The sequence below is a fragment of the Bifidobacterium sp. MSTE12 genome, from assembly GCF_000513015.1.
GTDB lineage: Bacteria > Actinomycetota > Actinomycetes > Actinomycetales > Bifidobacteriaceae > Bifidobacterium > Bifidobacterium dentium.
Genome location: NZ_AZYA01000011.1, coordinates 115,344 through 173,014 on the forward strand (window position 1 = coordinate 115,344; position 57,671 = coordinate 173,014).

Genomic DNA, 57,671 nt, shown 5'->3' on the forward strand with positions numbered 1-57,671 from the left:
CATGAACGAGCACGGCACCGAAGGCGAGTTCTATCCGGCGAAAACCCTCGAGGAGTTCGTCGACAGCCTTGTCAAGCCACGCACCGCCATCATCATGGTCAAGGCAGGCGAGCCGACCGACGCCATGATCAACGCGCTCGCCGATCTCATGGAGCCGGGTGACATCATCGTCGACGCAGGCAACGCGTACTTCCCGGATACCATTCGCCGTGAGAAGGAGATCAGCGCCCGTGGCCTGCACTTCGTCGGCTGTGGTGTTTCCGGCGGTGAGGAAGGCGCCCTGCTCGGCCCCTCCATGATGCCGGGCGGCTCCGAAGAATCCTGGAAGACGCTCAAGCCGATCTTCGAGTCCATCGCGGCCAAGGCCGAAGGTGAGCCGTGCGTGACCCACATTGGTCTGAACGGTGCCGGCCACTTCGTCAAGATGGTGCACAATGGCATCGAATACTCCGACATGCAGCTCATCGCCGAAAGCTACGACCTCATGCGTCGCGGCCTCGGCATGACCCCTGCCGAAATCGGCGACGTGTTCGAAGAATGGAACAAGACCGAACTGGACTCCTACCTGATCGAAATCACCGCCGAGGTGCTGCACCAGGTCGACAAGAAGACCGGCAAGCCGTTGGTCGATCTGATTGTGGATCACGCCGGCATGAAGGGCACCGGCACCTGGACCGTGCAGACCGCACTGTCTTTGGCCGTGCCGGTCACCGGTATCGCCGAGGCCGTGTTCGCACGAGGTCTGTCCTCCGAAGCCGACCTGCGCGAAGAGGCCCAGAAGCAGGGCTTCGCCGGTCCGAACGGTGAGCTGGACCTGAATGACGAGGAGAAGAAGGCCTTCATCGAAGATATCCGCCAGGCCCTCTACGCCTCCAAGATCGTTGCCTACGCGCAGGGTTTCAACGAGATCACCACCGCCGCCAAGGAATACGATTGGGATATCGATCTGGCCGCTGTGGCGCGCATCTGGCGTGGTGGCTGCATCATCCGTGCGAAGTTCCTCAACCGCATCTCCGAAGCGTTCGAATCCGGTGAGGCCAATGTGTCGCTGTTGTTCGCACCGTATTTCAAGAACGCCATCGAAGCCGCCGAATGCTCCTGGCGCAACGTGGTGGCCGAAGCCGCACGCAACGGCCTGCCGACCCCGGCATTCGCATCGTCGCTCTCGTACTTCGACGGCTTGCGTTCCAAGCGTCTGCCTGCCGCTCTGATCCAGGGCCAGCGTGATTACTTCGGTGCTCACACCTACCAGCGTGTGGACCAGCCGGGTGCATTCCACACCCTGTGGGCCACCGAGGAACGCAACGAGATCGAAGCCTGATTTCGACTGGTATGAAAGAAGTCCCGCAGACCACGGTGGTCTGCGGGACTTCTTTCATACCAAGCCATCAATCCCTGTTCGGAGCTTCCTTTGCGGCTTTTTACAGCTTGGAAGCGGCATCTTCATCGATGAGCCAAAGCAGCTCCTCACCATCGGCGTAGGAGCTCGGCGCATGCGGATTGTTGCGCCGAGCGAAGGCGGCCCGTACCGCATCGGCTTTGCGCTCCTCGGAAGTGAACACCCACGTGTGCTTCGAATGGGCGATCATCGGTACAGTCAGTGTCACGCGCAGTGGCGGCGGTTTCGGCGAATCACGCACGCCGACCACCAGCACATGCGGGTCATTGATTTCGGCTTCACCATGATCGGGGAACAGGGACGCGAAATGCGCGTCCGGCCCAACGCCGAACATCGCGATATCGAGCGACGGCTTGTCGCCAAGCTGTTCGATGAGCTCTCGCTGATATTCCGCTGCTGCGGCTGCCAGCACGGCGTCGGTCTGTTCCGGAGTGGCGGTGGTGATTTCATCGTCGCTGCGTCCATCGGCCGGCATCTCATGAATGTTCTCGGCCGGCATACGGCCGTCTTCGATGAGCTTGCCGAACCAGGCCTCGCGAGCCTGCTTGGCATTGCGGTCATCGCTGTCGGCGGCCACAAAGCGTTCGTCGCCCCACCACACGTGCACGCGGGACCAGTCCACGGCCTCGGCCAAAGGGCTTTCGCCCATGACTTTCAGCACATAGATGCCGTCGGTGCCGCCGGTCACGGCAATATCGACGCGCTGACGATTCGGCTCGGCCAGCAGATCGGCGATGGTCAGCAACGTACGTGCCGCCACGGCCTGTGCCAGCACTTCGGGATTCGGGTATACGACAGTCTTGCGTTCCGTCATTGAAGGATTCCTTGTTTTTTGGGTTTCGATTCAGTGCGTCGGATTGATGAGGTCCCAGCCCTGTGTCACGACTTCGGCATAGATCTCATCGGGGTAGAGACGGCCGAGCTCCTCGCTCAGACATTCTTCAATCGTGCGTGCAGGTACGCTGATGGTCTGGGGAGACTGTCCGGGCACACTCTGCACGGCTACGCCGTCATCGGTGGAAGGGCGTTCCAAACTCAGCACGCCGTCGGCGCGGGTCAGATACACGCCTGTCACGGCCTTTGCGCCCGGAACGTCCTCGACGACCACCGGCACGTTCAGACGCAACCGTAGCCAAGCGGCCAGCAAATCCATTGGTAGGAAATCCTTCGGGCCGGTCACTCGCACGCTGCTTACCGGCAGATGCGGCGGCTGATCGAGCATGGAGGCAAGCATGGCGCGCCACACGGTCAGACGCGTCCACGACATATCCACGTTCTTCGACGACCAGTTGCGGCGCAGATCATCCATCGTGCGCATCGGATTCGATGAGTTCATCGCATCGGTAATGCGGCTGCGGGCCATCGAACCCAGCAGATCCTTCGACAGGTTCGCCGGAGCCTCGTTCGGCCACCAGGCCACGACCGGCGCATCCGGCACCAACAACGGAATCACCAACGTATCCGGATGATGCACCAGGCCACCGCGTGGCCGCAATACGATGATCTCACCTGCGCCGGCATCGGAGCCGAATCGCACTTCGGCGTCGAGGAAGGTGTGATGCCCTCCATCGGCATGCTCTTCGGTTTCCACCTTGCGTGAGCTCGGTGCGATGGCGATTACGCGGCATGGATGTTCGCGGCTGGCGCTGTTCGCCACTTCGAGATCATGCTCCAGCGACGCCTCGTTCGTGGAGATCAGCAGCGTGAGCACTCGACCCAGGGCGGCTTCGCCGCGCTCCTCGTGCAGTTCATCGATTTTTGCCGAAATCTCACGGGTCTCGGTGTCTTGCATGATGATGATCATGGCATCCTCCAACGGTGTCCGTCGCGGGCAAGCATCTCAACGGCCTCTTCCGGGCCCCACGTGCCGGAGCGATATGGTTGCGGCTGGCCGAGTGTGGACCAGAATTCCTCGATCGGATCGAGGATTTGCCAGCTCAGTTCCACCTCGCGTGTGGTCGGGAACAGCGGCGGGTCGCCCAGCAGCACGTCGAGAATCAGACGTTCGTAAGCTTCCGGCGAGGATTCGGTGAACGAGCGGCCATAACCGAAGTCCATCGACACATCGCGCACCTCCATGGAGGTGCCGCCAGGAACCTTCGAGCCGAAACGCATGGTCACGCCCTCGTCGGGCTGCACGCGGATCACAATCGCGTTCTTGCCGAGCTCCTTGGTGGCCGTCGATTCGAACGGCAGATGCGGGGCACGTTTGAACACCACGGCGATTTCCGTAACGCGCTTGCCCAGTCGTTTGCCGGTACGCAGATAGAACGGCACGCCGGCCCAACGGCGAGTATCGACATCCAATCGGATCGCCGCATACGTTTCGGTGGTGGACGCCGGATCGATGCCCTTTTCGTCCAGATAGCCGACCACTTCGTGCGATCCCTGCCATCCAGCCGCATATTGGCCGCGAGCCGTATGCGCGGCCAGATCCTTCGGCAGGCGCACAGCGGAAAGCACCTTCGTCTTTTCGGCCGTCAGGTCGGCGGCGGAGAAGGAGACCGGCTCCTCCATGGCGGTCAACGCCATAAGCTGCAGCAAGTGGTTCTGGATGATGTCACGTGCTGCGCCGATGCCATCGTAATAGCCGGCGCGACCGGCCACGCCGATGTCTTCGGCATGCGTGATCTGCACGTGATCGACGTAGTTGTTGTTCCAGATCGGCTCGTACATGGCGTTTGCGAAGCGCAGCGCCAGCATGTTCTGTACGGTTTCCTTGCCAAGGTAGTGGTCGATGCGGAATACGCTCGACGGGTCGAACACCTCGGAGACCACACGGTCAAGTTCCTTGGCGCTGGCCAGATCATGACCGAATGGCTTTTCGATGATCACACGACGCCAGGCGCCTTCCGAAGACTTCGCCAGGCCGCAGTCGGCCAGCTGGCGGGAGACCTGTGGAAATGCGCGTGGCGGCACCGACATGTAGAAGGCGTGGTTGCCTCGGGTACCGCGGTCGCGGTCAAGTTCGGCCACGGTATCGGAAAGACGCTCGAACGCCTTCGGATCGTCGAACGTGCCCTGTACGAAGCGGATGCCGTCAGCCAGCTGCTTCCAAGTCGATTCCTTGAACGGCGTGCGGCAATGTGCCTCGACGTTTTCCTTGACGAACTCCTTGAAATGGTCCTCGGTCCAGTCGCGGCGCGCAAAGCCGGTCAGGCCGAAGCTCGGCGGCAACAAGCCGCGGTTAGCCAAGTCGTAGATTGCCGGAAGCAGTTTGTTACGTGACAGGTCGCCGGTTACGCCGAAGATCACGATGCTGCACGGTCCCGCGATGCGTGGAAGCCGCAGATCACGTGGATCTCGCAAAGGATTTGTCCACGTGCCGGAGGTGTCAAGCACGGATGAAACGGTTTCAGTCATGCAATTCATAGTAACGCGTGGATCCTCTCCATGTCATGACAATTCCAACAGTCAAGGTTTTGTGTCTTGTGGCTTCCCGCAAATCATCGGCGATTCGCGGAAAGCCGTTCCGAAAGTCACAGCGAATAGCGCAACCAGACCGCGCCGTCGTCATAAGGAGTGACGGATTCGAGTTTCAGGGCGACGGGCCTGTGGTTCATCGGCAGTCCATCGAAGGCGGCGGACATGCCTTTGCGGCCATCGATGCCGGGGCCGATCAGGATGCTCACCTCGTCGAGCAGTCCGGCGTCGAGAAATCCGCCGTTGATGGTGCCTCCGCCGACTACGGCCATGCGTTCCACGCCGAATTCCTCGTTGAGAATCTCGCTGGCGCGTGCCAGGTCGATGCGGTCGCGTCCCGTGGCGATCCACGAGATGTTGCGTGAATCCAGGAATGCCAGATAGTCCTCGGATACCTGCTCGCAGGTCAGGATCACCAGTGGCTTGGCGCTGCCGGAATCATCCGACCAGCTCAGCGTGCCTCTGGTGTCGGGAATCACGTTGTACCCTTCGGCATCGGTCTTCTTGGAGAAGGCCTCATGGCCGAGCGGCTTGCCGGTGCCGTGGAATTTCCCGGAGGCCATCTCCAGCTGTGCGGTGACGCGTCCGCTTACACGGGTCGGGGCGTTCAGCGCCGCCAGCGTCTCATAGTATTCATGATTGCCTGCCAGTCGCACGGTCATGCCGCAGTCGATGCGGCCATCGATCGACATCATCATGTGGCATACGATGTAAGGTTTGCTCATGGTGTTCTCGTTCCTTTCCCTTGGTATGCCTGGAAGCCTACGACAAAGTGTTTCGCATATCCAATGTCGATGAAACATGTCGATTCATGCAATTCCGTTATTGAATCTGTGTGGTTGAAGGCGTCTGATATCGTCCGGCATGACTCCTGCAATGCCAGCTGGAACACGGGGAACGGGCGTATGCGGAAGAAGAGGCGTTGAAGGGTGGGGTTGCCTAGCCCCTTCGTTTCGGATCGCCACCATTCATGAATGCGGCGAGGCGACGGGTCAGGCAGCGGGGGAGTACTCGTTCGGTGAGGGCGCCGGATTTCGTGAACATGCTGTGGTAGGCAAGTGTTCGACCCCGCAACATCTTGTGGTATGCGTAGGTGGCGAGCTGACGGGCCGTGGCGGGTCTGGTCATGGTGAAGAAGTTACGTCCGCTCATTTTTGCGGCTTTCTCGAAACCGGTTGCGGTCGGACCGGGGCATACGCAGGTCACGGTCACGCCGGTGCCGCGCAGTTCATACGCCACCGCTTCGGACAGCGAACGTACGAACGCCTTTGACGCGAAATACATGGCCATATACGGTCCGGCCATCATGGAGGCGACTGATGAGACGTTGAGAATCCTCCCCGCACCGGCATCGCGCATGTCCCGCCCATATCGGTAGGTGAGTTCGGCCAGTGCGTTCATGTTGAGTTGCATCATCTCATGCTGTCGGCGCCAAGTGCCGTCCAGAAACCCAGTCCATTCACCGAATCCGGCGTTATTGACCAGATGGTCGATGATGAAGCCATGCGAGGTCGTGTAGTCGTACAGTTTCAGCGGGGCGTCGTTTTCGCTCAGATCGATGGCGAACGTTTCGACGTGCACGCCGTAACGTCGTTCTAGGAGGCTTTTCACCTCGGCGAGTGCGGTTCGATTCCTGGCCGTGATTACCAGATCGTGCCCATCCGCCGCGAACAGTGAGGCCAGCTCTCGCCCGATGCCACTGGATGCTCCTGTAATCAACGTGTATCCCATGCCAGCTCCTTCGTCCAGGCCACCTTGATCGTTGTATCACCACTATAGGTGGCGGATGCTTTCACCATCAAAGCCAAATAACCTTGGACACATACCCCCTAACCTTAGGATGAGTCGAAGAATCTGCCATCTATAAGCCAAATGGGTATCCGTCGATGGTGGGGTTGACCTGCATCTGGATGACCTTGTATGTTGTGAAGCGTGGATAAGTTCAAGACGCATTACGATTCGCCGATTGGCGGCATTACGATGATTGCGGACGGCGAAGCGCTACTGGGACTGTGGTTCGACGGGCATACGGAAGATGCTGACGATGACAATGCGGTATGGACGGACGACCTGCCGATTTTCGGACTCGCCTTTCGTTGGCTGGATGAATATTTCGCAGGGCGTAAGCCGAAAGTGCATGTGCCGATTCGACTGGAGGGTACGCCGTTTCGTGAGGAAATCTGGGCGTTGCTGCGGGAGGTCCCCTATGGCGAGACCGTTTCGTACGGTGAGCTTGCGCACCGGTTGGAATCGAAATGTGCCGACGGCCGCAAGGTTTCGGCGCGGGCCGTCGGCGGTGCGGTGCACCACAACCCGGTTGGCATCATAGTGCCATGCCACCGTGTCATCGGTGCTGACGGCAGTCTTACCGGTTATGCGGGCGGTCTCGATGTCAAAGCCCGGCTTCTCCGGCTTGAAGGTGTGCTGGAAAAGCCGGACTGATGACGAAGGGTCATAGACCGGCCTTGGCAATCCATTCACTGACCGCCTTGGCGGTTTTGTCGGCGTTGTTCTGCGCATCGGTGCCGCGCACGGCAAGACCGGTCTTCACGATTGCGCCGGTGGCGTCAGCGATGTTGTTTGGGGTCGATCCCAAACCGCTACCTTCGTGCGTGCAGAACGGATGGATGGTCTTGCCCGCCCAATCGCGTCCTTCGAGGAACGTGTATATCGGCATCGGCGCATCGCCCCACCAGATTGGGTAACCGAGGAATATGGTGCCGGCCGATTCCAGGGCATCGGCGTCGCCGTTGAGCGTGATTTGCGGGCGGGCGTTGTCTCGTCGCTCGTCCTGTGCCACGCTGGTGGCCTCGTCATAGCCTTCCGGATAGGGTTCGTTGCGGGTGATCTCGATGAGCGGAGCGTCGGTCTCTTCGGCGATCGCCTCGGCAAGTTTCGCCGTGTTGCCGACTTTCACGTTGCCCACGCCGTAATTCTCGCCGGCGCGGGAAAAATACACCACTACCATGCTGCTTCCTTTCGATGAATTGGTTGCTGTTTGTCTGGATGATTCGGGCTTCGTATCGGGTATCGATCCGCATCCGCCGAGTGCGAGTGCGGTGATGCACAGACAGGTCGAAAGTGCTTTGCGAGCGTTCATGGTCTTCCGCCGTCCCAACGTCATGGGGCTTTCGTGGTCAGGCCAGTGACTGGATCGTGTCGAGATCCCTGAGCACGCGTTTGGGCTGGGCGGAGAGCGGGAAGTTTGCCTCGTCATGCACGCCGTCGAACGAGCCGGCCGCATCCGGCTCCAAGCCTTCGAACAGGGGAGACAGGTCGGCTTGTGCCGGGCCTTGCTCGGCGATAAGCTCCAACGTTTTGTGGTCGGCTTCGTCGCTGCCCAGCGCCGACACCAGTACGCGCGCAATCTGTGCGCGTGCGACTGCGCCGTCTTCGGGACTTGCGTGACGATGCGTGTCACCCTGCAGGAATACGAGTCGTTGCTGGTCGGAATCGTTGTAGTCGAACCAGCCGGGGCGCACGATGGTGTATTCGTTGCCGCTGGTGCGCACCAGACGTTCGGAACGTCGTTTCCAATCGTGCGCCTGATAGTCACGGTTGTATTTCGAATCCATGTAGGTCACGCCGATCGCCGTCATCAGGGCGATGCGCACCTTACGCCCATCCAAGGCGAGCAGGGTGTTGCGCACCGCGCCGTAATCGATCTTTTCGATCATCGAAGGACCGTCGTGCGCACCCATGGTGAATACGATGCCATTGATGCCGTCCAATGCGCTTTTCAGTGATTCGATGCTGGTCAAATCGCCTTCGAACATGTTTACACGGGCATCAAAGTGTGCGCGACTTGTGTCACGCACCAAGGCGCGCACCTGATAGCCCTGGGCCAATCCTTCTGCCACGGCTAGCCGCCCGATGCTGCCGGTTGCACCGACAAATAGAACATGGGTTGGTTTGGTCATTTCAATTCCTCCGATGATGAGCGCTGCGTACTGCTGTCATCGTATGGTCGGAAGGAAGATATAACAAATACAAATCAGCAATAGTAATTAATCGAAAAAATGCATATACTTAATGTGTTGATGCATGGTGGGCGGCGGAACGAGACGATTATGGAAATCAAAATATTGCGCAATTTTATCGCGGTAGTGCAGGAAGAGGGCGTCACCGCCGCCTCCGACGTACTGCGTATCAGCCAGCCGGCGTTGTCTCGGCAGATCAAAGACCTGGAAGAAGAGATGGGTGCCACGCTGTTCGTACGAGGCAATCGTGGGCGTGCGTTGGAGCTGACGCATGAAGGGCAACTGCTGTACCGGCGTGCGCGCGAAATCGTGGAGCTCGCCGACCGCACCAAATCCGAAATCGCTTCTGGCGAGGAGATTGAGGGCGATGTGCATATCGCGGCCGCTCAATCTTCGGTCATGGATGTGCTTGCCAAGGCCGCCGTGCATGTTCGGGAGCTGCATCCCGGCATCCGTGTGCAGCTGCATGATGACTACGGCGAAAACATCGTGGAACGGCTTAACAATGGGTTGGCCGATTTCGGTGTGCTCGTGCAGCCGACCGATATGGGCCGCTATGACCATTTTCCGTTGCCGGGCGGAGATCAGATGGGCGTGCTCATGCGATCGGACGATCCGTTGGTGGCGAAGGATGGGATCCGTGCCGAAGACCTGCAGGGATTGCCGATGATCGTACCGAAGGGCGCGTTGGTCAGGCGTGACCTGTCGGGTTGGTATGGTGCCGATTTAAGGCCTTACCACATCGTCGGCACCATGAATCTGGCCTATAACGCCAGCCGATTCGTGCGTGCCGGATACGGCTATGCCATGAGCCTCGGAGGATTGGTGGACACGGGCGAGGGAAGCGGACTATGTTTCCGTCCGTTTGACCCACCCGTACATGTCGCGCTCCATATGGCGTGGAAGAAGGACCAGCCGCTTACCCCGTCCGCACAGGCCTTCCTTACCTGTGTACGCGAGGTGGTGGCGAAGATGGCCGAAGGCTAGGTGGGTGTTCCGGGACGGAGGAATCCGCCATCCGGCCGGGGCTACTCCTGCTGCTCGTTCGGATCGAGCATCTTGATGACCTTTGCGGGGGTTCCTACGGCGACCCCATAGTCGGGAACGTCTTTGGTGACGACGGCGCCGGCGCCGACCACCGCGTATTCACCGATGGTCACACCGGGGCAGATGGTTACGTTCATGCCGATCCACGCGTTTTTCTTGATGGTCACCCTGCCATAGGTATACATGGAATGGCGCGCGTTGAAATCATGGTTGATGGTCGCGATGCGAACGCCCGGCGCCACTTGTACTCCGTCGCCGAACTCAATGCCGCCCGAAGCGGACAGGATGGCGGAATGATTGATGAACACGCCTTTGCCAAACGTCACGCGGTTGCCGAAGTCGCAGGTGAACGGCGTCAGGATGCGCACATCGTCGAGCTTGCGGCCGAACAGCTCCTCGAGATGACCGACGTAGCTTGGGTCGTCGGGCAGGGTTGCGTTCGCTTTCGCGCACAGCGTACGGGCGCGCATCATCTCGTCGACCGCCTCTTTGAAGTACGGTTCGCGGTTGTCGGTCGGACCGCCTTGGTCCATCAGTTCGTATACATGGCCTTTGCCGTATTCCATCATGAAATCCTTCGAATCGTATTTTGCCGATGTTGGTGCGGACCTCATTATGGAACCGAAATCGCAGGCAAACCAATGTGCGTGATGGGCGCGTTGACATGCGTTTTATGCATGCCAACGCAAATCCATGCCTGACGACCGAGGCGGATGCCGGACGAGAGTCAGTCGACCAGCGCCGCCGGATACTGGGCGACGGCCTGATCGATCTGCGCCTCGGTGGAGGTGGCGACGCCCTGAATCAGGAACGGCTTGAGATATGTGGCATGCACGTGGCGGAACGTCGTTTCGAACGGGGAGAGCAGCTCCTCCATGGTACGTACGTGGCTGCCTTCACGGGTATACGAATCCGCCGGAGAACCGGTGGAGACGGCCACCATGAATTCCTTACCTTCCAGTGCGTGTCCACCGCCATACGCCCAACCGGCCTGCAGCACCGCATCCTCCCATTGTTTGAGCAATGCGGGGGAGCTATACCAATAGAAGGGGAATTGCAGCACGATACGGTCATGCGATTCGATGAGCTTCTGCTCGCGCTCCACATTGATGTGGAAATCCGGATATTCGGCATACTCGTCGATTACGGTTACGTCACCGGTCTCATTGGCGATGTCCATGAGCTTGCGATTGACCTGCGACTTTTCCAGATGCGGATGGAACACCAGTACCAGCGTCTTCATCGATACTCCTTAGCTTTGCGGGTCCACAGTGGTGGATTCATATATGAGCATAGTAGGGTGGCCGCCCTTATTAAACCCGTCATAAGCAGCGTCGATAGTCGATGGGCGTTTGTGCGACGATGGTGCCATTAGTGTGATTCTCGAAGGATTCGTCGGGCGCGATGATGAAGGAGGAGATGCCGGTGCGGCAGGGGGAAGGCGTGAAGACCAGGGCCTTGCGGGCCGCCGTGCCCAAGGTGCTGCCGATTTGCATTAGCTTCTTTTTCCTTGCCATGTCGTATGGCCTGCTGATGGGCACCCGGGGTTTCTCGTTCCTGTGGCCCATGTGCATGAGTGCGTTCATCTTTACGGGCTCCATGGAATTCGTTACCGTGAACCTGCTGGTCTCCGCCTTCAATCCCCTCGCCACACTGATGCTTGCGGTGATGATGGGCACCCGTCATGTGTTTTACGGCATCTCCATGCTTGGCAGATTCAAGAGCATGGGGCTGAAGAAGCCGTACCTTATCTACGCCATGTGCGATGAAACCTTCGCCGTCAACAATAGCGTACGGATTCCCGATGGTGTGGATCGTGGCTGGTTTTACTTCTTCGTATCGCTGCTCGATCAGTCATCATGGGTCCTTGGAGCCACCGTCGGCGGCATCGTCGGCGGACGGCTGACCTTCGATACCTCCGGATTGGATTTCGTGATGACCGCGTTGTTCGTGGTCATCTTCGTGGACCAATGGATGAATTCGAAGCGCAGAAGTCATATGGCCGCTTTGACCGGCATCGTCGTGCCGGTCATCTGCCTGGCGCTGTTCGGAGCCGACGATTTCATGATTCCCTCGTTGCTCGCCATGCTGGTGATGTTTCTCATGGTCCGGCCGTATCTTGGCGATTTGAAAACCGACGGGGGATTCGACGAACGGGAGAATCGCGCGAGATGATCATGACTACCTGGCAGGGCATCGTAACTGTGCTGATGGCGGTGCTCGGCACCGTCGTCACTCGATTCCTGCCGTTCCTGCTGTTCCCCGAATCCAAACAACCGCCACGTGTCATTGAGTATCTTGGCAAAGTGTTGCCGTATGCCATGACCGGCCTGCTTGTCGTCTATTCGTTGAAGGGAGTACAGCCGCTTTCCGGCAGCCACGGCATTCCCGAGGCGATCGCCATCATCGTGATCGTGTTGCTGCACCTATGGAAGAGGAACATGCTGCTGTCGATTGCGGGCGGCACCATCGTCTACATGCTGCTCATCCAACTGATATTCGTCGCGTAGATGCGAGCATGATGTGGTGTGGCGCTGTCATCATCGAACGAGTGTGGCGACAGAGCGGTCCGTAACAATTGCGGGCCATCCCGTCCATAGCCCCCCTGGCATGTCCCATATCGTGAGAAGTAACTCAGAAATACATTTCTCTCGCTTACGCTGTTGCCTTAGCCACAAGCAAGAAGGGTTCGATTACTCGAATCCGGCTAAACCCAACAGTTAATTGAGAGAGAACGATAATGACTAGTGCAGCAAGCACTGCCGGCGCCCAGGTCCCTGCGCCCGGCAAGCTGGAGTTCAAGGATGACTATACGCCGGAAGAGGCGCAACGCGTCATTCGCAATTCGAAAGGCCTACCGGTCGGCGTGAAGCCGAAGATGGTATGGACTTGGCCGAAGGCCCTGCTGTGGGCCGCCATTTCCATTGTGTGCGCCATTGGCTGGGCCATTCTGGCCGTGTCCCGTGGCGAGCAGATCAGCGCCATCTGGTTCGTGGTCGTGGCCATCTGCTCCTATGCCATCGCATACCGTTTCTATGCGTATTACATTCAGATTAGAATCATGCGCACCGATGACGCGAACGCCACCCCGGCCGAGCGTGTGCATGATGGCGCCAACTTCGAACGCGCCGATCGCCGCGTACTTTTCGGACAGCACTTCGCCGGCATTTCCGGCGCGGGCCCGCTCGTCGGCCCGATTCTGGCCGCTCAGATGGGTTATCTGCCGTCCGTGCTGTGGATCATTCTCGGCGTGATCTTCGCCGGTGCCGTGCAGGACATGCTCATGCTGTGGATTTCCGCCAAGCGCCGCGGCCGTTCCTTCGGCCAGATGGCCGCCGACGAGATGGGCAAGTTCGGTGGCATGGTGCTGTCGATCTTCCTGGTCGTCATGACCGCCATCGCCATGGCGTTCCTCGCCCTTGTGGCCATCAAGGCCATGGCCGCCTCGCCGTGGGCCGTGTTCTCCATCGGCATGACCATCCCGATCGCACTGATCATGGGTTGCTACCAGCGCTTCCTGCGTCCGGGCCGCGTCATCGAAACCACTGTCCTCGGCTTCGTGCTGCTCGTGCTTGACATCGTGGCCGGTGGCTGGATCGCCGATTCCCCGGTGCTTGCTCCGATCTTCACCCTGTCCGCCAAGGAACTGGTCATCGCTCTGGTGATCTACTCCTTCTGCGCGGCCGCTCTGCCGCACTGGTTGCTTGTCACTCCGCGAGACTATCTGTCCACCTTGATGAAGATCGGCACCTTGGTGCTGCTCGTCATCGGCATCATCATCGCCAATCCGTCAGTCAAGGTGCCGGGTCTGACCGAGCTCGCCTCCACGTCGACCGGGCCGACCTTCTCCGGCAATCTGTTCCCGTTCCTATTCATCACCATCGCCTGCGGTGCCCTTTCCGGCTTCCACGGCGCAGTGAGCTCCGGCCTGACCCCGAAGGCCTTGGAGAAGGAGAACCAGATCCGCATGATCGGCTACGGCTCCATGCTGGTCGAATCCTTCACCGCCGTCATCGCACTGATTGCGGCCATCACCATTTCCCAGGGCGTGTACTTCTCCACCAACATGTCCGCAGCCCAGATCTCCGCCGCTTCCGGTGTGACCATCACTTCCACCTCCACCGCCGACGAGCAGGCCGATGCCGCCGTCAAGGCAGTGGATTCGATGAAGGTCTCCGACATCGAAGGCAACCAGATGAAGGTCACCTGGGATTCCGAGGACTCCAACGGCGACGTCAAGACCTATGAAGGCGCCGAGGCCCTGAAGCAGGCCGCTTCCGATATCGGTGAGAAGTCCATCGTGTCCCGTACCGGTGGCGCCACCACCTTCGCCATGGGCATGGCCTCCTTCCTGAAGTCCTATCTCGGTGGACAGAACTCCATGGCCTTCTGGTACCACTTCGCCATCATGTTCGAAGCGCTGTTCATTCTCACCACCGTCGACAACGGCACCCGCGTCGCCCGCTATCAGATCGGCGAGATGCTTGCCAACGCCAAGAGGCTCAAGAAGTTCGGCGATCCGACTTGGCGTCCGGGCAACATCATCACTACGCTGATCGCCACTGCGTTGTGGGGCACCATGCTGTACATGGGCGTTTCCGACGCCAACGGCGGCATCAATGCCATGGTTCCGATCTTCGGCATCTCCAACCAGCTACTTGCCGCCGCCTGCTTCATGTTGGTGACGGTATGCGTGGTCAAGATGGGCCGCGCCAAGTACGCATGGATTCCGGTCGTGCCGCTGGTGTGGGACGTGGCCGTGACTTTCACCGCCGACTTCCAGAAGATCTTCGATTCCAAGATCGGCTATTTCGCCGCGGCCAAGACCTGGCAGACCAAGATCGACTCCGGAGAACTGACTGGCGAGGCATTGGCCAATGCCAAGGCATCGCTGTCCAACGCCTATCTCGACGGCGTGCTGTCCGTGTTCTTCTTCATCATGATGGCCACTTTCCTGATTTGCGGCGTCGTGGTAATCGTGAAGACCCTCAAGGCGGGCAAGTTCGGTGTGGAAACCACGTCCGAGGATCCGTTCGTCGAATCCGAATGGTTCGCTCCGTCCAGCCTGATCGCCACATCTCTCGAGAAGAAAGTCGCCCGCGAGTATGCGGCCAAGTCCTATGAGCTGGCCCACGAAAGCAAGGCGGCCGCCTGATGTCGCGACGGTTGGTGGCGACGCTGTCCAAGGCGTGGCGTGGCGTGGTCTGGTACATGCGGGAGATCAGCGGCGAAGCAAGATACGATCATTATCTTGAGCACTTCGCCGCCGAACATCCCGATGAACGGCCATTGAGCGAGAAGGAGTTCCTGCTCGCCCGCGAAGCCTATGACAGGGAGCATCCCAACACCAGCTGCTGTTGCTGACAAGGCATGATGAGCGTCCCCGTTTCCCGATTTGGGAACGGGGACGCTTCCATATGGTGGACGATTGCATGCGGATACGCACTGAATTCGGTGCAACGAGATTGATGGCAACCGTCGTTTCATCATGAACCATTCGGGCTCTGACACGCGTTCCTTGCCTGTCTGTAGGCTGGAAACATGTCTTTCTTCGATATGTTTGGCCCCCTGTTCGATCCTTCGGAAGGTGCGAACCGTTCCGACAGGCAACGTTCCTCGAATGATGATCCGATCATCCTCAATGTCGAGACCGATGGCGACACCACTTCGCGGTCCGGTTCGAGCGTGCCTCCGAAAGGTCCTTCCCGTCCGCGTATCGCCCAGCGTCCCAACCGCCCCCGAAAAGGAGCATCGCGCGGCAACAAGATTCTCATCGGCATAGTTCTGGCCTTGGCCATCGTCGTCGGCCTGTTTTTCGCATTGGCGCAGTTCATCACCGATGTCATGTGGTACGACCAACTTGGTTTCCAAAGTGTGATATGGACGCAGCTGGGCACCAGGATCGGTCTGTGGATCGCCTATGCGCTGTTGCTTGCCGGTGTCAGCTTCATATCCGCAACCTTGGCGATTCGGGCGCGTCCGGACGCAGCCGACGGCTCCACCATCCGTGTCAAGGGCGACACCATCGAAATAGGCAAGGGCGTGAGTTCCAGAAACGCCCGTCGCGTGGCCGTGGTCGTCTCGCTGATCGTAGGCCTGATCTTCGGTGCACAGTTCAACTCGAACTGGTCCGAAATCCTGCTCATGTTCAATGCGCAGAGCTTTGGTACCACCGATCCGCAATTCGGACTTGACAACGGCTTCTACGTGTTCGTGCTGCCTGGACTGCGTCTGATCATGTCGGCCGTATCGCTGTTGTTGCTCGCCGGCATCATTTTCTCCGTCATCACGCATGTGCTCATGGGCGGCATCCGCATCACCATGCCGGTCAACGGCCGTGGTCTGTTTAACATCACCAAGCGTGCCCGCCGTCAGATCGGCATCTGGCTGATGCTCAACATGTTCGCTTGGGCCGCCAACCAGGTGGTCGGCGTGTTCTCCACCCTCACGACGGAGGGTAGTCGCATTACCGGCGCGACCTACACCACGGTGAACGCCACCATTCCGGTCACCTTCGTCATGGCCGCCATCACCGTCATCCTCGGTGTGGTGTTGGGCATATGGATTATGAAATCCCATGCTCTGGAAGGCCAGGCTCCTATCGCCGTGCGTGCCTCCGAAGCGTTGAAGGCGTGGAAGGTACCGACCGTGGCCATCGCATCCGCCGTTGTCGTCAGCCTGGTGCTCACCGTCGCATGGCCCATGCTGTTGCAGCGTTTCCGTGTCAATCCGAACGCACAGGAGATGGAATCCACCTACATCCAGCGCAACATCGACGCCACTCGCGTCGCTTACGGCCTGAACAAAGTGAAGACCGAGCAATATAAGGCCACCACCGAAGGCGAGGCCGGCGCGTTGGCCGATTCCGCCGAATCCACCGCGCAGATCCGACTGCTTGACCCGCAGATCGTCTCGCCGACCTTCAAGCAGCTGCAGCAGTCCAAGCAGTACTACACCTTTGCCGACACGCTGTCGGTCGACAAATATGAGGTGGACGGTGTGAGCCAAGACACCGTCATCGCGGCCCGCGAACTTGATCTTGACGGCCTTGACAACCGTAATTGGGTGAATGACCATACCGTATACACGCACGGTTATGGCGTGGTCGCCGCCTATGGCAACAAGGTGACCAGCGATGGCCAGCCGAAGTTCTTCGAATCCGGCATCCCCACCCAAGGCAAACTGACGGATTCCGAACAATACGAGCCACGCATCTATTTCTCCCCGAACGCCTCCGAATACTCCATCGTGGGCGCTCCTGACGGCACCAAATCCTGGGAATTCGACTACCCGACCGGCTCTGAAGGTGCCACCAACACCTTCAAGGGCGATGGTGGTCCGAAGATCGGCAACATCTTCTCCCGTCTGCTGTATGCGATTCGTTTCGGTTCCGATCAGATTCTCTTCTCCGATCGTGTGAACGCCAATTCGCAGATTCTCTACGATCGTTCCCCGAAGGAACGCGTGGCCAAGGTCGCTCCGTACCTGACCCTTGACGGCCGCGTGTATCCTGCCGTGGTCGACGGGCGTGTGAAGTGGATCGTCGACGGCTACACCACCTCCGATGCCTACCCATACTCGCAGATGACCGATTTGGGAGATGCGACCAAGGACTCCACCACGGAGACCTCGTCCACCGTCACGGGTTTGAATTCGCAGAACGCCAACTATATCCGTAATTCGGTGAAGGCCACCGTCGACGCTTATGACGGTTCGGTGGATCTGTATGTGTGGGACGAATCCGATCCGGTCATCAAGGCATGGGAACAGATCTTCCCCGGCCAGTACCATCAGCTTTCCGAAATCTCCGGCGATCTGATGAGTCACCTGCGTTATCCGGAAAGTCTGTTCAAGGTACAGCGTGAGCTGCTCGCCAAGTATCATGTGTCTTCCGCGAACCAGTTCTTCTCCGGCGAGGACTTCTGGCAGACCCCGGTCGATCCGACCGAATCGCAGCAGGCCCAGCAGCGTGACATTCTGCAGCCGCCGTATTACCTGACCTTGCAGACCGGCGGATCCAACGAGCCGGTGTTCTCGCTCACCTCATCGTATATTCCGGCAGGTTCCTCGACACGAGAGATCCTGACCGGCTTCCTGTCGGTCGATTCCGATGCGGGCAACGAGAAGGGCAAAATCGGTTCGAACTATGGCACCATCCGATTGCAGGAGTTGCCGAAAGACTCCAATGTGCCCGGTCCGGGACAGGCACAGAACAACTTCAACGCCTCGGCAGACGTATCCAAGGAATTGAACCTGCTCGAATCCGGTTCCACCAACGTTCAGCGAGGCAATCTCCTCACCTTGCCGCTTGGCGGTGGTCTGGTGTACGTCCAGCCGGTGTACGTGAAATCCTCCGGTTCCACGAGCTTCCCGCTCCTGAAGAAGGTGCTTGTGGCCTTCGGTGATCAGGTCGGGTTCGCCAACACCTTGGACGAGGCGCTTGATCAGGTGTTCGGCGGCAATTCCGGAGCATCCGCCGGTGACGCCGAGAACGTCGAAGGCGGTACTTCATCCGGTAAGACGGATGGCAAAACCGACTCCAGCGGCCAGCAGGGTGATACCTCGCAAGGCGGATCCACGGATTCGAGCACCGGAAATGACACGAGCGGCACGGCAAGCGGCGATTTGAAGAACGCGCTGAACGATGCCGCCCAAGCAATGAAGGATTCCGACGCCGCCATGAAGAAGGGTGACTGGAGCGCCTACGGTGAGGCGCAGAAGAAGCTGCAGGAAGCCTTGAACAAGGCCATCGAACTCGAGCAGTAGCTTCCCTGTGCGTCTTTTCGGAGAGGAGTCGTGTCCGCGAGTGTGGATGCGGCTCCTCTTTCGTTATTCGGGAACGCTATGGTAGGCAACCATGACCGAATATACCTATCGAATCGCCGGTGAGCACGACCTCAGGGCCATCACCGACATCTATAATGCCGCCGTCATCGCCGGCGGTTCCTCAGCCGACCTTTCACCGCGCACCCTTGAACAACGCAAGGTCTGGGTCGAATCGCACCAAGATCCATATGCGGTGTTCGTCGTCGAAGCGGCGGATGACGACGGTAACCCGCAGGCGGTCGGTTTCGGTGCGTTGTCCGTGTTCTATGACCGTGCCGGCTACGACGGCGTCACCGATCTGGCCTACTACGTCGATCCTGCATGGCAGGGCAAGGGCGTGGGTACCTACACCCTGACGAAGTTGCTTGAGGAATGCCGCAAGCGTAATATGCGCAAGGCCTGCGGCATCATCTTCGCCGACAATGCCGGCTCCATCGCGCTGATGAGGCGTTTCGGCTTCACTCAATTCGGCCTGATGCCGGCGGCCGCCACCGATTCCACCGGCACCATGCGTGACATGAGTTACTGGTATCTCGACCTGTAAGTACAATTTTCCCGGTCAACGACAGAGGAAACAGTAGAACGGGAACGTAGGAAAGAACGATGGCATCTGATTTCTGGCTGATTGCAGGATTGGGCAATCCGGGCTCCAAGTACGAAGGAACGCGCCACAACATGGGATTCATGACAGCCGACCTGCTGGCGGAACGCTGGTCGGTCAATTTCTCCGATCACAAGGGGCTGGCCATGCTCGGCAAAGGCATAATGAACCTGTCGGGCCGCAATGTGAAGTTCTTTCTGGCCAAACCGCTGACCTACATGAACGATTCCGGCAATGCGGTGGCTTCCATCAGCTCGTACTACCAGATTGAACCGAATCATATCGTGGTAGTCCATGACGACATGGACCTTGATTTCGGCCGCATCAAGGTCAAGTCCGGAGGCTCCGCCGGCGGACACAACGGCATCAAGTCCATTGATCGTTCGCTTGGCACGCCGAAATACGCCCGTGTGCGTATGGGTGTCGGCCATGCCCAACGCGGTGCGCACGCCCACGACAATACGGTGAACTGGGTGTTGGGCGGATTCGGGCCGGACCAGCGCAAGCAGTTGCCTGAATTCCTTGCCGATGGCGCCGATGCGGCCGAGACCATCATCTTCGACGGTCTCGCCAAGGCTCAGGAGCAGTTCAATGGCCGCTGAGCTGTCCGGCATCCTTGACGTACTGGAAACGGATGACGATTTCCGTGCGCTGATTTCCGGTGAGGTCGAGGAACCGGAATCCGACATCGATCCCAGCATCACCGTAGGCGTTCCCGAAGGTCTACGGCCGGCTCTGGCGGCCGGTGCCGCCGGCAGCAGGCCGGTCGTGCTCGTTGTCGCTTCCGGGAGGGAGGCGGAGGAGACGGTCGAGGCGATTCGTTCCTGGTACGGTGGCGACCCGCAGGATGTGGCCCAGTTGGAGGCTTGGGAAACGTTGCCTCATGAACGTCTGTCTCCCCGTGCCGATACGGTGGCCAGCCGCATGGCGGTGTTCCGCAGGTTGAAACACCCCGAAGAGGGGAATGCCATGTTCGGTCCGATCCGCATTCTGGTAATGCCGGTGCGATCCCTGATTCAGCCGGTAGTGGCCGGTCTTGGCGACATCGAACCGCTGGTATTCACGCAAGGCGAGGAATTGGCGCTCGATGAAGCGTCGAAACGATTGGTGGAGAGCGCCTATACGCGTGTGGACCTTGTGATGGACCGTGGAGAATTCGCCGTGCGTGGAGGCATCATCGACGTATTTCCGCCGACGCTGCCGCATCCGGTGCGTATCGAATTCTTTGGTGACGAAATCGATGCCATCAAGCAGTTCCATGCTTCCGACCAACGTACGTACGGAGAGCCGCTGGAGAGCGTCTGGGCCACGCCATGCCGTGAATTGCAACTGACGGACGTCGTTCGCGATCGGGCGAAGTCCCTGATCGGTTCCATTCCCAACGCCGAGGATATGCTGGAATCCATCGCCAACGCCATTGCAGTAGAGGGTATGGAATCGCTGTTGCCGGCGCTCGTCGACGACATGGAATCGGTGCAGGGCATGTTGCCGCCGAATGCGCTGATCATGCTTTCCGATCCGGAAAAACTGCGCAGAGGCGCCGATGATCTGGCCAAAACCGCCAACGAGTTTCTGGCTGCCAGCTGGCATGTGGCCGCGTCCGGTCATGGTAGTGGTGCGCCCATCACCTTCGATCAGGCGAATTTTCTTGACTTCGAAGAGACCATAACGTCTCTTGCGTTCTCGCAGCATGACGTTTGGAAACTCACCAGTTTCGGTGTGGATTCCAGTCTGCCCGGCCATGTACGAATCGATGCTTCGAATCCAGGCGAATATCGTGGTGACGAGCACAAGGCCGCCTCCGGCATTGAGGGGCTGCTCGCAGCTGGCTATGACGTGACCATCACGGCAGCCGCACAAGGCACGTTGGCCCGCCTGAAACGCGCCATCAACGAAACCGGCATCACCAACTTCGAGTGCGTGCGATCCCGTGCTATCGACGGATTCGTGGATAATGCGGCGAAAACAGCATTGCTGACCGAGCGTGACCTGACCGGCCGCACTTCGGCTGCGGGCCAGGCCAAAACCCCGAAGCGCCGGCGCAAGGCTATCGATCTGATGGAACTGAAATCCGGCGATTACGTGGTGCACGAGCAGCACGGCATCGGACGTTTCGTTGAAATGCGTCAACGTACTATCGGTACCGGCGCCAACAAAACCACCCGCGAATATCTGGTCATCGAATATGCGCCGAACAAACGCGGCGCCCCGGCCGACAAACTGTTCATCCCCACCGACCAGCTCGATCAGATCAGCAAGTATATCGGCGCCGAGGCGCCGAAACTCAACAAACTGGGCGGTTCCGATTGGGCGGCCACCAAAGCCAAGGCACGTAAACACGTGCACGAGATCGCCGAGGATCTGGTCAAACTGTACTCGGCCCGCCAGCGTACGCCCGGTTACGCCTTCGGCAAAGACACGCCATGGCAAAAGGAACTGGAGGATGCCTTCCCGTATCAGGAGACCGCCGACCAGCTCACCACCATCGACGAGGTCAAATCCGACATGGAACGATCCGTACCGATGGATCGTCTCATCTGCGGCGACGTCGGTTTCGGCAAGACGGAGATCGCCGTACGTGCCGCTTTCAAGGCGGTGCAGGATTCCAAACAGGTGGCCGTGCTCGTACCGACCACGCTGCTGGTGCAACAGCATTTCGAGACGTTCACCGAGCGCTATGAGGGCTTCCCGGTGAATGTGGCCGCAATGAGCCGATTCCAGACCGCCAAGGAAATCAACGACACCATTACGGGTCTGGAGGACGGCACCGTCGACGTGGTGATCGGCACGCATAAGCTGCTCAATCCGAAAATCAAATTCAAGGATCTGGGACTCGTCATCATCGACGAGGAGCAACGGTTCGGCGTCGAGCATAAGGAGACGCTCAAGGCGTTGCGCACCAATGTGGACGTGCTGAGTCTGTCGGCAACGCCTATTCCACGAACGCTTGAGATGGCCGTCACCGGCATCCGTGAGATGTCCACACTGGCCACGCCTCCCGAGGATCGTCTGCCGGTGCTCACCTATGTCGGCGCATATGAGGATGCGCAGATCACCGCAGCCGTACGTCGAGAACTGCTACGTGGTGGCCAGGTCTTCTACGTGCACAATCGTGTGCAGGACATTGCGTCCGTCGCGGCGAAGATTCATGAACTCGTGCCGGAAGTGCATGTCGGCATTGCGCACGGCAAGATGGGGGAGAAGCAGCTCGATGGCGTGATCCGTGACTTCTGGCATCGTGACATCGATGTGCTGGTATGTACCACGATTATCGAGACTGGTCTTGATATCTCCAACGCAAACACGTTGATCGTCGATCATGCCGATCGTTTCGGTCTCAGTCAGCTGCACCAGCTGCGAGGACGAGTCGGACGCGGCCGTGAACGCGCCTACGCCTACTTCCTTTATGATCCGGCCAAGCCGATGACCCAGCAGTCGCATGACCGTCTTGCCACCATCGCGCAGAACACGGCGCTCGGTTCCGGTTTCGACGTGGCCATGAAGGATCTGGAGTTGCGTGGCACCGGTAATCTGCTTGGCGATGAGCAGAGCGGGCATATCGAGGGTGTGGGTTTCGACCTGTATGTGCGCATGGTCTCCGAGGCCGTGGAACAGTACAAGGAGCCGGAACGCACCGAATCGGTGGCCGTGAGCATCGACCTGCCGATCGAGGCGTCCATTCCGGTCGACTATATCGATTCCGACAAGCTACGGCTTGAAGCCTATCGCAAGCTGGCCGCGGCCCGTACGGAAGGCGATCTCGAGGAACTGCGTGACGAGCTTGCCGACCGTTATGGCAGGCCGCCGGCCGAATTCGGCGCATTGTTCGACGTGGCTCGATTGCGGGCCAAGGCGCGAAGGCTTGGCATCACCGAGATCATCGCACAGGGCCGTAATGTGCGTGTGGCCAAGTTCGAGCCGCGTGAATCCGTGCAGCTTCGCATGGCCAGGATCTACAAGGGCATCCAGTACAGACCGGTCACCAAGACGTATCTGGTCCCCGCCCCCTTTGCAGGTTCGCTCGGGTCGAAGCCGATGGGCTCCGACGAGGTGGTGCAGTGGACGGATCAACTGTTGGACGACCTCGATTGGTCTCCCACCCCTCGCAAGTGAGGATGTCCGCAGATGTATGTGAGCGTTCACATGATTCGTGTCGGAAAAGTTTGCGCTACGTCCACAAAACGCACTATTCTAGGCATTGTCATCACAACCTAACGTTTATAAGGAGTAGTTGTGGCAGTAATTGAAAGCGTTTACGCGCGTCAGATTCTCGATTCCCGCGGCAACCCGACCGTTGAGGTCGTTCTCGACACCGAAGACGGTGCCCAGGGCCTGGGTCTCGTTCCCTCCGGCGCTTCCACCGGTGAAGCCGAGGCTTGGGAGCGTCGCGACGGCGACAAGTCCGTGTACATGGGCAAGGGTGTGCTCAACGCCGTCAAGGCCGTGAACGAAGAGATCGCTCCGAAGGTCATCGGCATGGACGCTTCCGATCAGCGCGCTCTCGACGAGGTCATGATCGAGCTCGACGGCACCCCGAACAAGGGCCGTCTGGGCGCCAACGCCATCCTCGGCGTGTCCTTGGCCGCTCTGTATGCTTCCGCTGAATCCACGGGCCAGCCGCTGTACCGCTACATCGGCGGCACCAACGGCCACATCCTGCCGGTTCCGAACATGAACATCATGAACGGTGGCGCTCACGCTGACTTCGCCACCGACATCCAGGAGTACATGATCTCCCCGTACGGCTTCGATACCTACAGCGAGGCTCTGCGCGCAGGCGTCGAGGTCTACCACACCCTGAAGAACGTCCTGAAGAAGGAAGGCCTGGCTACCGGCCTCGGCGACGAGGGCGGCTTCGCACCGAAGATGAAGTCCAACAAGGACTCCCTGAACTACATCATGGACGCCATCTCCGCCGCCGGCTATGAGCCGGGCAAGCAGATCGGCATCTCCCTCGACGTGGCCTCTTCCGAGTTCTACAACAAGGAGACCGGCAAGTATCACTTCGAAGGTGATGACCGTGAGGCCGGCTACATGCTCGACTTCTATGAGAACCTCATCAACGAGTACCCGATCGTTTCCATCGAGGATCCGTTCCAGGAAGAAGGCTGGGAAGACTGGGCCGCCATCACCGCCAAGCTCGGCGATCGTCTGCAGTTCGTCGGCGATGACCTGCTGGTCACCAACCCGGCGCGTCTGGCCAAGGGCATCGAGCTCGGCGCCGCCAACTCCCTGCTGGTCAAGCTGAACCAGATCGGTACCGTCACCGAAACCCTCGACGCCATCGAGCTGGCCACCAAGAACGGCTTCACCTCCATGGTCTCCCACCGTTCCGGCGAAACCCCGGACACCACCATCTCCGACCTCGCCGTGGCAAAGAACACCGGCCAGATCAAGACCGGTGCCCCGGCCCGTGGCGAGCGTATCGCCAAGTACAACCGTCTGCTCGAGATCGAGGAGGAGCTCGGCTCCACCGCTCAGTACGCCGGCTACAGCGCTTTCAAGGCTTGCAAGAAGTACATCGCCAAGTGAGACCGCGCTGGTAAGTGCTAGTTAAAATGCCCGCCGCATCCCTCGTCGAATGCGGCGGGTATTTTCATTGCTATGAGTACAAAGACACGCAGGACCGGCAAAGGCAAGTCCAAGGCGAAAGGCACGGCCCGATATAGCAGCGCAGGGCCGATCGCTTTTTTCGTGTCATTGTTTATCGTGGCGTTGGGGGCCATCCAGTTGGTGTCAACCTTCCATACCTACGCATTGAATCTGGCGGAACTCAACGGGCTGAAAAAACAGGAGGCGTCGCTGATCGCCCAGAAGCAGGAGCTGGAGAACGACATTGCGAGATGGGATGACAAAGCCTATGTAACGGCTCAGGCCCGCGACCGTCTTGGATTCGTTTTTCCGGGGGAGCAGGCCATCCGGGTGCAGCATCCCGAAGCCGTGACCGGCGAAAGCACCGCGAACGCCAATGACGCCTCACAGAGTAAGTCGCAGAAGACGTCGTTGCCGTGGTATAAGGAGATGGCTTATTCCTTCAAACAGGCCGATCAGGCCGATGACAAGAAGGCGGCTGCAAATGGCGGCACGACGGAAAGCAACGGACAGCAAGACGAATCATCCGCAGATACACAGAACAACGACCAATCACAGTCAGGAGCGCAATAGGAGTGACACAGGACATGACGATCATCGAACAAGCCGAAACCCTCGCGGCAAAGGTACTGGCCACCCCGGCGACCGATCAGGACATTGACACGGTGAACAAGCAGCTTGGTCGTTACCCGCGAGGCATGATCGCCGTCGGTGCCCGATGCGCGTGCGGACGCCCACTGGCTGTGGTGACCCGACCGTTGCTGCCTGGGGGAGTGCCCTTCCCTACGACCTGCTATCTTACCGGCCCCGAAGCGGTGAAGGCCATTTCCCATATCGAGGCTGAAGGCAGGATGAAGGAATACAACGACCTGCTGGCCGAAGATGCGGAGGTAAAGGCTCAATATGAGCGGGCTCATGAGCTGTATTTGGCGTTCCGTCACGAGATCGCCAAAGCCGTAGGCGATAGCGAGGAGCATATCGAGGGCACCAGTGCGGGTGGTATGCCGGTGCGCGTCAAATGTTTGCACGCACTGCTGGCCCAGACGCTGGTTATGGGGCCGGGTGCCAATCCGATCGGTGATCTCGCCCTTCAAGCCATTCGTGACGAATACGACCCGAACGTGTGCCGCTGTGCGGTCGATATCGAAGCGTGAACGTAAACCATAGTGAAAACCCAAGGTGAGAAGATGAAGTCTGTTACCGTTGCCGGCATCGATTGCGGCACGAACTCAATCCGTTTGAAGGTCTCCCGTGTGGATGAGAACGGCGTGGAAGACATCGTGCCCCGCATTCTGCGCGTAATCCGCCTGGGGCAGGATGTCGACAAGACCCACCGTTTCGCCGATGAGGCGTTGGAACGTGCCTATGCGGCCGCTCGTGAGTTCGCCGGGATATTGGCTGAACATCCGGTCGATGGCATTCGCTTCGTGGCTACTTCGGCCACTCGCGACGCCGAGAATCGTGAAGAGTTCGAGGATGCCATCGAGCGTATTCTCGGCGTCCGTCCGGAAGTCATTCCCGGAACGGAAGAAGCCGATCTGAGTTTCCTTGGTGCGACGAGCATCGTACGCAGGGATGTCGAAGCCCCATATCTGGTGGTCGATCTGGGCGGAGGCTCCACCGAACTGGTGCTGGGCGGTGACGGTGTGACCGAGCCGGTCACGCAGGTGCAGGCGGCCTTCTCCATGAACATCGGCTCGGTACGCATGACCGAACGCCATCTCAGGAACGATCCGCCGACCGAAGCGCAGATCGACGAAGCCATCCAAGATATCGACGAGCACATCGACGAAGCATTCCGGACCGTTCCCGCAGGCAAGGCACGCACCATCATCGGCGTGTCGGGCACGGTGACTACGATGACCGCACTGTCGATGGGGCTGACCGAATACGATCATTCCGTGGTCGACGGAGCACGCTGCACCCTTGAGGATGCATTCGCGGTGGATGACAGGTTCCTGCGCATGCCGCGTGAGGAGCGTTTGACTTACAAGACCATTCATCCCGGTCGTGTGGATGTGGTCGGTGGTGGTGCGCTGGTGTGGAGTCGCGTGCTCGCCAGGGTTTCCGAGGCGGCGCAGGCCGACCATGGTCAGGCCGTCGATTCCTTCATGGCCAGCGAACATGGCCTGCTTGACGGTATCGTGCTGGATTACGGCACCAGATTGCTTGCTGCGCGCTGACGTGGCATAATATCTTCGCATCGTCCTTTCGGGGACGATATGCCTCCATGGCGAAATCGGTATACGCAGTCGACTTAAAATCGACCTCTTCGGATTGTGGGTTCGAGTCCCACTGGAGGCACGGAAAAGCAGGTGGCAGTGACTCCGAGCCAAGCTGGGCAATGCCATGTGATTGATATCCGCCGATGAATGTGCAATGTGGCTCCAACATGGATTGGCGTATCCATGTTGGACTGAATACGAAACATACCGTTATTACACTGACTGGCGTTGATAACCCGTAGATTCCATACGAACGGAAAAATGACATGACGTCGAAAGATACCAGACCAGTAATCGAACAGCCCGCCACCGATATTCCGCTGATGCTGTCGCAGGCAATCATCATCGGCGGGGTGCTTTGCATCGGCGAGGTGATATGCTCCCCGCTGTACTACACGTTGCTGAAAAGCTCTCTGGCGTTGTTGCCATGGGCTTTGGAAGCATGTTTCATGGCGGTGGCCTTCACCTATGTCGTCGGTTTCGCGCTGCTGTGGTGCTCCGAGTCGTTCACCTTCAAACTACGCGAGAAATTCCGTGCTTTCGGATACGCCGCCGTGGGACTTATCGGCTATGGCGTATGGAGTCTGCTGGTCTTTACCGCAACCATCAATTCCGTATTGGCCAACGTAGGTGAATCCGTGCTCACCAACGGGCAGGTCGGGGCCATTGCGCTCAATGGCGCGGCATTGGGCTTCATCGCGTTTTTGCTGGCGAAACTGCTGGATGTCGAACTCGCCAATCGCAAGGGCATGGCCATCGCTATGCTCATTGCGGAAATTGTGGTTGGCCTTGTAGGGCTGCTTATCATGATTCGCATGTTCTCTGTGCTGTACTGAATGTCCGGATTCGTACGGCTGTCGTTCAGGAAGGCAGGGTGCTCGTGTTCAGCATTCTTGAAATGTTCAAGATTGGTGTTGGTCCAAGTTCCTCGCATACCGTCGGACCCATGGTCGCGGCTCATGAATTCGTGACCGCGCTGGAACGTGACGGTTCCCTCGAACGGGTAGGTCGCGTGCGAACCGTGCTGTATGGATCCTTGGCGCTTACCGGATTGGGGCATGGTACCGATAGAGCCACAGTGGCCGGGCTGGAAGGCAATATGCCGCAAAGCGTCGATACTGACCATGTGAACACCATTCGGCAGGAATGCGAGCGGTCGGGTGAGCTGTCGCTGAACGGCACGCATCGTATTCCGTTCGACTACGCACATGATGTGGTGATGGATGTGTGGCATCGTATGGCGGCCCATCCCAATGGCATGCGATTCCAGGCCTTCGATGCGTACGACAATCTGATCGAGGAACAGGTTTGGTATTCCATCGGGGGAGGATTCGTCCGTCGAGGATCCGTCGAGGATCCGATGATCGGCATCCACGATCGGCCTCCGGCAGGAAGCGCCTTTTCGGAACGGGACGATGATTCTTCCATTGATACCGCCGCAGTACCGTATCCCTTCACGACCTGCGACGAGCTGATCGCATTGTGCGACGAGCATCATATGAACATCGCCGACATGGTGTGGGCCAATGAGACGGCCATGCGTTCGGCGGTGCAGGTGCGCAGCGAGCTGGATAACGTGTGGCGTGTGATGCGTCGATGCGTGCAGCATGGCTGCAACACCCTGGAGACGGTGCTTCCCGGCGGGCTCGAAGTGCCGCGCAGGGCACCGAAGATGTATGCCAGGCTTGCGTCCAACAGCGATGTGCTTGGCAGTGACCGCCGCCGTGCGGATGCCGTACTCGAATCGTCCGATGCGGCATGGGTCGATCTGTTCGCGCTGGCGGTATCGGAGGAGAATGCCGGCGGCGGCAGAATCGTCACCGCACCCACCAACGGCGCCGCAGGCGTCATACCGGCCGTGCTGCACTACTACTGGCATTTCGTCGATCATGCCGGTGAGGAAGGCGTGGTCACCTTTCTGCTTACCGCAGGAGCGATCGGTTATCTGTTCAAACGCAATGCCTCAATCTCCGGCGCCGAAGTCGGATGCCAAGGGGAGGTCGGAACGGCTTGTTCCATGGCGGCGGCAGGACTGTGTGCCGTGATGGGAGGTACGCCGCGACAGGTTGAGAACGCCGCCGAAATCGGCATCGAACATAATCTGGGATTGACTTGCGATCCGGTCGGCGGACTTGTGCAGATTCCCTGCATCGAACGCAACGCCATGGCCGCCAACACCGCCATCAATGCGGTGCGCATGGCCATGTTGGGGGATGGCACGCATATCGTCAGTCTCGATCAGGCCATCAAGACCATGAAGGATACCGGTGAGGACATGATGGCCAAATATAAGGAGACCTCGAGGGGTGGTCTGGCGGTCAACGTCGTTGAATGCTAGTTTGAATTAGTGCTAATCTAAGTGGCATTGTGTTTTTCAAGGAGGTTCATCATGGCATCTGAAATGCCTACCGCAACCGGCGAATTCGGCGATCGTCCGGCGTTCGAGTTCCCGTCCGAGACCGCCCCGGCCGGTCTGAAGGTCGTGGAGCTGTTCGAAGGCAACGGGCCGATGGTCCGCCGCGGCGATACCGTTACCGTGAACTACCATGGTGTGGTCTGGGGCAAGGACACTCCGTTCGATTCCAGTTTCGACCGTCATCAGCCGGCCAGCTTCGGCATTGGCGTGGGACAGGTCATCAAGGGCTGGGATCAGACCGTTCCGGGGCATAATGTCGGCTCCCGCCTTATGGTCTCCATTCCGCCGGAGTATGGTTACGGCTCTCGTGGCGTGCCACAGGCCGGTATCGGTGGTGACGACACCTTGGTGTTCGTAATCGACATCATCTCCACCCGCTGACAACCGGGTATCATTCTTCCAAGGTCAAGGAGGACGCAATATGGCCGAAGAAAAGACGCTGCTGCTCACGCAGGAAGCCTATGACAAGATGAAAGAAGAGCTCGCTTGGCGTGAAGGCGAGTATCGTGACGAAATTCTCTCCAAGGTCTCCGCGGCTCGTGCCGAAGGCGATCTGAGTGAAAACGGCGGCTATCAGGCGGCTCGCGAGGCTCAGCGTGTAAATCAGGGCCGTATCGACGAGCTGACCGTCAAATTGCGCAATGCGAAGATCCTGACCGCCCCCAAGGAGGGTGAGGTCGGCGATGGCTCCGTGGTGACGCTTGAACTCAACGGCCGTGAATTGGTCTATGTGCTGGGAACGCGCGATCTTTCCATCGCCACCGACTATGACATCATCAGTCCGGAATCGCCGATCGGTGCGGCCATCAATGGTGCGCATGCCGGCGATACCGTGTCGTACACGGCTCCGAACGGCCGCGAGATTTCCGTGACCATCAAGGACGCCAAGCCGCTCGTCTGAATGCGGTGAGCACGTCGCTAATGTGATGTACGAAGAGCGGGTCCCGTCGAAACATGACGGGACCCGCTCCTTTAGTATGTGCAGCCGTCATACGGCCACTGGCCACGAACCGGCAGGCTATGCCATAATCGTCCACAATTGCACGATCACCATGTAGATGGCCACCATGTGGCAGGCATATCCGGCTAAGGTCCCCAGATGGAAGATTTCATGGAACCCAAACACCTTCGGCCATGGGTCGGGTTTTCTTAGGCCGTAGACGATGGCTCCGGCGATATAGCAGGCGCCGCCGGCGGCAAGCAGCACCACGACCGCAGGCCCGGCATACGGGGAAATCCAGAACAGACCCATGAAGGCGACGCCGGAAACGCCGAAGAAGATGTAGACGATCACATACAACCAACGCGGCGCACTGATCCAGATCACATGGATGACCAGCGCCACGATGGTGCACGTCCACATGCCGATGATGATGGAGTCGCGCCAAAATGAGCTGAGGGCGAACGAGACGGGAGTGTATGTTCCCGCGATCAGCAGAAAGATGTTCATGTGGTCGATGCGACGCAATACGTCGGTGACCCGAGGCGACCAGTCACCCAGATGATAGCAGGCGGAATTGCCGAACAGTACCAACGAGCAGGTCATGAACACCGCGCACGCCCATTTCAGGCCCGTCCCGTGTGCCAGGCAGATCAGTACGATGCCGGCCGCCAATGCCAATGGTGCGGCGATGGCGTGAAGCCAGCCACGCAACATGGGTTTGGGGCGTCCGTGCACGTCAAGGCGGATCTTGCGTTCGATTTCCGCGGGGACGATGCCTTCGACCTTCGCCGCATGCGCTTCACCTTTGGCGATGATCAGCTTGGCTTTCTCGTCGGCCTTTCGTCGGATGTTCTCGGCCTGATTGCGTGCCTTGATTCGAATCACGTCCGCTTTGGCCTGCAATGCCTGTTCTCGCGCTTCGCTAATTGCGGCGCGTTTTGCCTCTATCTCTGCTTCGGTGGGTTTCGCCATCGTGCGCCTCCACTATATGTTACGGAACCGTAACCTACGTTACCGTAACATATGGATATGTCAAGCGGCATCTTCGCCATACCGACGGACCATGACGCGCGTATCCTCGTGTGCGTTGCGTATGATGGGGTGCATGGCTGATTTCTCACATATTCTGACGACTCGACCGGATTTCGATGACGAAGATCGCGAATGGCTGCATCATCTGGTGGCTGACTGGCAGGTAATCGCAGACCTGAGTTTTGCGGATCTGTTGCTGATTCTGCAGAACGGCGATGGGAAGTACATCATAGCCGAGCAATGCCGACCGTCCACGGTGATGAGTTTGAGGACCGACGATGTGGTCGGCGACGAAGTGCCCGCGGATATGACCGGCGAACTCGATGCCGCCATGTGCTCCGAAACGGTGTTCCGTTCCACGGTGCTACGCAAAGTCGGCAACTCTACGGTCTGTAACGTGTATGCACCCGTACGTCACAATGGCAAGACGCTCGGTCTGGTGGTTCGCGAAACCAATATGGCGACGCGCGAATCGAACGGCCGGTACGAATCCGAAAGCATCGGTGCAGGCAAGCAGTTGTATGAGATGATTCCGCGAGGTCAGTTCCCGTACCGTAACCCGATCATGAACCAGCGGCATAACGCCCGTGTATCCGACGGCTTCATTGTGCTGACGGTTGACGGCATCGTACGTTACGCTTCTCCGAATGCCATCAGCTGCTTCCGTAGGCTCGGCTCGGTCAGCACGATGCAGGGGGAGTACCTCAGTGAGATCGGCACCAGACTGCTGCATGAGAACGATCCGGTGCTGGAGACGCTGCCGTTGGTCCTGAGCGGCAAGGCGGCGGTCGATTCCGAGCTGGACGCCAACAAGTCGGCGGTCTCGATGCGCTCATTGCCATTGATGGATACCAATGGACGCTGTGGCGGTATCGTGCTTTGCCGTGACGTCACCGAACTGCGTCGCCGTGAGAAGGAGTTGCAGACCAAGGATGCGACCATCTCCGAAATCCATCATCGTGTGAAGAACAATCTGCAGGCGGTTTCCGCGCTGCTCAGGTTGCAGGCACGCAAGACCAAGTCCGAAGAGGTCAAGAAAGAGCTGAAGGAGGCCCAGCGTCGTGTGCAGACCATCGCCATGGTGCACGAGGGCCTGAGCCAGACCGCCGACGAGATCGTGGATTATGACAAGGTCATTTCCAGCCTGTTGAAGATGGCCGTCGATTTGGCCACCATGCGCGACCAGCACATCAACATCGACTTCATCGGCAAGTTCGGCATGATGCCTGCGCAGGACGCCACGCCGTTGTCGCTGGTGCTTACGGAATTGATCACCAACTCCGTGGAGCATGGCTTCGAGGGACGCAAGGATGGCCGTATTACGATTTCCGTGGGTCGTGGTGGCAACAACCTCAATGTTGTGGTCGAGGACGATGGTACGGGTCTGGCCAACGAAGAACATGATGGCATGGCACGTTCCTCCGGTTCCGGGTTGGGCACACAAATCATCAACACCTTCGTCACCAATGATTTTGGCGGCACCGTGCGTTGGGAGCCACGCCATGGCGGGGGCACCCGGGTGGTGCTGGATATGAAGCTGCGTGCGGCCCAGGACTGACCCGGGACGAGCTGTACCGAAAAAAACGAAAGGCCGGTCGGATTCAATCCTTGTGAATCCGACCGGCCTTATGATTACGATCGATGTGGGCCGAAAACCGTATCAGACCTGCATCTGCATAGCCTGGGAACGGCGTGCCCGCATGGCACGACGCTTCAGGGCGCGGCGCTCATCCTCACTGAGGCCTCCCCAAACGCCATAATCCTGGTTGGTGTCGAGCGCGCACTTCAGGCACGCATCAATCACCTTGCAGGTACGGCAGACGGCTTTGGCCTCTTCAATTTGCTGATAGGCGGCACCGGTGTTACCGACCGGGAAAAACAGCTCCGGATCCTTGTCACGGCACGCGGCCTTGGCTCGCCAGTCAAAAGCACTGCTCATATATTCGCCTTCCTCCTGCCTTAGTGGCACTGTAAGTCTGTTACTCAGATAACCACGAATCACACGACTTTTCAAGAGTCCTTGCTAAAAAGAATCACTCGGGTCTGCGAAATCCTTCCGTTCCACGCACTGGACAAGACAGGCCGACGCCTGACGTATGAACACTGCACGGCCGGCGATCATGTAATCATCGGGTTCGAATCCATCCAGTATCGGGCCCGGAATGCCGTTCATCAGGTCATTGGTCCGATCTCCGGTCGGGAACACGATACGGGTGGGGCATCGGTCAGCGAGTACGGCATTCGGCTTCTCCACGGCGCAGATTACGGTGACATCGGGATCCGCCAATGCCATGCGCAGGTCGTTGGCCGCATCATCGGTGCGAAATGGATCGAGCAGATCGTCGGCGTCGTCCACGAACCAGGCAAGACGCCCGTGGCCTTCGGAAACGTAGGTATCGCGCGTATGCCGGGCATCATGGTTTTCCCTGCCGGTATGGTAGACGTTCCGTATCTTGTAGGTGTATCGCACCATGCGCATGCCGCTCAGATACAACTGCGATGCGCAATGCAGCAGAAGATTCGTCTTGCCGCGGCCATAGGCGCCGATGATGGCGATATTGCCGTGAGCGATGTCCAGGGAGATGGGCTCGACGACGACGCCGTTATCCGCCAGTGCGAACGGTATGCCATGCCAAGGTTCATCGCCGAGCATCCGCAAATCCCGCATGGTCACATGTTCGGCGAGCGGTGCCGAAAAGAGAGGTTGTTGGAGCGTACATCCATGGAAGCGTGCGGCGGTGTCGATGGCATCGACCAATGTCTCAACATGACGTACCGCACTGCAACGGAACCCCATGACTCGTTGGCCGTCATGGCAGTAGGCGCCTCCCGGCATGGAGGGACTGATGTCTGCGGCGGCATTGGTGCCGATCAATTCGTGGGATTGCATCCGATCGGTGACTCGTAGGCAGACGTTCAGCGAGATATTGGCCTTCATGTCGGCATGCACCTGCCCCACGGGATTCTGGGTACAGACGATCAGATGCATGCCCAGCGACCGCCCCAACGAGGCGAGCCGATTGAGTCGTTGCATGTAGTCGGGTAGCCGATCGCGCAGGGCATGGAATTCATCGATGACCACCACGAGCCGTGCCGGTGGATGCTTCAGTTGATTGATGTGCGATACCCGCTCCTCACTGACCAGCGCCTCACGCCGTATCAGTTCCCGTTCGATGGCGTTCAAGGCACGTATGGCATGCGATAGGTCGAGATCGCATACGTTGCCGACGGTATGGGGCAGATGCTCCAACATGTTGAACGTCGATCCGCCCTTGAAATCAAGAAAGACGAAATGCAATGCCTCCGGACTGTACCGTATGGACAGTGCCATGCACCAACTGATGAGCAGAGCGGACTTTCCCGATCCGGTGGTACCGGCCACCATGGCATGAGGTCCGGCGTGAACCAGATCGATCGCGAACGGTGCATGAGCAGTCATGCCGATGTCGCAGCCGGAGGAATTGGTCTCGAACCAGCGGCGTACTATGCTACGCCATATCAACGGATCGTCATCGAGATGATGCAATTGCTCGAAGTCGATGCAGGGAATTCGTGAGAGATCGGACGACGACCGGCTCGATTGCCAAGCCACGTCGGGCGATGTCTGGCTGTTGGAGATGCCGGTATCCGCCTGCGACGTCGCCTGACGGGCACGTCTCGACCGTATCGCCATCACGGCCAGCGACAGTGCACTGCCGAGCAATCCCGGAGCAAGCATCAGCACATACAGCCAGTGACGTTGCATGCACATGATGATCAGCATGACGAACTGCGCCAGTACCGGAGTGGACCAACTGAGCAACATGAGCCGGTCATCGTCGAGTTGGGGATGGTGAGCGTTGTTCATGACGGCAGTCTGGACGCCGCCACGAACAAGGAGCAAGTCGAATCGGGGGTTGTGGTCGGAGGACGTGGGTTATCCACATCCTCCGGCGTGTCGTCAGCTTTGCTCGGCCAGCGTTCCCACGGTGCCGGAGGCATGCTTGCCCGTTGCGAGCTGCGAGAACAGATCGAGATTCTTCTGCTCATCGAGCAGTACGCTCGAGCCGACGCCGTCGACATAATAATCGGGATCCGTCCAATACACGCTTCCCGAGATGCCCTTGTCTCCGGATGCGCTCTTGAACGCCAACGCCATGCGCAGCAGGGAAGCGGTGGAAGCCTTCTCATCCACCGTCACGGAACTCAATGCGGCCTGGGCCACGGTTTTGGCCTTGGCGAAGTTCATCAGGGTCTGTCGGGACGCGGCCTTTTTGACGATGGCGTTAATGACCTGTCGTTGCCGCGCCGCGCGGCCGAAATCACCTTGTGCATCGGCGTAACGCATACGGGAGAACGCCAAAGCGGTGTTGCCATCCGCGGTATGGCAACCGGCGGTCCAATTCAGACTCGAATACGGATCGTCCACATCTTGGTCGTAGCACAGTTCGACCCCGCCAAGCGCGTCCACGACCTTGACCAGGCCACCAAACTGGATCAACGCGACATGGTTGATCTTCTGTCCGGTGATGTCCTCGACCTCGTTGACCAATTGCTTGCCGCTATACAGCTGGGCGACGGCATTGATCTTCATATACTGCTGATCGATCTCCACCAAGGAATCGCGAGGAATGGAAATCAGCGACGAAGGGCCTGACGCCGGTTTGGTCAGTACCAGAATCGTATCGGTGCGAAAACCGGTGACCTCTCCGGTGTCGCCGGTGGTGCCGTCTCGTTCGTCGGATCCGAGAATGAGCCAGCTTTCCCCAGCCGTATCAGCCTTGCTTGTGAGCCAGGATTTCTTGTTGAGCTGGCCGTCCACCCAGTTCCAAGCGGAGAAAACGGACAGTCCGAGCGCCATGATCAGCACCAACAGGACCGTGAGTGCTATGCGGCCGGGATTATGGCGGTTGCGTGACTTCATCTTTACGGCCGATGCCGTGCCTGCGGAGACTCCCCGTGCAACGGGGGCGGAGGATGCCCTGCTGATCTGAGTCGTTCCCCGCACCTGCCCTGTTCGCGCGTTTGCCGGAGCGAATGAGGCTGGGGTTTGGCTCGCGTGCGTCCGGTCACCATGTGATTGGGCGTCGCGGTTTGAGGGAGTGATGCGGCGAGGGGCATTGGAAGGACGGGTCGCGGACGGTTGGAAACTACGTGGGACGTCACCTGACACACCCGTGCCGGAACGCGCCGGCTTCGCAGCAGGGGAGAAGCTGGGAATCTGCGAAGCCGCACCTTGGGCCGCCGGCTTGCGTGACTGTGATGTCGATTTTCGACGCCCTGCGGACGGAATGAAGCTTGGCGGTGTCCCGTGCGGCTCCGTGCCGCCGGTTTCTTCGGTCATAGTTCCTCCAGTACGAATCGTCCCTACACCCATTTACACCGAGTGGAACCGGGAAGAGTCGTCAACGGCCTAGTTCTTTGCCGGAACGGCACATACCGTGGCATTCAGATAACGGTCTGCGATGCCGATGTACTGACCGGTGGTTGCATCATGAATCGAACCGTCTTCCGGATCGACGGTGCCGCCGGTGTTCGGGTCGATCAGTGTGCCGTCGGCTCGGGTGATGAGGCCGGTCGTCGCGTCGGGGGTTTCGGTGGATTGCGCCTGTTCGCCGGAATTCTCATCGGTGTTCTGGGATTCAGTGGTGCCGTCGGTGGTCGTCGAATCAGTGCTGGTTGCGTTTGTCTCGGTTGATTCGAAGAGCGACTTGCCTTCACGCATCTTGGCCCATACTTCGTCGGCGTTATCGGCCCAAACGGATCGGTTTGGATCGGACGGCGCCGCGACCACTGGGACGGTCTGCGTGTACAGGTGCGACATGTTGAAGTTCTTCAGGCTCATGGCCAGGCCGACCAGAGCGGCGGTGTCGGCCATGCCTTCGGAGATATTGAGGGATTCCAGTGCGGATTTCGCCAACTGGTACAGCTGTGCCGTATCCGTGAACAGGTTCTTGCTCAGGGCTTCGCTCATCAACTGTTTGATCAGATACTGCTGGCGCGTGGTGCGGGCGGTATCCGAACCATCTCCCAAGGTGTAGCGGGTACGGGCGTACTGCGTGGCCTGAGTGCCGTCGAGATGCTGCATACCCTTGGACAGCTGCAACGTGGAGTAGGGGTCATCGATATCCTGCGGCACGCAGATGTCGACGCCGCCGATGGCATCGATCATCTTCACCAGACCGGCGAAATCGACGACGATGAAATTCTGGATGTTAAGGCCGGTCAGACTGTTCACGGCGTTTAGCGTGCAGCTGGCCGCAGAGGCCAGATCGCCGCCGGTCTGGTATGCGCCGGCGAAGATCGAGTTGAACATCACGCCGTATTGCGCGGGAATGGTGCCCTTGGAAGTCTCACATTGTGGAACGTCGACCAAGGAATCGCGGGGGATGGATACCAGATTGATGGCCGAGCGGTCGGCGGAAATCTGCAGCACCATGGCAGTGTCGGCCTGATGATTGCCCGTCATGTCGCCGCCGATGGCCTGGTTCCCCTCACCGTCACGCGAGTCCTGACCGAGCAGCAGGATTTCGATCGGCTTGCCGGAATTCGGATCGATGATGGTCGGTTCGGCCGACACGGATCCTTGTCCGATCACATCCACCTTCTGGTGCTGAATGACATTGTCCACGTCCAGCCATGTCGCGGCGGCTGCGGTTCCCGCGAACACCAGCATGGCCACGATGACCGATGCGACCACGGTCCGCGCGCGATGCTGCACGCGGTACCCGAGGCTGTGCCTTGGATTGGAGTCGCGCAGGCCATTGATGTTAGGAAGCTTGTTGCCGGCAGGAGAAGAGGTCACGGTATCGCCTTCCTGATCTTGAAGTACTCGCGTCGATCGTTCGACGCACCCTGAAAACATATAACACTACTAAAGCATGTGATTATAGGCCCATCACATGAGATTCACCGATTCTACGGCAAATCACCTTATCCGCGTGGACAAGAAGGAAGGGTGTACCACATCACGCCGAAAGCAAGGGTATTGACACGTCATGAAATTTGACAAAAGCAAATTGCATGTGTGTAATTTATGACGTTGCAGAAGGTGCACATTATAGATAAAGGAGGGACGCATGTGGGGCGTTGTCGGCGATTCCTCCGAAAAACCGCTTGCTGAACTATGGGGGCTGTTCAAGCAGGATGATGATGTGTCATGGCAGTACAAGGCGTTATGCTCGCAAACCGATCCGGAAGCGTTCTTCCCTGAAAAAGGAGGTTCCACCAGAGACGCCAAGCGGGTGTGCGCACAATGCGAGGTTCGTGAACAATGCCTCAAATGGGCCATCGACCATGACGAACGGTTCGGCATCTGGGGCGGCATGAGCGAACGTGAACGTCGTCGGTACAAGAAAGAACGTAGGGAGCGTGCGTGACGCATGGCGTTCCGCATGCGTACACTTGAGCTATGAGTTCCATTGCCAGCAGCGATATTCAAGAGACCGTGACCGGCCTGCTGAACAGCAGGCCATATTCTCATCGTCAGGATGTCGATGCATCCGTCGCCGCGGTGATAACGGTAGAGGAGGATCTGCGCTTCTTTCCGTCCACCTTCACCGCAGTGCTGTCGCAGCGGATGTTGCCAGGCACCATTGTGGTGGTGGACTGCACCGGCGGAATCATGCAGCCCATGCAGATGTCCTTCGAAATCATTCCCTCCCCGGCAGGACCGATCATCGAAATGCCGGAGGGCAAGACCGTCCGCGTGGTGCTGCTTGGCGTCAAGGGCGCGACATCCTTCTCGAATGCCGTTGTGCGCGGGATCGGCAAGATCGATCTTGATCCATCGGTGCAGGCCCTGTGGCTGATGCACGACGATTCCAGGCCTGCCGATGAATACTGCCTGGAATCGTTGCTGGATGCCTGGCGCAATACTCCCACGGCATCGCTGCTTGGTGCCAAACAGCTTGACTGGCAGGGCGAGACGTTGCACGACGTCGGTCTGTATGCCGGTAACCACGATGTCACATCCTTGGTGGTGGATGGCGAACCCGATCAGGAACAATATGATGGGCGACAGGACGTGTTCGCGGTCGATCTGGCAGGCGCTTTGGTGCCGTTGTCCACATTGCGATCCACCGAAGGCATCAACCCATGGTTCACCACATATGGGGAATCCATTGATTTCTGCCGACGCATATGTCTGGGCGGCGGTCGTGTGGTGGTGGTTCCCAAGGCCCGGATCGCCCACAGGAGAGCACGGTTCGAGGGTGTGAGGACCAAGGACGGACAGCCGTTGGATGATGAGGACCGCATCGATCCGTATATGGGCGTGGTCGTATCCGAAACCCGATATTCCTACACGGATCGGCATCGTTCCTGGTGGCCGTTGTTGTGGCTGTGGTCCATCGTACAGTCGTTGGGACTCGCAATACTGTGTCTGACTCGCAAGCGGCCATATGAGGCATGTTGTACGTTGGCGTTGCCGTGGAGGACCCTGTGGCGCCTGCCTTCGGCGTTGCGTGCGCGAGGCGAGGTACGCAGGCAAAGCAAGGTTTCGATGAAGTCATTGTCCACGTTGCAGGTGACCCGCCAGCAGATCGCACAGTGGCGTGACCGTCGCCAGGCATTCCTTGATCAGCGCAATGTCGTGGTACTCAGTCCTCTTGCCAAGGAGCATCTGCGCAGAAGACTCGTTCGTCGTTGGTCTTTCGCCCTGATCGCTGCGATCATCGCATTCGCATGGATTGCCATACCGTACTGGAATGTATTGCGCGAAGTATGTTCCGGTGCGGTCATGTATTCCGATACACTGCTGCCCACGTCGGCGAAGTTTTCGCAATTGGTCGAAACGGCAACCACATCATGGGCCTATGCCTCCGGTACCGGGATCAGTGCGCCGAGTGCCCCATGGCTGCTGATATTGGTGTGCGTGTCGGTGTTAACCGCGGGCCATGTCGCGGCGGCCGTCGCAGTGGTGTTCTTCCTGTCCGCCCCATTGTGCGTGATGTCGTTCTGGGCTTTGGCGGGCGTTTTCACCCGATCGGATACGGTACGCTCCGTGACCGCATTGGCTTGGTTCGCATTCGCAGTGGCACTGGGCATCTACCGCGACGCCGATGTCGCCATGATGACGGTGATGGTGTTCCTGCCGGCGGCATTCGCCTTCTCATTCCGCGCGGTGGGTATGTATCGTACGGAGGAGCCGACGCAACCCCATGCTTCGGTGCAGGCCGCCGCAATCGCCGCACTGTGCTTCATTCCGGTGGTCGCTGCCGAACCGCAACTGCTCTTGCCGCTGATGGCGTCGTTCCTGCTGTTCCTGATGCTGGTGCGCAGCCACAGGCCGGCATTGTTGCTGATTCCGTTGCCCGCGGCCTTTGTGTGCGCCCCTACGTTGGTGAATGCGGTGCGTTTCGCTACCGTCGGATCGTGGCGGCAGATTTTCGGCAGCATCATGCTTCCGGATTCCGCGCACGATGGCTCTCCTGCGATACTCAACCTGTCCGATGTGCTTTCCCGCGCGTTCGGCATCTCCACGGTGCCGAAGGGCGTTTGGGGAGCGTTGATGCTGGTGTTGCTGGCCATGCTGGTGTTGCTGGCCGTAGTCTCGTTGTTCCTTCCTTTTGCCCTGCGTGTTTCGCGCATGATGTGGGTGGTATCGCTCGCCGGATTCGTGACGGCACTGCTCTCCGCAGCGGTGGCGGTAGCGGTTGACGCGGACGGTGTCGTGGCCGGCTCGGTGTTGCCGGGTGTCTCTTTCATGATGATGGGCGTGCTGGCCTGCGTCTGTCTTGTTGCCGGCGGTGCCGTACAGCGTTTCGTGTCATTACGCGAATCGGCGAGCGGTGCGGTGCAGATCGAAACGCGGCATCGTGTGCTGCCGACCGTAATCCGCACGGCACGCATCGCCTTGGTATGCCTGCTGCTCGCCTCAGTGGTGGCCTGCATGGGTTTTGACTGGTTTGAACATGATCGGAACCGGGTGCATACGAGCCGTTCGGGATTGCCTATGGTGGCTGCGGATTACCTTGAGCAACGGTCCGACCATCGTGTGCTCGCCCTGCGTGCCGACGGCGCCAATCATGTCAGCTACACCGTGATGCGTACACAGTCCGGCGATCTGATCGACAGTTCCCCGGCGCAACGCATCGAAATGGTTGCAGGCCGTGTCGACGATGCCAATGCGCGCATCGCCAAGGACAGTGCGCGCCTGCTTTCGAACGCCGATGCCGATGCCATCGCCGATTTGAGCGCGTTGGGCTTCGGCGGCATCTATGTGGTGCGTGCCGACGACAACGCGTCCCAGAAGGAGTCAGCCGATCAGCTGAGTGCGAACATCGGCGCATCCGACGGCACGCAAAGTGTGGTGAGTTCCGAGCAAGGCACCTATTACCGCCTTACCATTCAGGACTCGGCCAAACAGCATGTCAACGGTTCGGGAACCAGAACGGCAACAAGCAGCCCATGGCGTTTCGCATGGCTGTGGTGCATGGGCGTCATTATCGCGCTGTACTGCCTGGTAGCTGCGCCCCGTATCCGTCATCGCAATCAGGAGGCAGCATGAGCCGTCATTCTCGTACCCGTACAGGTGTGGCCTTGCGGGTGGCGCTCGCAACCGTGTCGACGGTGATCATCATCGCATTGATGGTCGTATCGCTGGTCTACCGTCCTTCCTGGCTGAATCCTGATTCATCCGCGATCTCACGATCATTGGTGTCCCATACCGTAAGCCCGACGCAGTTGGAGACATATTGCCCGGCTCGCATGACCATAGCCGATACCGAAGCCTATGGCGACAGCGAATATCAGGCATCCAACGGCAATGTCGCATCCTCCGTGCGATACACGGCGTTCGGATCAGTGTTCCGTTCGTCGGCGCTTACGTTGGGATCGGAGGACACGTCATCCGCAACGACGTTGAATAAGCAGGATGCAAACGATGATGACGAAATCTTCGTGGCTTCCGGCAACGTCGATGACGGCGCCAAACTGCAGGATACCCGTCTGCTGGCTTCCAGCGACGGTACCGGAGCCGTCTCGTCGGTGATGTCGTGGGCCACCGACGGTGATTTGAAAGGCGTTTCCGCAGCCTCCTGCGTGGCACCTGCACTGGAACAATCGTTCCTAGTGACCGGCACTCAGGCAGGCATGACCCAGCAGCTGGTGGTGGCGAATCCGTCCGCCAAGGCCACTTCGCTGACGGTTAAGGTGTGGGGTGCGGATGCCTCGGGCGCATTGGCCCTATCCACGGGTTCCACGCTTACCGTGGCGGCGAATGGTGAGACGGTGATGAATCTTGCGGCCGCAGCTGCCAAGCAGGATGCGCTGTACGTTACGGTGTCCAGCGATGAGACACCGGTTGCGGCGATCGTTCGCAGCATCGCCATGGATGGCCTGACGGCCAAGGGCTCTGACTATGCGGTCGCCAACAACACGGCATCGAAGAAGCTGGGATTCGGCGCACTGAACGAAGGCGATGCGGTGAAACTGTACCTGTTCGCCCGCCAGAGCGCCGATGTCACGGTTTCCTGGGTGGATGGCAAAGGACTCAAGCAGGCGCATCGGCAGACCATCGAAGGCGATCGGGCGTCGGTCATCGACCTGGGCGACGTGCCCAAGGGGGTGACGGGCATCATCATCAGCTCCAGCCAACCGATTTCCGTCTCCGCGAAGATCGATGACGACGGCAACGACGGGCAATCCGATTTTGCATTGGTGAATGCGGCAAGTCCGTCGCATGTCTCCGCTGTGGCGATACCCGATCAGGCTTCGGCGAAACTGGGTGTCATGAATGCTTCCGATCAGGAAGCATCCGCCGTGCTGCGCTGCTATGACGCAGACGGCAAGCGAATCGACGAACGCACCATCGCCCTGAAGGCGGGGGCGGCCACGATGTTGGATCTTGCGGATGTCGATGGTACCGTGGCGGCCGTGAGCCTGAACGATGACGACGGGGCCATGGTATGGAACGGACGCATCGGGCAGGAAGACGTGGCAAAAGCCAAGATGGCGGGCCTGTCCATCATCTCGCCCGTCGATTTGAAGGAGACGAAGGAGCGGATCTGGGCCAACGCCGACATGACCGTCGTACGGTAATGGCCTACATACCCCAGTCAGGATCGATTTCTTCGGGACGTCGGCCGTAAAGTTCAGCCAAACGCGAGACCACTTCGTCACGGATGGCGAACTGCAGATCCATGCGGCTGCGTGCGTGGGACTGCAGCGGCATGCGGTAGAGCACAATGCGAGGCGGTATGCCATGATCAGCGGGGAAACACTGCGATCCGAAGTGAGGCACGGCCTCCCAAGGGGCGGGATCGGACGGCGGCACATCCTCAACGGCGAACTGCACGGGAGCTACCAATTCCGGCCATGCGCCATTAAGACGTCGAATCTGCGCCACCACCATATCGTCGAACATGCCGCTTCTCGTACGATATCGAGGCAGACGCGTACCGAACATAGGCGTTCGAATGCCCCTTCCATGACGATTGCGGTACACTGTAGACTCCCAAGGCAGTTGATGCATAGCCTCTACCATAGCAAGGCGGAGGTCGTGTCGTGCGCTACCATAATGACATTGGTCCAGCGCGGGAAGGAAGGCATACATTGGCGGTGGTTTCAGTACCGATGTGGAACGACGTGGATGTCGACGCCCTGTGTTCCGGTGCCCGTGTGGTGGCCTTCGACCTTGACAATACACTGGCGCGCTCGAAAAAACCCATGAAGGATGACATGGCCGAGCGATTCTCGCTCCTCACCACGCTGATTCCCGTGGCCGTGGTCTCAGGCGGGAAATACGCCTTGGTGACCAGTCAGATCACCGACCGCCTGACGGCCGAGGCCAATCGATTCCATCTGCATCTGATGCCGACCAGTGGTACCCGGTATTATCGCTGGGACGGCGGGGCTTGGGAACAAGTCTTCGCCCGTGACCTCAGTAGCGAGGATCGCGCCAAGGCCATAGCATCCCTGGAACGCAACGCCAAGGCGCAAGGTGTGTGGTCCGGCACTCCGTGGGGGGAGCGTATCGAGGACCGTGGTAGCCAGATTACTTTCTCCGCACTCGGGCAGAATGCACCCGTGGAGGCGAAGGAGGCATGGGACCCCACCAATGAGAAGAAGAATCGCCTTGCGCAGGCGGTCGCTACCGATCTGCCGCATTTGGCGGTACGTTCAGGAGGCTCTACCAGCGTCGATATCTCCGCGCGCGGCATCGACAAATCATTTGCGGTGCAAGAATTGGCGCGGATTCTCGGCATAGACGTGCATCAGATCATCTTCGTGGGAGACCGCATGGATCCCGATGGCAACGATTATCCGGCCGCAGTGGCGGGTACGCGTGCCGTACGCGTCACCGGGCCCGCCGACACCGTGATGCTGTGTGACGACATCATCGAATCCCTGCGTGGGCAAGCCGGGTGATCGCATGGGGGAGGCGGCGCGCATGGCGGCGATGATCGCCGACCTGATGTTCCCCAGAGGTTGCGCAGGATGTGACTGCCCGGATGCCGTGTTATGCGTGGAATGCCGGAAACTGTTCCACCAACATGTGGAGCGATCCTTGCCAGGCGTTGTGATGGATCGCTGGTTTGCCTGCGGTTGGTATCGCGGTTTCGTACGTCGCGCGATTCTGTCGTGGAAGGACCATGGTGATGAGGAATGTGACGGGCCGCTATGCGAGATGCTGCACGACCTCGCGCGATCCTGTGGGCTGATTGATCTGCTTCGTGGCGGAGTGCCATACGATGGCCCCATTCTGATTGTTCCGGCGCCATCATCCCGACATTCTGTACGTCAACGTGGACGCAGACATATGATGCAGCTCGCCAAACGTCTGGCCCGCGACGTTCGGAGGACAGGCCTTTCGGCAAAGGCTTGCAACGCATTGGAAAGCAGAGGGGTAACACGCAGGTCGGTGCAGATGCAAGGCGTCGTTCAGCGTTCCCGGCGATTGAAGGGCCATGTTGCCGTCCGATCGGGAATCGATGTACGTGGCGTGCCCGTTGTGTTGATTGACGACATCATCACATCCGGTACCACGATGCGTCGCTGCGTCGAGGTTTTGCAACAGGCCGGCGCGACCGTGGTCACCGTGCTGGCGTTGGCTTACACGCCGCCCGGCGGGTCGACGCAGGAAAACGATCACTCGTCATCGGCGGTGTGATATTTCGGCAGGGTGATTTCAAAATCGGCGCCACGTTGGTCATCGACCACGCGTACGGTACCGCCATGCAGCTGTGCCGCCCATCGGGCGATCGACAGTCCCAGTCCGGTGCCGCCCGATTCGGTGCCGGGACCGGTTTTGCCTTTGACGAAGCGGCGGAAGATGTCGGATCGTGCCTCTTGCGGAATCTGCGAGCCAAAATTGACCACATTGGTCACGATGGTACCGAAATCCTTGTTCTCATGCGCCTCGATGAGCACCGTGGTGTCATCGGCGGAATGCTTGAGCGCATTGGCGATGATGTTGGTGAACAGCTGGCGCAGGCGATCCTGGTCACCCTCCATCTCGATGTTGGCGGGTATGTGCATTTCGATGTCATGCGCATGGCCGGCATCCGCTATCTCCAACGGTTCCACGGTTTCGTCAATGAAATCGCGGAAATTGAACTTTTCGATCTGGAGACTGGCCGCGCCGGCCTCCATGCGCGACAGATCCAGCAGAAACGCGATGAGGTCGGACAGGCGGTGCGTCTGATTCAGGATGCTTTCCAGATTGGCCGGCGTAGGCTCGACCACGCCGTCGGCCATGTTTTCGACCATGGCCTGCAACGCCGAGACCGGAGTGCGCAATTCATGGCTGACGTTCGCTACCATATCTCGGCGCATCTGGTCGGCATGCTGCAGTTCCTCGGCCATCTCGTTGAAGGAGATGGCCAACTGGCCGACTTCGTCGCGGCTGTTTGAATCGACATGCACGCGCACGGTGTAATCGCCATCGGCCATGGCCTCGGCGGCGTCTCGCATCTGACGCAACGGAGAGGTAAGCCCCCGGGAGAAGAAATAGGTGATGCCCAAAGCCACGGCAAGCGTAATCGGCATGGCGATCCATACGCTTAGGCCTACTTTAAGCAGGAACCAGGCCATGATGAACGCGATGGCCGTAGCGATGACGATCAACACGCTCAGTTCGATTTTCAACGAGGACAGCAAACCAATGGGGCGTTCGGTCTCCAATGGATTGACCGAACGCCCCTTATTCGAATCGGAAGTACGCATATTACCGCATACTACTGCTCCGGTGGCTCGAATGCATAGCCGACGCCATGTACGGTGCGAATGGTCTGCGAACCCAGCTTGTGGCGCAATGCCTTGACATGCGAGTCCACGGTGCGGGTGCCGGAGGCATCCACCCAGTCCCACACTTCTTCGAGCAGCTTCTCACGGGTGAGCACGGACTTGGGCTTGCGGGCCAGCGTGGCCAACAGGTCGAATTCCGTGGGGGTCAGATGCACCTGCTCGCCATTGACGGTGACGATGCGTTGCGCCGGATCGATGACCAGCGAACCGAAATCGAGGATCTTCTCGTTTTCGGAGTTCTTCGCGATGACCTTGGCACGGTCTACGCGGCGAAGCAACGCCTTACAGCGTGCGATGAGCTCGCGCATGGAGAACGGCTTGGTCATGTAGTCATCGGCTCCGGCACCGAGACCGATGACCTTATCGGCCTCGTCGTCCCGCGCCGTCAGGATCAGCACGGGAACCGGACGTTCCGCCACGATGCGCTTGGTCGCTTCAAGACCGTCCATCACCGGCAACATGATGTCCATGATCACCAGATCGGGACGTAGCTGCGTGGCAGCCTGTACGGCGCTCGCGCCGTCGGAGGCCACGCGGGCCGTCCATCCTTCCGCGGTAATGCGCTGCGCGATGGCAGTGGCCAACGTTGGTTCATCCTCGACCACCAAAACGGTACGTGGGGTGGCCGAAGGTCGTGCTGATGTGTTGAGCATAGCGATCCGCCTTTCTCAGAGTTCTGGCTTCAAGAATACTGCGCCCAAAGCCGGAACGGTGATGGTTGCGGACCAATCGCGCGAATGGTATTCGCCTTCGACCGCTTCGAACGTGCCGTTATGGATGTCGGATCCGCCGTAGATCTTGTCGTCGGTGGTCAGCACCTCGGTCCACTTGCCACCCTTGGTGAGCGGCACCTGGTAATCCTGCCAGGCTTCGCCGGAGAAGTTCACGACGACGACCATCTGCTCGCCATCCTTGCCGATTCGCACAAAGCTTAACGTATTGTGGTCGGCATCATCGCTGGTGAGCCACTGGAAGCCGGCCGGATCGAAATCCTGGCTCCACAGTGCAGGCGATTCCTTATAGAGCGCATTGAGATCGGCGACGAGCTTCTTCACGCCGCGATGATCGGGCCAATTGAGCGCATCCCAATCCACGGAGCCGTCATGGTCCCACTCGCCATACTGGGCCACCTCGTTGCCCATGAAGGACAGGTTCTTGCCCGGATGGGCCCACTGGTAGGCGAACAGGGCGCGCACACCGGCATAACGTTGCCAGTCGTTGCCTGGCATCTTGCCGAATACCGAACCCTTGCCGTATACGACCTCGTCATGGCTGATGGGCAGCACATAATGCTCGGAATACGCGTAGACCATGGAGAAGGTGATCTCGTTATGATGCCACTTGCGGTTGATGGGCTCCTCGTGCAGATACTGCAGGGTGTCATGCATCCAGCCCATATTCCACTTGAGGCCGAAGCCGAGGCCTCCGGCATCGGTCGGTGCGGTGATGCCGGGGTATGCGGTGGATTCTTCGGCGATCATCATGATGCCGGGATTGTTCTTATATGCGGTGGCGTTGGCTTCCTTGAGGAAATCGATGGCCTCAAGGTTTTCGCGGCCGCCGTAGATGTTCGGATGCCACTGGCCCGGCTCACGGCTGTAATCGAGGTACAGCATCGACGAGACCGCGTCCACGCGCAGCGCGTCGACATGATACTCGTCCAGCCAGAAGCAGGCGTTGGCCACCAGGAAGTTGCGCACTTCGCGGCGCCCGAAATTGAACACATAGGTGCCCCAGTCCGGGTGCTCGCCACGCATCGGATCCGGATCTTCATACAACGGAGTACCGTCGAAACGGCCCAATGCGAACGCATCCTTCGGGAAGTGGGCCGGAACCCAATCCATGATTACGCCGATGCCGGCCTCATGGAGTTTGTCGACCAGATATTTGAAGTCGTCCGGGCCGCCGAGTCTGGAGTCGACCGCGTAATAGCCAGTGACCTGATAGCCCCAGGAGCCGGAGAACGGGTGCTCGGCCAGCGGCATGAACTCCACATGGGTGAAGCCCTCTTCGGCCACGTACGGTACGAGTTTGTCGGCCAACTCGCGGTAGTTGTGCACATCCTTGCGCCAGCTGCCCGCGTGCACCTCATAGATGCTGACAGGGCCGTTGTGCGGATCGGTGACGGCGCGCTTGGCCATCCACGCCTCATCATGCCATTCATGTTCGGAGTCGACCACGACGGAGCCGGTACGCGGCGGAATCTCATGCGAGCGCTCCATCGGGTCGGCCTTCATTGTCCACTCGTTGTTGGCGTTGAGAATCTCGTACTTGTAGATCTCACCGTCGCCGACACCTGGCACGAACAATTCCCAGACGCCTGAGGAACCCAGCTCGCGCATGGCGTGCGTACGGCCGTTCCAACCGTTGAAGTCGCCGACCACGCGTACGGCATGCGCATTCGGAGCCCATACGGTGAATGCGGTGCCGACCACCTGTTCGCCGGGCGTACCATCCGCGGAACCCATGGGATCGTCGTAGCGCAGCACATGCGCGCCGAGAGCCTCCCACAACCGTTCGTGACGGCCTTCGCCGAACAGGTACATATCCATGTCGCCGATGGTGGGCAGGTAACGGTACGGATCGTCGGACACCACCACGGTACCGTCTTCGTATTCGGTGCGGATGCGGTAGTCCGGCACACCATAGATGTCATCGTTCCGAATCGCCTTGACGAGGGCTATGAACACGCCATTGAATTCATGAACCGCCTCGGTCTCGGCGTTCTGCGTGATGATCGTCACGGATTTCGCCAGCGGACGCAACACGCGGATCGTGACGACATCCTCGTGCTTGTCGGACCCGAGATGCCCGCCGAGCACCTCATGCGGATTGTAAAACGTACCGTTGCTTACTGCATCCAGGTCGCCCTGAGCAACAGGAACGGCAACGACATCTTCTTTGATCTTGGATTCTGTAGCCATGGCAAAAGTGTAAGCACGATTGGTCGAAAAATGGCTTCGTGTCGCGCTTTATTTTCATTTTTTCGCTGGTTTTTGGACAAGTCCATGCCGGGTGGCACAATAATTCGGGTTTTGTGTAAGCTTTTCACGGAGGATTCATGGGTTACAAGGTCGGCGACATGGTCGTCTATCCACGTCACGGCGCTGCGAAGGTGGAGGCCATAACCGAGCGGACGGTCAAGGGGGTCACCCGTGAATACCTGCAGCTGTCGGTATTGTCGTCTGACGGTTTGGTCATCAATGTTCCGGTGGACAACGCCAAAAAAGTCGGCGTGCGCGACATCGTCGATGCCAACGAGGTGGCGAAGGTCTTTGAGATCCTGCGCACTCCGATCATCGAAAAGGAAATGAACTGGTCCCGTCGTTACAAGCTGAACGTCGAGAAGATTGCCACCGGTGACGTCAACAAGATCGCCGAAGTGGTGCGTGATCTGGCGCAGCGGGACGTGGATGAGCATGGTCTGTCCGCCGGTGAGAAGCGTATGCTTACGAAAGCCCGTAGCATCCTCACCTCCGAGATCTCATTATCTGAGCATCTCGAGGAAGGCGAGGCCCAACGCCTGCTTGACGTGAATCTGGGGTACGAAGCTCCGCAGCCAGGAGACGACCAGCATCACACCGAAGCCCCGCAGGAGGCCGCGATGGATACGTTGGCCCGTGTTGAGGCCGAAGGCAAGAAGTCCAAGAAGAAGTAAGGCTCTCTGATGCGCATCGGTCAAGGTTTCGACGCCCATCGATTCGCTGATTCCAATGCAGGCAGGCCGTTATGGCTTGCCTGTTTGCATTGGGAGGGTGATGGCATAGCAGGTGATTCCGATGGTGACGTCGTCGCGCATGCGCTGATCGACGCATTGCTGGCAGCCGCGCACCTTGGTGATATCGGAACGTTGTTCGGCGTGGGCGAAAATTCCGACGGTGCCGGCAAACATGGTGCCGAAATGCTGCGTACCGCTGTCGGCTATCTGAAGGACCATGGTATGCGGCCGATAAGTGCCAGCGTGGTAATCATCGCCAATCGCCCGAAGATCGGCACGCGTCGCATGGAGGTGGAAGCGGCGTTGTCTGCAGCAATCGGTTGCGAGGTGTCGGTGACGGCCACCACTACGGATGGCATGGGATTCACCGGTTCGGGGGAGGGCGTAGCCGCCATCGCCAACGCCCTTGTGGAATCGGTGGAGTAGGGCTATCTTCTATTCAGCGCACCCACTGCCTTGGTAATGGCCCAGAACAAGGTGGAGATGGTCACGATGATGAAGCTCGGGGGGGCTGGGAACATCGCGGACAGGATCAAGCCGCCCCAGATGGAGACCAGGCAGATCGCACTGGCGATGACCATCGCTTTGAACGGCGAACCCGCGAGAATGTTCGCGGTCGCGGCAGGGGTGATGACCAATGCGAAAATCAGCAACGTACCCACGGCGGGCACGGCGATGGTAATCACGCCGGCCATGATCGCCATGAACGCGATGTTCATCAGGCCGACGGGCACGCCCTTGGCCTGAGCCACCTGCTCATCCAATGAGCTGAACAGCAGTGGACGGTAGATGAGCGCCAACACCGCCAACAGCACGATGTCGAAGACGGCGAAGCCGATGATCTGGCCGGTGGTGATGGTCAGAATCGATCCGAATAGAATCGACTGCATCTGTTGCGAGGCGGAACTTGAGAGTCTGGCAAAAAACAGACCCATGCCAGTGGCGAAGGCCAACACAGTGCCGGTGGCGATTTCGCGTTGCGACGCCTTTTTGCCGAGGGCTCCGATGACCAAAGCCCCGCCGAGAGCGAATATCCCCATGCCGACGGAGACCGGCAGTCCAATCAATATCGCACCGGTGGCTCCAGGCAGTCCGATATGCGCCAAGGCGTGCGAAGCGAATGTGGAATGGCGTGCGATGGTGAAGTATCCCATCACACCCGCAGCCAAGGCGATGCACAATCCGGCGAGAAATGCGTTGGCCATGAATGGTGCCGTCAGCGTCGACATCCAGTCCGGGTCGAATGCGAATGCGGTGTGGCTCATGCGTGTTGCCTCTTTCCGGTGTGCTGGTGGAATTGCGCGACCTCTTTGGGATCGTGTGCGTCGACGATTGCGTTCCTAGGTTCGTCGTCGCTGGGTGTCACGAACATGTCTCCCTGCGGCGTGGTGACCACCTGCACGGTGGTGCCGTACAAGTGGGTGAGCAGTTCCGAGTCCAATACCTCGTTCATGCGTGCATAATGCGGGTGTCCGTCAAGCAGATACACGGCACCGGTAAGAATCGGCAACAGCATGTTGAGGTCATGGGCGACCACCTGAATGGTCATGCCGAGTTCTCGATTGAGTTTGGCAAGTACATGCACGGTGGCTCGCTGGCTGGCCAGATCGAGGTTGGCGAGCGGCTCGTCGAGCATCAGTAGCTGCGGGTCGCTCACCAATGCCTGGGCGATGGCCGCACGTTGGCGCAATCCACCCGACAATTCGGAAAGCCGGTATGAGGCCTTATCGAGAAGACCGACGAATTCCATGGCTTTGCGGGCCTTCTCACGTTGGGCGCGCGTGACGGGATGAATGCCGAAACGAGTGCCGGTCAAGCCAAGCAATACCGATTGTTCGGCGGTGAGATTCGACTCGATGTCGACGGCATAGCTTTGCGGTACGTAGCCGATGTGCTGATTCATGGCACCGGCCGGTTTGCCGAGCACCGTGATGCTGCCGGCCGTGGTATCGATCAGACCAAGTTCGGCCTTCATCATCGTGGTCTTGCCTGCGCCGTTGGTGCCCACGATGGCGGTGACCGAACCGCTGGGAATGCTGAATGAGCCATGCCGCCAGATCACACGTCCGCCACGTTTGACGCAGGCATCCTTGAATACAATCGCGGCTTGCGGTGCCTGCCCGTCGGGAGAGTCGGTGCCATCGTGCATGAAAAGCTCCTTTATGATGTCGTTTCCGTTCGTATCATGACAAACAGTGTTGACAACCATTCTCAATAAGAGGGGGTGTTTCCCGTAATGATTGCGGGAAGCACCATCCTTAAGGCGAGCCTTGGAATGCGTCTGCGGCGTTATTTGCCGGGATCCGGCTGCGGCTCCTCCGTCGCATTTTCGGATGGCGAGGCCGATTCGGATGATTCGCTCGGCGATGACGTCGCGTTTTCGGAGGAATCGTCTTCGGCATCGGTCGTCGCCATCGTTTCCGTCAGGGATGTGACCAGCGACAGGATCCAGGAGGTCAGGCTCGACTGATCGGCCGGCATCTGTTCCGTGACGTCGAATACCGGAACGTCGGACTTCTGCGCGGTGCCGGTCAGCAGATTCGTGGCATCGCTGGCTTCCTGCACGTTGTTGACCAGCAGGTCGACCTGATGCTTTTCCAGCAATTCCTGGAAGGCCTGTAGATCGGCCGGCGCCGGTTCCGCGTCGGAGGCGGCCGATTGCGCATATCCTTCGGGGGTCTTGTCATCAAAGCCCATATCGCTCAGCAGATAGTATGCGACCGCTTCGGTGGCCGCATATGTGGCGCCTTTATGCGTGCTGCTGAAGGTTTTCATCGCCTTCTCGACCTTGCTCTCCCGTTTGTTCCACGCGGAAAGCTTGCCTGCGAAGTATTTCTTCCGTGCCGGCATGATGCGGCTGTAGGTGTCGGCCAGCTCCTTGGCCATGGCGTTGCGGGCGTCGTTGGAGAACCACAGGTGAGGATTGTCCCCCTCCATGGCTCCGACCATTTGCGCCGCGGATACGCTGACGGTGCCCTTCGTCAGATTCTTCGTGGCCCAAGCGTCATAGCCGGCTCCGTTGGAGACGACGACCTGTGCCTTCTGAAGAGCGGCGACATCGGCGGTCTTGGGCTCGAAATCATGGGCGTCCACGGAGGTCGAGTTCAGAATGGAAGTCACCTTCACATAGGTTCCGCCGATCTGCTCCGCAAGGGAGCCCCATTGATTGACCGATGCGACTACGGTGATGGGGGAGGTCTGCTCGCTCGTCGAAGCCGAAGCGGTCGGTCGCTCGTCCGGCGAATCGTGGCCGAAGCAGGCGGTGGCGCCGAACATCATGCACATGACGATGCCGGCGGCAACGGTACGTAGGAGGGAACGCTGATGCAGACGCATGCTGGAATGCCTTCTTCCTAAAATCATCCCGGTCGTGTTCGTCTCGCGAACGTGCGCACGACTTCCGACTGAAACCAAGATAGCCTACGATACATGCAAACGCCAATAGGCCAAGGTCATCTATACGAAGGGAACGCCCGTATGGCAACGAAAATCGACGGCAAGATGATATCCGCACGCATCAAGGAGGACCTTGCTCGGCGGGTCGCCGCATTGAAGCAGCGGGGCGTCGAACCGGGATTAGGGACCATTCTGGTCGGTTCCGACCCGGGTTCGGTCAAATACGTCGCCGGCAAGCATGCCGACTGCGCCGAGATCGGCGTGACGTCCATCAAGCGCGAATTGCCTGCGGATGCCACCTTCGATCAGATTGCGGCGGCGGTGAATGAACTGAACGCCGACCCCGCCTGCACCGGCTACATCGTGCAGTTGCCGTTGCCGAAAGGCATTGACGAAAACGCCGTCATCGACCTGATCGATCCGAAAAAGGACGCGGACGGCATGCATCCCTACAATCTGGGCGAGCTGGTGTTGCATCCCCGTGGCGAGATCGCCACGCCGTTGCCGTGTACGCCACGTGGCGTCATCGAACTGCTTGGAGCCTATGACATCGATCTGAATGGCAAGGAGGTATGCGTGCTTGGGCGCGGCATCACCATCGGCCGCACCATTGGACTGATGCTCACGCGCAAGGAAGTCAATGCCACGGTCACGCTATGCCATACCGGTACCAAGGACGTGCGAGACCACATGCGTCGCGCCGATGTGATCGTGGCCGCGATGGGTTCCGCCGCGTTCGTCAAACCGGACGACATCAAGGAAGGGGCGGTGCTTGTCGATGTTGGCGTCTCCCGAGTATTCGATGAGGAGGCCGGCCGTTACCGTGTCAGGGGTGATATCGACAAAGCCTGTTACGAGAAGGCCTCGGCCTATACGCCGAATCCAGGGGGAGTGGGTCCGATGACCCGTGCCATGCTGCTGGAGAACGTGGTCGAAATGGCCGAACGCCGGCACTGAGAGAGCAAGCCGATTATTTCGGGCGTGTCGCGTGAAGATTCCGCTCGTTTTTGTGCACGGTCTCCTGTAGACTTAAGTTTTGTGTGTGCTGTACGCGCACCCGGTATAACTGAAGAACGATTTTATCCATCCACTATTTGTAAGAAACCAAATTAATGGCAGAGAACAATAACGAAGTCGCCAAGGTCGCCATCAACGACATCGGCACCGAAGAGGACTTCATCAAGGCAGTCGATTCCACCATCAAGAACTTCGATGATGGTGATCTGGTCGAAGGTACCGTCGTCAAGGTCGATCACGACGAGGTGCTGCTCGACATCGGCTACAAGACCGAGGGCGTCATTCCCTCCCGTGAGCTTTCCATCAAGAAGGACGTTGATCCTGACGAAGTCGTCGAGGTCGGCGACACTATCGAGGCTCTTGTCGTCACCAAGGAAGACAAGGAAGGCCGTCTGATCCTGTCCAAGAAGCGTGCACAGTACGAGCGCGCCTGGGGCGATATCGAGAAGATCAAGGAAGCCGATGGCGTTGTCGAAGGTACCGTCATCGAAGCCGTCAAGGGCGGCCTTATCGTCGACATCGGCCTGCGTGGCTTCCTGCCGGCATCGCTGGTCGAAATGCGTCGCGTGCGCGACCTGTCCCCGTACATTGGCCAGAAGATCAAGGCCAAGATTCTCGAGCTCGACAAGAACCGCAACAACGTGGTCCTTTCCCGTCGTCAGTACCTCGAAGAGACCCAGTCCGAAGTGCGTGAGACCTTCCTGTCTCAGCTCAAGAAGGGCCAGATTCGTGAAGGCGTCGTGTCCTCCATCGTCAACTTCGGCGCATTCGTCGATCTGGGCGGCGTTGACGGCCTGATTCACGTTTCCGAGCTGTCCTGGAAGCACATCGACCACCCGTCCGAGGTCGTCAAGGTCGGCGATAAGGTCACCGTCGAGGTGCTCGACGTCGATCTCGACCGTGAGCGCATCTCCCTGTCCCTCAAGGCCACCCAGGAAGATCCGTGGCAGCGCTTCGCTCGCACCCACGTTCCTGGCCAGATCGTCAAGGGCAAGGTCACCAAGATCGTTCAGTTCGGTGTCTTCATCTCCGTCGAAGACGGCATCGAAGGCCTCGTGCACATCTCCGAGCTGGCCAACCGCCACGTGGAGAACCCGGAGACCGTCGTCAAGCCGGGCGAAGAGGTCTTCGTCAAGGTGATCGACGTCGATCTTGATCGTCGCCGCATCTCCCTGTCCCTCAAGCAGGCCAACGACTCCGTCGATCCGGCTTCCGAGGACTTCGATCCGGCTCTGTACGGCATGCCGGCGGAGTACGACGAGCAGGGCAACTACAAGTATCCGGAAGGCTTCGACCCGGCAACCAACGAGTGGATCGCTGGTTACGAGAAGCAGCGTGAGGAGTGGGAGACCCAGTACGCGGCAGCCCACGACCTGTGGGAGCAGCACAAGGAGTTCGTCGCCAAGGAACTCGAGAACGCAGCCGCTTCCGCCGCCGAGGACGGCCAGGCTCCGAAGGAAGAGAAGGTCGAAGAGGTATCCAACTACTCCTCCGAGAACACTTCCGCCGGTACCCTTGCTGACTCCGACCAGCTCGCCGCTCTGCGCGACCAGCTGCTCGGCAAGTGATTGGCCTGTGCTGACGGGCAACCGTTAGGCAGATGACTTCAAGCCCCGTACCTATGTGGTGCGGGGTTTTTCGCTGCCATAATCTTCTTCCTGTCATTCCGATGGATATCATGCATACCTTCCATCGCCGTGAGCGGAGCATGTTGAGCCCGGAGCATTGCACCGCCTTGCCGGTGTCCGTTCGACTCGGCACAATGACAGATGTGACGATTCGAATTGGTCTGACCGGCGGCATCGCAGCCGGCAAAAGTACGGTATCCGCCCATCTGTGCGATCTTGGTGCGTTCGTCATTGATTATGACGAGCTGGCTCGTGAGGTGGTTGCCCCGGGAAGCGAGGGGCTGCGTCGAATCGTTGATTCTTTCGGTGCGGATGCGCTGGATGAGCGGGGCGAGCTGAATCGTGCGTGGATGGCGGAACAAGTGTTTTCAGGCCAGACTTCGGCGGGGATGCGGAAACAGCTCGACGACATCGAACATCCGCTGATCTATCAGTTGGCGTTGCGCAGGGAGCGTGAGGCAATGGCGGCGAACCCGCAGGCCGTGATCGTGCATGATGTTCCGCTGTTGGCTGAGGTCATCGACGACATGCCGGTGCGTTTCGACCATATTGTCACCGTCGAGGCGCCGGAGGATATGCGTGTGAGACGGATGATGGCGACCCGGAACATGAGCGAGGAACAGGCCTGGGCGCGTGTCGGCCATCAATCCTCGGCACGGGAACGCATGGCCATCGCCGATGTGGTCATCGACGCCACACATAATATAGAACGTATGTTCGAAGATGTTGATAGACTGTACGCACAGTGGCGCTTGGAAGCAAGGTGATCGGCATGGGATTCGAAATCGAACGTGTAGACAAACCGTTTGTGGTCAAATCACCATATCGGCCGTCAGGAGACCAGCCGAAGGCCATTGAGGAGCTGGCCACCCGTATCGAAAACGGTGAGAACGATGTGGTGCTTATGGGCGCTACGGGAACCGGCAAAACGGCTACCACCGCATGGCTGATCGAACGGTTGCAACGCCCGACGCTCATCATCGAGCCGAACAAGACGCTCGCTGCACAGCTGTGCGCCGAGTTCCGCGAGCTCATGCCCGACAACGCAGTGAGCTATTTCGTCTCCTATTACGACTACTACCAGCCTGAAGCCTATATTCCACAGACCGACACCTATATTGAAAAGGACTCCAACATCAATGACGATGTGGAGCGGCTGCGTCATGCGGCCACCGCGAACCTGCTGACACGGCGTGATTG

52 protein-coding genes and 1 tRNA gene (2 of these 53 cut by a window edge) are annotated in these 57,671 nt (G+C 59.0%); 32 read left to right on the forward strand and 21 right to left on the reverse strand.

Annotation, left to right across the window (positions count from 1 at the left end):
- On the forward strand, window positions 1–1,321 hold the 3' portion of the coding sequence (gene gndA, locus HMPREF1494_RS03420) for an NADP-dependent phosphogluconate dehydrogenase (protein WP_003840654.1). The gene continues 128 nt to the left of window position 1, outside the view; the window shows 1,321 of its 1,449 coding nt (coding positions 129–1,449); its start codon lies beyond the left edge, outside the window; it ends in the stop codon at window positions 1,319–1,321.
- Between the two features lie 100 nt (window positions 1,322–1,421).
- On the opposite strand, the gene pgl is transcribed toward gndA, so the two are convergent.
- The 5 genes from pgl to HMPREF1494_RS03445 all read right to left on the reverse strand — a co-directional run bounded on the left by pgl (window position 1,422) and on the right by HMPREF1494_RS03445 (window position 6,553).
- Entirely contained in the window at window positions 1,422–2,213 is a 792-nt protein-coding gene (pgl, locus tag HMPREF1494_RS03425; RefSeq protein ID WP_003840653.1) for a 6-phosphogluconolactonase, read from the reverse strand.
- A 30-nt stretch (window positions 2,214–2,243) separates the two neighbouring features.
- Window positions 2,244–3,203, reverse strand: a complete 960-nt coding sequence (locus HMPREF1494_RS03430; RefSeq protein ID WP_003840651.1) for a glucose-6-phosphate dehydrogenase assembly protein OpcA — start codon at window positions 3,201–3,203, stop codon at window positions 2,244–2,246.
- Window positions 3,200–4,771: a glucose-6-phosphate dehydrogenase gene (gene zwf / locus HMPREF1494_RS03435; RefSeq protein WP_033489263.1), complete on the reverse strand. Its 1,572-nt coding sequence runs from the start codon at window positions 4,769–4,771 to the stop codon at window positions 3,200–3,202. Before zwf ends, HMPREF1494_RS03430 begins: the two co-directional genes overlap by 4 nt.
- 107 nt (window positions 4,772–4,878) lie before the next feature.
- Window positions 4,879–5,547, reverse strand: coding sequence for a RibD family protein (locus HMPREF1494_RS03440; protein ID WP_012902061.1), 669 nt, complete (start codon window positions 5,545–5,547; stop codon window positions 4,879–4,881).
- A gap of 214 nt (window positions 5,548–5,761) precedes the next feature.
- Window positions 5,762–6,553: an SDR family NAD(P)-dependent oxidoreductase gene (locus HMPREF1494_RS03445; protein WP_034519593.1), complete on the reverse strand. Its 792-nt coding sequence runs from the start codon at window positions 6,551–6,553 to the stop codon at window positions 5,762–5,764.
- A gap of 201 nt (window positions 6,554–6,754) precedes the next feature.
- Here HMPREF1494_RS03445 and HMPREF1494_RS03450 point away from each other — a divergent pair, with 201 nt between their 5' ends.
- The gene (locus HMPREF1494_RS03450) at window positions 6,755–7,264 is read left to right on the forward strand and encodes a methylated-DNA--[protein]-cysteine S-methyltransferase (protein WP_034519594.1); all 510 of its coding nucleotides are present in this window, start codon (window positions 6,755–6,757) and stop codon (window positions 7,262–7,264) included.
- Window positions 7,265–7,274: 10 nt separating this feature from the next.
- Here the strand turns inward: HMPREF1494_RS03450 and HMPREF1494_RS03455 are convergent, their stop codons facing one another.
- Window positions 7,275–7,790: a flavodoxin gene (locus HMPREF1494_RS03455; RefSeq protein ID WP_003840640.1), complete on the reverse strand. Its 516-nt coding sequence runs from the start codon at window positions 7,788–7,790 to the stop codon at window positions 7,275–7,277.
- 169 nt (window positions 7,791–7,959) lie between these two features.
- A complete protein-coding gene (locus HMPREF1494_RS03465) occupies window positions 7,960–8,742 on the reverse strand; it encodes an SDR family oxidoreductase (RefSeq protein ID WP_003840638.1) in 783 nt (260 codons plus the stop codon).
- Window positions 8,743–8,892: 150 nt separating this feature from the next.
- On the opposite strand from HMPREF1494_RS03465, the gene HMPREF1494_RS03470 reads away from it, so the two are divergent.
- Window positions 8,893–9,789, forward strand: a complete 897-nt coding sequence (locus HMPREF1494_RS03470) for a LysR family transcriptional regulator (RefSeq protein WP_003844161.1) — start codon at window positions 8,893–8,895, stop codon at window positions 9,787–9,789.
- A 41-nt stretch (window positions 9,790–9,830) separates the two neighbouring features.
- On the opposite strand, the gene HMPREF1494_RS03475 is transcribed toward HMPREF1494_RS03470, so the two are convergent.
- Both HMPREF1494_RS03475 and HMPREF1494_RS03480 read right to left on the reverse strand, forming a co-directional pair.
- The gene (locus HMPREF1494_RS03475; RefSeq protein WP_012902064.1) at window positions 9,831–10,418 is read right to left on the reverse strand and encodes a sugar O-acetyltransferase; all 588 of its coding nucleotides are present in this window, start codon (window positions 10,416–10,418) and stop codon (window positions 9,831–9,833) included.
- A 158-nt stretch (window positions 10,419–10,576) separates the two neighbouring features.
- Complete coding sequence (locus HMPREF1494_RS03480; RefSeq protein ID WP_003840634.1) at window positions 10,577–11,092, reverse strand: NAD(P)H-dependent oxidoreductase; 516 nt, start codon at window positions 11,090–11,092, stop codon at window positions 10,577–10,579.
- A 161-nt stretch (window positions 11,093–11,253) separates the two neighbouring features.
- On the opposite strand from HMPREF1494_RS03480, the gene HMPREF1494_RS03485 reads away from it, so the two are divergent.
- From HMPREF1494_RS03485 to HMPREF1494_RS03565, 17 genes are all read left to right on the forward strand, one after another.
- On the forward strand, window positions 11,254–12,024 hold the full coding sequence (locus tag HMPREF1494_RS03485; RefSeq protein ID WP_003840632.1) for an AzlC family ABC transporter permease: 771 nt from the start codon (window positions 11,254–11,256) through the stop codon (window positions 12,022–12,024).
- Complete coding sequence (locus HMPREF1494_RS03490; protein WP_034519600.1) at window positions 12,021–12,359, forward strand: branched-chain amino acid transporter permease; 339 nt, start codon at window positions 12,021–12,023, stop codon at window positions 12,357–12,359. The genes HMPREF1494_RS03485 and HMPREF1494_RS03490 overlap by 4 nt, the downstream gene beginning before the upstream one ends.
- Window positions 12,360–12,589: 230 nt before the next feature.
- On the forward strand, window positions 12,590–15,004 hold the full coding sequence (locus HMPREF1494_RS03495; RefSeq protein ID WP_003842319.1) for a carbon starvation CstA family protein: 2,415 nt from the start codon (window positions 12,590–12,592) through the stop codon (window positions 15,002–15,004).
- Entirely contained in the window at window positions 15,004–15,213 is a 210-nt protein-coding gene (locus tag HMPREF1494_RS03500; protein WP_034519602.1) for a CstA-like transporter-associated (seleno)protein, read from the forward strand. Before HMPREF1494_RS03495 ends, HMPREF1494_RS03500 begins: the two co-directional genes overlap by 1 nt.
- 177 nt (window positions 15,214–15,390) lie before the next feature.
- Window positions 15,391–18,615, forward strand: coding sequence for a UPF0182 family membrane protein (locus HMPREF1494_RS03505; RefSeq protein WP_034519604.1), 3,225 nt, complete (start codon window positions 15,391–15,393; stop codon window positions 18,613–18,615).
- Window positions 18,616–18,706: 91 nt separating this feature from the next.
- Entirely contained in the window at window positions 18,707–19,219 is a 513-nt protein-coding gene (locus HMPREF1494_RS03510; RefSeq protein ID WP_034519605.1) for a GNAT family N-acetyltransferase, read from the forward strand.
- A gap of 59 nt (window positions 19,220–19,278) precedes the next feature.
- Window positions 19,279–19,878 (forward strand): aminoacyl-tRNA hydrolase, encoded by a 600-nt coding sequence (gene pth / locus HMPREF1494_RS03515; RefSeq protein ID WP_034519607.1) that lies wholly within the window; start codon window positions 19,279–19,281, stop codon window positions 19,876–19,878.
- A complete protein-coding gene (gene mfd / locus HMPREF1494_RS03520; RefSeq protein WP_034519609.1) occupies window positions 19,868–23,389 on the forward strand; it encodes a transcription-repair coupling factor in 3,522 nt (1,173 codons plus the stop codon). The genes pth and mfd overlap by 11 nt, the downstream gene beginning before the upstream one ends.
- Window positions 23,390–23,509: 120 nt before the next feature.
- Window positions 23,510–24,808 carry a phosphopyruvate hydratase gene (gene eno / locus HMPREF1494_RS03525; protein ID WP_003840619.1) on the forward strand — a complete coding sequence of 433 codons (1,299 nt, stop codon included), beginning with the start codon at window positions 23,510–23,512 and terminating at the stop codon, window positions 24,806–24,808.
- A 72-nt stretch (window positions 24,809–24,880) separates the two neighbouring features.
- Complete coding sequence (locus HMPREF1494_RS03530) at window positions 24,881–25,441, forward strand: FtsB family cell division protein (RefSeq protein WP_034519612.1); 561 nt, start codon at window positions 24,881–24,883, stop codon at window positions 25,439–25,441.
- A 14-nt stretch (window positions 25,442–25,455) separates the two neighbouring features.
- Window positions 25,456–26,022: a DUF501 domain-containing protein gene (locus tag HMPREF1494_RS03535; RefSeq protein WP_034519617.1), complete on the forward strand. Its 567-nt coding sequence runs from the start codon at window positions 25,456–25,458 to the stop codon at window positions 26,020–26,022.
- 33 nt (window positions 26,023–26,055) lie between these two features.
- Window positions 26,056–27,051: a Ppx/GppA phosphatase family protein gene (locus tag HMPREF1494_RS03540; protein WP_034519619.1), complete on the forward strand. Its 996-nt coding sequence runs from the start codon at window positions 26,056–26,058 to the stop codon at window positions 27,049–27,051.
- Between the two features lie 41 nt (window positions 27,052–27,092).
- A tRNA-Leu gene (locus tag HMPREF1494_RS03545) sits at window positions 27,093–27,172 on the forward strand.
- 187 nt (window positions 27,173–27,359) lie between these two features.
- The gene (locus HMPREF1494_RS03550) at window positions 27,360–27,929 is read left to right on the forward strand and encodes a hypothetical protein (protein WP_003840610.1); all 570 of its coding nucleotides are present in this window, start codon (window positions 27,360–27,362) and stop codon (window positions 27,927–27,929) included.
- A gap of 44 nt (window positions 27,930–27,973) precedes the next feature.
- Window positions 27,974–29,431 carry an L-serine ammonia-lyase gene (locus tag HMPREF1494_RS03555; RefSeq protein ID WP_033489306.1) on the forward strand — a complete coding sequence of 486 codons (1,458 nt, stop codon included), beginning with the start codon at window positions 27,974–27,976 and terminating at the stop codon, window positions 29,429–29,431.
- Window positions 29,432–29,482: 51 nt separating this feature from the next.
- On the forward strand, window positions 29,483–29,890 hold the full coding sequence (locus tag HMPREF1494_RS03560) for an FKBP-type peptidyl-prolyl cis-trans isomerase (protein ID WP_003840606.1): 408 nt from the start codon (window positions 29,483–29,485) through the stop codon (window positions 29,888–29,890).
- Between the two features lie 40 nt (window positions 29,891–29,930).
- The gene (locus HMPREF1494_RS03565) at window positions 29,931–30,410 is read left to right on the forward strand and encodes a GreA/GreB family elongation factor (protein WP_003840604.1); all 480 of its coding nucleotides are present in this window, start codon (window positions 29,931–29,933) and stop codon (window positions 30,408–30,410) included.
- A 117-nt stretch (window positions 30,411–30,527) separates the two neighbouring features.
- Here the strand turns inward: HMPREF1494_RS03565 and trhA are convergent, their stop codons facing one another.
- Window positions 30,528–31,424, reverse strand: a complete 897-nt coding sequence (gene trhA, locus HMPREF1494_RS03570; RefSeq protein WP_034519622.1) for a PAQR family membrane homeostasis protein TrhA — start codon at window positions 31,422–31,424, stop codon at window positions 30,528–30,530.
- Window positions 31,425–31,557: 133 nt separating this feature from the next.
- Between trhA and HMPREF1494_RS03575 the strand changes: the two genes are divergently transcribed.
- Window positions 31,558–33,042 (forward strand): sensor histidine kinase, encoded by a 1,485-nt coding sequence (locus tag HMPREF1494_RS03575; protein ID WP_003843901.1) that lies wholly within the window; start codon window positions 31,558–31,560, stop codon window positions 33,040–33,042.
- 102 nt (window positions 33,043–33,144) lie between these two features.
- Here the strand turns inward: HMPREF1494_RS03575 and HMPREF1494_RS03580 are convergent, their stop codons facing one another.
- From HMPREF1494_RS03580 to HMPREF1494_RS03595, 4 genes are all read right to left on the reverse strand, one after another.
- Window positions 33,145–33,423, reverse strand: a complete 279-nt coding sequence (locus tag HMPREF1494_RS03580) for a WhiB family transcriptional regulator (RefSeq protein ID WP_003809589.1) — start codon at window positions 33,421–33,423, stop codon at window positions 33,145–33,147.
- 84 nt (window positions 33,424–33,507) lie between these two features.
- Window positions 33,508–35,331, reverse strand: a complete 1,824-nt coding sequence (locus HMPREF1494_RS03585) for an FtsK/SpoIIIE domain-containing protein (protein WP_003840599.1) — start codon at window positions 35,329–35,331, stop codon at window positions 33,508–33,510.
- A gap of 93 nt (window positions 35,332–35,424) precedes the next feature.
- Entirely contained in the window at window positions 35,425–36,807 is a 1,383-nt protein-coding gene (locus tag HMPREF1494_RS03590; RefSeq protein ID WP_192917616.1) for an LCP family protein, read from the reverse strand.
- Window positions 36,808–36,876: 69 nt separating this feature from the next.
- The gene (locus HMPREF1494_RS03595) at window positions 36,877–38,268 is read right to left on the reverse strand and encodes an LCP family protein (protein WP_439099689.1); all 1,392 of its coding nucleotides are present in this window, start codon (window positions 38,266–38,268) and stop codon (window positions 36,877–36,879) included.
- 274 nt (window positions 38,269–38,542) lie between these two features.
- Here HMPREF1494_RS03595 and HMPREF1494_RS03600 point away from each other — a divergent pair, with 274 nt between their 5' ends.
- From HMPREF1494_RS03600 to HMPREF1494_RS03610, 3 genes are read left to right on the forward strand one after another with little or no spacing between them, the layout of a single operon-like run.
- Window positions 38,543–38,842: a WhiB family transcriptional regulator gene (locus HMPREF1494_RS03600; protein WP_034519632.1), complete on the forward strand. Its 300-nt coding sequence runs from the start codon at window positions 38,543–38,545 to the stop codon at window positions 38,840–38,842.
- A gap of 32 nt (window positions 38,843–38,874) precedes the next feature.
- On the forward strand, window positions 38,875–41,973 hold the full coding sequence (locus HMPREF1494_RS03605) for a glycosyltransferase family 2 protein (RefSeq protein WP_034519634.1): 3,099 nt from the start codon (window positions 38,875–38,877) through the stop codon (window positions 41,971–41,973).
- The gene (locus HMPREF1494_RS03610) at window positions 41,970–43,505 is read left to right on the forward strand and encodes a DUF5719 family protein (protein ID WP_034519636.1); all 1,536 of its coding nucleotides are present in this window, start codon (window positions 41,970–41,972) and stop codon (window positions 43,503–43,505) included. Before HMPREF1494_RS03605 ends, HMPREF1494_RS03610 begins: the two co-directional genes overlap by 4 nt.
- A 4-nt stretch (window positions 43,506–43,509) precedes the next feature.
- Here the strand turns inward: HMPREF1494_RS03610 and HMPREF1494_RS03615 are convergent, their stop codons facing one another.
- A complete protein-coding gene (locus HMPREF1494_RS03615; protein ID WP_074695905.1) occupies window positions 43,510–43,938 on the reverse strand; it encodes a metallopeptidase family protein in 429 nt (142 codons plus the stop codon).
- A gap of 80 nt (window positions 43,939–44,018) precedes the next feature.
- On the opposite strand from HMPREF1494_RS03615, the gene HMPREF1494_RS03620 reads away from it, so the two are divergent.
- Together HMPREF1494_RS03620 and HMPREF1494_RS11650 are read left to right on the forward strand one after the other, a co-directional pair.
- Window positions 44,019–44,834 carry an HAD-IIB family hydrolase gene (locus HMPREF1494_RS03620; protein ID WP_033489277.1) on the forward strand — a complete coding sequence of 272 codons (816 nt, stop codon included), beginning with the start codon at window positions 44,019–44,021 and terminating at the stop codon, window positions 44,832–44,834.
- Window positions 44,835–45,093: 259 nt separating this feature from the next.
- Window positions 45,094–45,576 carry a ComF family protein gene (locus HMPREF1494_RS11650; protein ID WP_331279566.1) on the forward strand — a complete coding sequence of 161 codons (483 nt, stop codon included), beginning with the start codon at window positions 45,094–45,096 and terminating at the stop codon, window positions 45,574–45,576.
- Here the strand turns inward: HMPREF1494_RS11650 and HMPREF1494_RS03630 are convergent.
- The 3 genes from HMPREF1494_RS03630 to glgB are packed head-to-tail and all read right to left on the reverse strand — an operon-like array spanning window position 45,555 to window position 49,636.
- Entirely contained in the window at window positions 45,555–46,631 is a 1,077-nt protein-coding gene (locus HMPREF1494_RS03630; protein WP_012902075.1) for a sensor histidine kinase, read from the reverse strand. The genes HMPREF1494_RS11650 and HMPREF1494_RS03630 overlap by 22 nt on opposite strands.
- 11 nt (window positions 46,632–46,642) lie before the next feature.
- Window positions 46,643–47,365, reverse strand: coding sequence for a response regulator transcription factor (locus HMPREF1494_RS03635; protein ID WP_003842169.1), 723 nt, complete (start codon window positions 47,363–47,365; stop codon window positions 46,643–46,645).
- Between the two features lie 15 nt (window positions 47,366–47,380).
- Complete coding sequence (gene glgB / locus HMPREF1494_RS03640) at window positions 47,381–49,636, reverse strand: 1,4-alpha-glucan branching protein GlgB (RefSeq protein ID WP_034519640.1); 2,256 nt, start codon at window positions 49,634–49,636, stop codon at window positions 47,381–47,383.
- A 137-nt stretch (window positions 49,637–49,773) separates the two neighbouring features.
- Between glgB and HMPREF1494_RS03645 the strand changes: the two genes are divergently transcribed.
- Window positions 49,774–50,370: a CarD family transcriptional regulator gene (locus tag HMPREF1494_RS03645; RefSeq protein WP_003840576.1), complete on the forward strand. Its 597-nt coding sequence runs from the start codon at window positions 49,774–49,776 to the stop codon at window positions 50,368–50,370.
- A gap of 9 nt (window positions 50,371–50,379) precedes the next feature.
- On the forward strand, window positions 50,380–50,856 hold the full coding sequence (gene ispF / locus HMPREF1494_RS03650; RefSeq protein ID WP_034519641.1) for a 2-C-methyl-D-erythritol 2,4-cyclodiphosphate synthase: 477 nt from the start codon (window positions 50,380–50,382) through the stop codon (window positions 50,854–50,856).
- Between the two features lie 2 nt (window positions 50,857–50,858).
- On the opposite strand, the gene HMPREF1494_RS03655 is transcribed toward ispF, so the two are convergent.
- From HMPREF1494_RS03655 to HMPREF1494_RS03665, 3 genes are all read right to left on the reverse strand, one after another.
- A complete protein-coding gene (locus HMPREF1494_RS03655; RefSeq protein ID WP_003840574.1) occupies window positions 50,859–51,695 on the reverse strand; it encodes a metal ABC transporter permease in 837 nt (278 codons plus the stop codon).
- Window positions 51,692–52,579 (reverse strand): ABC transporter ATP-binding protein, encoded by an 888-nt coding sequence (locus HMPREF1494_RS03660; RefSeq protein WP_012902077.1) that lies wholly within the window; start codon window positions 52,577–52,579, stop codon window positions 51,692–51,694. Before HMPREF1494_RS03660 ends, HMPREF1494_RS03655 begins: the two co-directional genes overlap by 4 nt.
- A gap of 140 nt (window positions 52,580–52,719) precedes the next feature.
- Window positions 52,720–53,766 carry a metal ABC transporter solute-binding protein, Zn/Mn family gene (locus tag HMPREF1494_RS03665; protein WP_034519642.1) on the reverse strand — a complete coding sequence of 349 codons (1,047 nt, stop codon included), beginning with the start codon at window positions 53,764–53,766 and terminating at the stop codon, window positions 52,720–52,722.
- 141 nt (window positions 53,767–53,907) lie between these two features.
- Here HMPREF1494_RS03665 and HMPREF1494_RS03670 point away from each other — a divergent pair, with 141 nt between their 5' ends.
- The 4 genes from HMPREF1494_RS03670 to uvrB form a co-directional block, all read left to right on the forward strand.
- Window positions 53,908–54,783, forward strand: coding sequence for a bifunctional methylenetetrahydrofolate dehydrogenase/methenyltetrahydrofolate cyclohydrolase (locus HMPREF1494_RS03670; protein WP_003840571.1), 876 nt, complete (start codon window positions 53,908–53,910; stop codon window positions 54,781–54,783).
- A 155-nt stretch (window positions 54,784–54,938) separates the two neighbouring features.
- The gene (gene rpsA / locus HMPREF1494_RS03675) at window positions 54,939–56,411 is read left to right on the forward strand and encodes a 30S ribosomal protein S1 (RefSeq protein WP_034519643.1); all 1,473 of its coding nucleotides are present in this window, start codon (window positions 54,939–54,941) and stop codon (window positions 56,409–56,411) included.
- A gap of 203 nt (window positions 56,412–56,614) precedes the next feature.
- Window positions 56,615–57,238, forward strand: coding sequence for a dephospho-CoA kinase (gene coaE / locus HMPREF1494_RS03680; RefSeq protein WP_034519750.1), 624 nt, complete (start codon window positions 56,615–56,617; stop codon window positions 57,236–57,238).
- A gap of 5 nt (window positions 57,239–57,243) precedes the next feature.
- Window positions 57,244–57,671, forward strand: partial view of an excinuclease ABC subunit UvrB gene (gene uvrB / locus HMPREF1494_RS03685; protein WP_033489310.1) — the 5' portion only. Its footprint extends 1,684 nt past the window's final position; 428 of the gene's 2,112 nt are visible here — the first part of the coding sequence; it begins with the start codon at window positions 57,244–57,246; its stop codon lies beyond the right edge, outside the window.

Bases quoted from the DNA above. Each gene is read 5' to 3' on its own strand.
- HMPREF1494_RS03655 (WP_003840574.1), bottom strand. From the start codon at position 51,695: ATGAGCCACACCGCATTCGCATTCGACCCGGACTGGATGTCGACGCTG.
- HMPREF1494_RS03430 (WP_003840651.1), bottom strand. From the start codon at position 3,203: ATGATCATCATCATGCAAGACACCGAGACCCGTGAGATTTCGGCAAAA.
- HMPREF1494_RS03635 (WP_003842169.1), bottom strand. From the start codon at position 47,365: ATGCTCAACACATCAGCACGACCTTCGGCCACCCCACGTACCGTTTTG.
- HMPREF1494_RS03645 (WP_003840576.1), top strand. From the start codon at position 49,774: ATGGGTTACAAGGTCGGCGACATGGTCGTCTATCCACGTCACGGCGCT.
- HMPREF1494_RS03495 (WP_003842319.1), top strand. From the start codon at position 12,590: ATGACTAGTGCAGCAAGCACTGCCGGCGCCCAGGTCCCTGCGCCCGGC.
- HMPREF1494_RS03575 (WP_003843901.1), top strand. From the start codon at position 31,558: ATGGCTGATTTCTCACATATTCTGACGACTCGACCGGATTTCGATGAC.
- HMPREF1494_RS03465 (WP_003840638.1), bottom strand. From the start codon at position 8,742: ATGACCAAACCAACCCATGTTCTATTTGTCGGTGCAACCGGCAGCATC.
- HMPREF1494_RS03470 (WP_003844161.1), top strand. From the start codon at position 8,893: ATGGAAATCAAAATATTGCGCAATTTTATCGCGGTAGTGCAGGAAGAG.
- HMPREF1494_RS03535 (WP_034519617.1), top strand. From the start codon at position 25,456: ATGACGATCATCGAACAAGCCGAAACCCTCGCGGCAAAGGTACTGGCC.
- HMPREF1494_RS03500 (WP_034519602.1), top strand. From the start codon at position 15,004: ATGTCGCGACGGTTGGTGGCGACGCTGTCCAAGGCGTGGCGTGGCGTG.
- HMPREF1494_RS03475 (WP_012902064.1), bottom strand. From the start codon at position 10,418: ATGATGGAATACGGCAAAGGCCATGTATACGAACTGATGGACCAAGGC.
- HMPREF1494_RS03615 (WP_074695905.1), bottom strand. From the start codon at position 43,938: ATGCATCAACTGCCTTGGGAGTCTACAGTGTACCGCAATCGTCATGGA.
- HMPREF1494_RS03660 (WP_012902077.1), bottom strand. From the start codon at position 52,579: ATGCACGATGGCACCGACTCTCCCGACGGGCAGGCACCGCAAGCCGCG.
- HMPREF1494_RS03440 (WP_012902061.1), bottom strand. From the start codon at position 5,547: ATGAGCAAACCTTACATCGTATGCCACATGATGATGTCGATCGATGGC.
- HMPREF1494_RS03505 (WP_034519604.1), top strand. From the start codon at position 15,391: ATGTCTTTCTTCGATATGTTTGGCCCCCTGTTCGATCCTTCGGAAGGT.
- HMPREF1494_RS03665 (WP_034519642.1), bottom strand. From the start codon at position 53,766: ATGCGTCTGCATCAGCGTTCCCTCCTACGTACCGTTGCCGCCGGCATC.
- HMPREF1494_RS03670 (WP_003840571.1), top strand. From the start codon at position 53,908: ATGGCAACGAAAATCGACGGCAAGATGATATCCGCACGCATCAAGGAG.
- rpsA (WP_034519643.1), top strand. From the start codon at position 54,939: ATGGCAGAGAACAATAACGAAGTCGCCAAGGTCGCCATCAACGACATC.
- HMPREF1494_RS03630 (WP_012902075.1), bottom strand. From the start codon at position 46,631: ATGCGTACTTCCGATTCGAATAAGGGGCGTTCGGTCAATCCATTGGAG.
- ispF (WP_034519641.1), top strand. From the start codon at position 50,380: ATGCGCATCGGTCAAGGTTTCGACGCCCATCGATTCGCTGATTCCAAT.
- trhA (WP_034519622.1), bottom strand. From the start codon at position 31,424: ATGGCGAAACCCACCGAAGCAGAGATAGAGGCAAAACGCGCCGCAATT.
- HMPREF1494_RS03455 (WP_003840640.1), bottom strand. From the start codon at position 7,790: ATGGTAGTGGTGTATTTTTCCCGCGCCGGCGAGAATTACGGCGTGGGC.
- HMPREF1494_RS03610 (WP_034519636.1), top strand. From the start codon at position 41,970: ATGAGCCGTCATTCTCGTACCCGTACAGGTGTGGCCTTGCGGGTGGCG.
- HMPREF1494_RS03565 (WP_003840604.1), top strand. From the start codon at position 29,931: ATGGCCGAAGAAAAGACGCTGCTGCTCACGCAGGAAGCCTATGACAAG.
- HMPREF1494_RS11650 (WP_331279566.1), top strand. From the start codon at position 45,094: ATGCTGCACGACCTCGCGCGATCCTGTGGGCTGATTGATCTGCTTCGT.
- HMPREF1494_RS03600 (WP_034519632.1), top strand. From the start codon at position 38,543: ATGTGGGGCGTTGTCGGCGATTCCTCCGAAAAACCGCTTGCTGAACTA.
- glgB (WP_034519640.1), bottom strand. From the start codon at position 49,636: ATGGCTACAGAATCCAAGATCAAAGAAGATGTCGTTGCCGTTCCTGTT.
- HMPREF1494_RS03480 (WP_003840634.1), bottom strand. From the start codon at position 11,092: ATGAAGACGCTGGTACTGGTGTTCCATCCGCATCTGGAAAAGTCGCAG.
- mfd (WP_034519609.1), top strand. From the start codon at position 19,868: ATGGCCGCTGAGCTGTCCGGCATCCTTGACGTACTGGAAACGGATGAC.
- HMPREF1494_RS03605 (WP_034519634.1), top strand. From the start codon at position 38,875: ATGAGTTCCATTGCCAGCAGCGATATTCAAGAGACCGTGACCGGCCTG.
- HMPREF1494_RS03540 (WP_034519619.1), top strand. From the start codon at position 26,056: ATGAAGTCTGTTACCGTTGCCGGCATCGATTGCGGCACGAACTCAATC.
- zwf (WP_033489263.1), bottom strand. From the start codon at position 4,771: ATGAATTGCATGACTGAAACCGTTTCATCCGTGCTTGACACCTCCGGC.
- HMPREF1494_RS03490 (WP_034519600.1), top strand. From the start codon at position 12,021: ATGATCATGACTACCTGGCAGGGCATCGTAACTGTGCTGATGGCGGTG.
- HMPREF1494_RS03590 (WP_192917616.1), bottom strand. From the start codon at position 36,807: ATGACCGAAGAAACCGGCGGCACGGAGCCGCACGGGACACCGCCAAGC.
- HMPREF1494_RS03510 (WP_034519605.1), top strand. From the start codon at position 18,707: ATGACCGAATATACCTATCGAATCGCCGGTGAGCACGACCTCAGGGCC.
- HMPREF1494_RS03445 (WP_034519593.1), bottom strand. From the start codon at position 6,553: ATGGGATACACGTTGATTACAGGAGCATCCAGTGGCATCGGGCGAGAG.
- pth (WP_034519607.1), top strand. From the start codon at position 19,279: ATGGCATCTGATTTCTGGCTGATTGCAGGATTGGGCAATCCGGGCTCC.
- HMPREF1494_RS03550 (WP_003840610.1), top strand. From the start codon at position 27,360: ATGACGTCGAAAGATACCAGACCAGTAATCGAACAGCCCGCCACCGAT.
- HMPREF1494_RS03530 (WP_034519612.1), top strand. From the start codon at position 24,881: ATGAGTACAAAGACACGCAGGACCGGCAAAGGCAAGTCCAAGGCGAAA.
- HMPREF1494_RS03560 (WP_003840606.1), top strand. From the start codon at position 29,483: ATGGCATCTGAAATGCCTACCGCAACCGGCGAATTCGGCGATCGTCCG.
- HMPREF1494_RS03585 (WP_003840599.1), bottom strand. From the start codon at position 35,331: ATGAACAACGCTCACCATCCCCAACTCGACGATGACCGGCTCATGTTG.
- pgl (WP_003840653.1), bottom strand. From the start codon at position 2,213: ATGACGGAACGCAAGACTGTCGTATACCCGAATCCCGAAGTGCTGGCA.
- HMPREF1494_RS03485 (WP_003840632.1), top strand. From the start codon at position 11,254: ATGATGAAGGAGGAGATGCCGGTGCGGCAGGGGGAAGGCGTGAAGACC.
- HMPREF1494_RS03580 (WP_003809589.1), bottom strand. From the start codon at position 33,423: ATGAGCAGTGCTTTTGACTGGCGAGCCAAGGCCGCGTGCCGTGACAAG.